Genomic DNA, 56802 nt, shown 5'->3' with positions numbered 1-56802 from the left:
AAAGTGTTTGGTCGACGTATTGGCCAGGGCTGTAAACAGCGTGACCCCGCCAAAGAACCACATCGCCCGCCATTGCTTTGTGAACAGCAGAATGACGCACACCAGTGCCGCCGCTAAAAACTGCGTGCGGAAGTTGCCGATTTGCGTAACCAGCACCGCAGCGGTGTCCATGGCGCTGCTGCGATGCTCCTGTACCAGCGCATTGATGCCCTGGTCGAAGGCCGTCATGTGCGGGTAGCCAATGAAAACGGCCAGCAGCAGGGTCAGGCTCAATGCGCCGATCAGTAGTGTGGTTCTGGGTTGGCGACGGATGCTGGCATTGATGCTCAGCCCCAGCAGGGCAATCAGGCCTACAGCAACGATGGCGGCCTGAGGCCAGAAGCCTTCGGGCAGTGGCAGGCGAATAGCTGCGCCGGTTGCCCAGCCTGGAAGCAGGTACGCAACTGCCCAGCCTGCGCCCGCCAGCAGGCTCACGCCGATAAATCGAGGGATCGGCATGTCGCACATCCCGGCCACCATCGGCAGCATAGGGCGCAACGGGCCGATAAAGCGGCCGATCAACAGACTGACAATGCCATAGCGATGGAAGTAGCTCTCGGCGCCATTCATCCATTCGGGATGTGTGCGCAAGAGTGGCAAACGTCGAATGTTCTGGTGGAAGCGTCTGCCCAGGGCGTAAGACACCACGTCACCCAACAGCCCGCCGAGAAAGCCCAGCAGTAACGTTTGGCCCAGTGACAAGGCGCCGCTGCCAGCCATGACGGCAATGGCGAACAACAGCACGGTGCCGGGAACGATGATCCCGGCAATCGCCAGGCACTCCACGCACGCCACAATAAACACCGCAAGGCCCAGCCATTGCGGGTTGGCTGTCAGCCAGCCGGTTACGCTATCGAGCCACGGGCCCATGTTTCAATTTCCTTGTTCAAGTCAAAAGCCCCGTGAGGGTGCTTTCATTTCACTATCAAATAATCCTGCCCCTCGACCTGACCGCGGCGTAGGGGGTTTCGTGTGCAATACGCAGCGTAATCAGCGTCAACAAAGCGGTACATCAAATGTTCGTCCCGTCCATGGGGTATGCCCAGGCGAGAGGTCTGGATGATTCGCGAAGGTTTTTCTCTGACGTCATCGACCCATAAACGTTCGGGGTCGAAACATTTTGCATCCCAAACGGGGACTTTGAGGCCCAGTGCCTTACAGAGCAGGGTTTGCCCGGCGCAGAGTTTCTGCTCGGGGCGAGGGTTACCTTGGGTGTCAGGGTTGTTGAGTTGCATCTGCGCCAAGCTGTCCGGGCCCGACAAGTTGTCCAGCCACGGGTAGGCGGATTTGATCAGTACCGCGTTGCCGGGGCCATGGGCGCTGAAGTTCAAAGAATCGCCGCCACGGGCGTAGTACATATAAATGTGCCCGCCATCCAGAAACAGCGCCTTGCGTTTTTCGGTGTAGCCCAGCGACGCGTGGCTGCCCTTGTCTACGATGTAATAGGCTTCGGTTTCGATAATCCGGGCACTGAGCCACAGGCCGTTGACCCGATGGCGGATGACTTTGCCCAGCAGTTCGCGAGCAAGAAGCTGGGCGTCGCGGTCGAAAAAGGCATCTGGCAGCATCATTGGCATTTTCAGGACGGTCAGTGGATAGCTGAAAAGGGTCAGATAATAGCAAGTCATGCTTAATCGGGGCTGAACGCCGTGTATTTGTAGTCCATTTCGACCATCCGCCTGCCACCGCTGTGCGTAAGGCGGTTGGACCGCTATAATCGGCCGCTTTCCTCCCTGCCAAGACCCTTGAGACCATGACTGAGTCCGTTCTTGACTATATGACCCGCTTGGGTCGCGCTGCTCGCGAAGCTTCCCGCGTGATTGGCCGTGCCAGTACTGCGCAGAAGAACCGTGCCCTGCACGGCGCTGCTGCTGCACTGGATGCCGCTCGCCTGGAGCTTGTTGCCGCCAACGAACTGGACCTGGCCGCCGGCCGGGCCAACGGCCTTGAGCCCGCCATGCTGGAGCGCCTGGCGCTGACCCCTGCACGCATCGACAGCATGATTGTCGGTTTGCGTCAGGTGGCAAGCCTGCCAGACCCCATCGGCGCGATCCGCGACATGAGCTACCGCCCCTCGGGTATTCAGGTTGGCAAGATGCGCGTACCACTGGGTGTAGTCGGAATCATCTATGAATCTCGTCCGAACGTGACCATTGATGCAGCCAGTCTGTGCCTGAAGTCAGGCAACGCGACCATTCTGCGCGGTGGTTCCGAGGCGATTCACTCCAATCGTGCCATTGCGGTCTGCATTCAGCGAGGACTGGCCGAGGCCGGTTTGCCGCCAGCCGTGGTGCAAGTGGTTGAAGTGACCGATCGTGCTGCAGTGGGCGCATTGATCACCATGCCAGAGTACGTTGACGTGATCGTGCCACGGGGTGGCAAAGGCCTGATCGAACGTGTCAGCCGTGATGCCAAGGTGCCAGTCATCAAACACCTTGACGGCATTTGCCATGTGTACGTCAGTGCCCAGGCCGATCTGGCCAAGGCCCAGCGTATTGCGTTCAACGCCAAAACCTACCGTTATGGCATTTGCGGGGCGATGGAAACCCTGCTGGTGGACCAGGCGGTGGCTGCAGCGTTTCTGCCGGCAATGGCTGAACAATTTCGCGCCAAGGGCGTCGAACTGCGCGGTTGCGAACGCACCCGGGCGTTGATCGATGTGGTGGCGGCGACCGAAGAAGACTGGAACACCGAGTACCTGGACGCGATTTTGTCGATTCGCATCGTCGACGGGCTTGATCAGGCGATTGAACATATCAATCACTACGGCTCTCACCACACCGACTCGATCGTGACTGAACATCAGGGTGAAGCCCGGCGTTTTATGGCCGAAGTGGACTCCAGTTCCGTGATGCTCAACACACCAACCTGCTTTGCTGATGGATTTGAATACGGATTGGGTGCGGAGATTGGCATTTCTACTGATAAGCTGCACGCCCGCGGCCCGGTAGGTCTCGAAGGTCTGACCTGCGAGAAGTACATTGTGGTCGGTGATGGCCAGTTGCGCGGTCAGGAGCCGGTCTGACTTGGTCGCTCTTAAAGCGTCAGGGCCGACACCGAAAATCGAAGCGTTACCCCTGCGCATAGGCGTGCTGGGTGGAACCTTCGATCCGGTGCATATCGGGCATCTGCGTGGCGGACTTGAAGTGGCTGAAATGATGGGGCTCGACGAGCTTCGTCTGACTCCCAATGCCAGGCCGCCCCACCGCGATACGCCCCAAGTGTCAGCTCATGACCGTTTGGCGATGGTCGAGTGTGCTGTCGCAGGAGTGGCTACGCTGGTAGTGGACGCGCGGGAGCTGCAACGGGACAAACCGTCCTACACGATCGATACGCTGGAACTGATGCGGGCCGAAATGGCCGCGGACGACCAGTTGTTTTTACTGTTGGGTTGGGACGCTTTTTGCGGCCTGCCCACGTGGCATCGCTGGGAAGAGTTGCTCCAGCATTGCCATATCCTGGTGCTACAGCGCCCGGATGCCGACAGCGAACCGCCGGATGCCTTGCGCAACCTGCTGGCAGCGCGCTCGGTAAGCGACCCGCTGGCCCTGAAGGGGGCAAGCGGACAGATTGCATTCGTTTGGCAGACGCCGCTCGCGGTATCCGCCACCCAGATCCGTCAACTGCTGGCCAGCGGTAAGTCGGTACGTTACCTGGTGCCCGACGCGGTCCTGGCCTACATCGATGCGCACGGGCTTTACCGTGCGTCGAACTAAAAAGGGAGTGTTTCAAGGCGCGAATTGACGTGTATTGAAACACCCGAACATACGAGCAAAACGAGTTTTATATGACTGACAAAGATGTAAGCAAAGTAAAGCGCAAAGGCACGTTCAAAAGCGCCCCTCTGCCAGAAAAAACCTTCAGCAACGAGCCTCTCAAGGGCGAAGAGCTGGTCAAGGTAGCTGTAGCAGCTCTGGAAGACGTCAAGGCCCAGGACATTCAGGTCATCGACGTTCGTGACAAGCACAGCATCACTGACTTCATGATCATCGCCACCGGTACGTCCAACCGTCAGATCGGCGCGATGCTCGACAAGATCCGTGAAGCGGTCAAGGCTCTGGGCGTCAAGCCGTTGGGCGAAGAAGGCAAGGGTGACAGCGACTGGGTTCTGTTGGACATGGACGACGTGATCGTTCACATGATGACCGCCAGCGCCCGTCAGTTCTACGACCTGGAGCGTCTGTGGGCCGGTGCTGAGCAAAGCCGTGCAGGCAGTGCTGCTCACCACAGCCCGGAAAACACCCACGAGCACTTCCTGAAGCTCAACAAAGACCAAGAGTAAGGGTTCGCTGTGCGCCTGCGTTTGATCGCTGTCGGTTCGCGTATGCCTAAATGGGTGGAAGAAGGCTGGCATGAATATGCCAAGCGTCTGCCATCCGAACTGGCCCTTGAACTGGTGGAAATACCGCTCAATACCCGTGGCAAGAATGCCGACGTGGCTCGATTCATCCGTCAGGAAGGCGAGGCCATGCTGGCCAAAGTCGGCCCCGGAGAGCGGATCGTCACCCTTGAAGTGCACGGCAAACCGTGGAGTACCGAGCAGTTGGCGGTTGAACTCGACCGCTGGCGCCTGGATTCGCGCACGGTGAACTTTATGGTCGGTGGCCCGGAAGGGCTGGCGCCGGAAGTCTGCGCCCGCGCGGATCAGCGCTGGTCGCTGTCGCCATTGACGTTGCCGCACCCGTTGGTAAGGATTCTGATCGGTGAGCAGTTGTATCGCGCCTGGACAGTGTTGTCCGGGCACCCGTATCACAAATAGCTCAGCGCCCTGAATGTCTCAGCCGATTCGCCTTAAAGACCACGAGAAAGACTCACGCCTTGTGCGCGGACGCGTCGTGGTCGGCGCATTTGTGGTGGTGGGGCTGATCTGTGTATTGCTCGCGCGGCTTTATTATCTGCAGGTGGTGCAGTACGAGTACCACTCCACCTTGTCAGAAAACAACCGGGTGCATGTGCAGCCGATCCCGCCTACACGGGGTTTGATCTTTGACCGCAATGGCGTGGTGATTGCGGACAACCGTCCCAGCTTCAGCCTGAGCATGACCCGTGAGCGTTCTGGCGACTGGCAGCAAGTGCTCGACGTTATTGTCGAAGTGCTGCAGCTTGCGCCCGAAGATCGCGCGCTGTTCGAGAAGCGCATGAAGCAGGGGCGGCGGCCATTTGAGCCGGTGCCTATTCTGTTTGAGCTAAACGAAGAGCAGATCGCCCGGATTGCCGTCAACCAGTTCCGCCTGCCCGGGGTCGAGGTGGTTGCGCAGTTGGTGCGCCATTACCCCCAAGGCGCGCATTTTGCGCACTCAGTGGGTTACATGGGGCGGATCAACGAGAAAGAGCTTAAAACCCTCGATCCAGTCAATTACAGCGGTACTCACCATATCGGCAAAACCGGCATCGAGCGCTTCTACGAAGCCGAGCTGCACGGTCAGGTGGGTTACGAAGAAGTCGAAACCAATGCCCGGGGCCGGGTATTGCGGGTACTCAAGCGTACCGACCCGATCCCTGGCAAAGACATCGTGCTCAGTCTCGATATCAAACTTCAGGAAGCGGCCGAAGAAGCGCTGGCAGGGCGCCGTGGCGCCGTGGTTGCACTTAACCCGATGACGGGCGAAGTGCTGGCCATGGTGAGCCAGCCGAGCTTTGACCCAAACCTGTTCGTGACCGGCATCAGCTTCAAGGCTTATGCCGAACTGCGCGATTCGATTGATCGACCGTTGTTCAACCGTATCTTGCGCGGCCTGTATCCACCGGGCTCGACGATCAAGCCTGCGGTAGCGATTGCTGGCCTGGACAGCGGCGTGATCACCGGCTCGTCGCGGGTTTACGACCCCGGCTATTACCAGTTGCCCAATTACGATCACAAATACCGTAACTGGAACCGCACCGGTGATGGCTACGTCGATCTGGACACCGCGATCATGCGCTCCAACGACACCTATTTTTATGACCTGGCCCACAAGCTGGGGATTGATCGCCTGTCGACCTACATGAATCAGTTCGGTATCGGGCGAAAGGTCTCCCTGGACATGTTCGAAGAGTCCGCCGGTCTGATGCCGTCCCGCGAGTGGAAGCGCGCCACCCGGCGTCAGGCCTGGTTCCCGGGGGAGACGCTGATTCTGGGGATCGGTCAGGGTTACATGCAGTCCACGCCTTTGCAGCTGGCCCAGGCCACGGCGCTGATTGCCAGCAAAGGCAAGTGGATTCGTCCGCACCTGGCCAAGACCATCGAAGGCGTGCCGCCGGTGGATCCGGATCCGGTGCCGGACATCGTTCTGCGTGACCCGTCCAATTGGGCCAAGGTCAACCACGGCATGCAGCAAGTGGTGCATGGCGCACGCGGTACGGCGCGGGTTGCGGGCGTTGGCGCGCAATACCTGATTGCCGGCAAGAGCGGTACGGCGCAGGTAGTAGCCATCAAGCAGGGTGAAAAATATGACCGCTCTAAGGTTCAGGAGCGTCACCGCGACCACGCCTTGTTCGTCGGCTTTGCTCCGGCCAATAACCCGCAAATTACCGTGTCGGTCATGATTGAAAACGGCGAAGCCGGTAGCCGCGTAGCCTCGCCCGTAGTGCGCAAGGTCATGGACGCCTGGTTGCTGGGTGAAGACGGCAAACTCAAACCCGAGTACGGCGGTCCCGTAAAGGCAGAGGTTCCGGCTGATGATCAGTAATTTCGACCGTATCCTCTCCAGTGAGGACGTGATGCGTCGCCGTGCCACGCTGCTTCAGCGTTTGCATATCGATGGCCCGCTGCTGATTTTGTTGCTGACTCTGGCGGCTGGCAGCCTGTTCGTGCTGTATTCGGCAAGCGGCAAAAGCTGGGATCTGCTGAGCAAACAGGCAACTTCATTCGGGATCGGGCTGGTGTCGATGTTCATCATCGCTCAGCTTGAACCGCGTTTTATGGCTCGCTGGGTACCGATCGGTTATCTGGCAGGCGTGCTGTTGCTGGTGGTGGTTGACGTCATGGGCCACAACGCCATGGGCGCCACACGCTGGATCAACATCCCCGGGGTGATTCGCTTCCAGCCCTCGGAGTTCATGAAAATCCTCATGCCGGCGACCATCGCCTGGTACCTGTCCAAGCGCACGTTACCGCCGCAGCTCAAACACGTGGCGGTCAGTCTGATGCTGATCGGGGTGCCCTTTGCCCTGATTGTGCGCCAGCCCGACCTGGGCACGGCCTTGCTGGTACTGGCGGGCGGTGCGTTTGTACTGTTCATGGGCGGGCTGCGCTGGCGCTGGATCCTCAGTGTGCTGGCTGCGACGGTACCTGTGGCGATTGCCATGTGGCTTTTCGTGATGCACGACTACCAGAAGCAGCGGGTTCTGACGTTCCTCGATCCTGAAAGCGATCCGCTGGGCACCGGCTGGAACATCATCCAGTCCAAGGCCGCCATCGGTTCGGGCGGGGTGTTCGGCAAGGGCTGGCTGCTGGGCACCCAGTCGCACCTGGACTTTCTCCCGGAAAGCCACACCGACTTCATTATTGCGGTGATGGGTGAAGAATTCGGGCTTGTCGGTATTTGCGCGCTGCTGCTGATTTACTTGCTGTTGATCGGTCGTGGCCTGGTGATTACCGCCCAGGCACAGACGCTGTTCGGCAAATTGCTGGCAGGCAGCCTGACCATGACGTTTTTTGTTTATGTTTTCGTCAACATCGGTATGGTCAGTGGCTTGTTACCGGTAGTGGGCGTGCCATTGCCATTTATCAGTTACGGCGGCACTTCGCTCGTGACGCTGTTGTCAGCGTTTGGGGTTTTGATGTCGATTCACACACATCGCAAGTGGATCGCACAAGTTTGATTAAGGTGAATTATTCAATGCAAGCAATGCGTGGCTGGGCCGCTCGATACGCGTCATGGGTAGGCCTGCTGGGTCTATTCGGGGCAGCGCAGAGCGCCGTAGCCGGTGACTACGAGGGCTCACCCCAAGTGGCGGAGTTCGTCGGTGAAATGACCCGCGACTACGGATTCGCCGGCGAGCAACTGATGGGCGTATTCCGTGAGGCCGAGCGCAAACAGAGCATTCTCGATGCCATTTCCCGCCCGGCTGAACGCGTCAAACAGTGGAAAGAATACGGCCCGATGTTTTTGACCGACGCCCGGGTTGCACGAGGTGTCGATTTTTGGCGTGAGCACGAAGCCGTACTGGCCCGCGCCGAGCAGGAGTACGGGGTTCCGGCCCAGGTGATTGTGTCGATCATCGGCGTTGAGACCTTTTATGGGCGTAATACGGGCAACTACCGGGTGATCGATGCACTGTCGACCCTGGGTTTCGATTACCCGCCCCGTGCCGAATTTTTCCGTAAGGAACTGCGTGAGTTCCTGCTGCTGACCCGCGAAGAACAAGTCGACCCGCTTACCCTTAAAGGCTCTTATGCCGGGGCGATGGGTTTGCCGCAGTTCATGCCGAGCAGCTTTCGCGCCTATGCCGTGGACTTCGACGGTGATGGTCATATCAATATCTGGAGCAATCCGGACGATGCTATTGGCAGCGTTGCCAGCTACTTCAAGCGTCATGGCTGGGTAGCGGGTGAGCCGGTGGTGATTCGCGCCGATGTGCGAGGCGATCGGGTCGATGAAGGCCTGACTCAGGGCATCGAGCCGGTCAAGACCGTCGGGGAGTTGCGAGCGCTGGGCTGGTCGAGTCATGATGCGCTGCGCGACGACATGCCGGTGACGGCGTTCCGTCTTGAAGGCGCCGACGGCCCTGAATACTGGATGGGCCTGAAGAATTTTTATGCGATCACGCGCTACAACCGAAGCGTGATGTACGCCATGGCAGTGCATCAACTGTCCGACCTGCTGGTTCAAGCACGGGGCAACAAGTAATGCCGTTTCTAGCGATCCGTACACCTTTGAAGCTCGCCGCCTGCGCCGCTATCGCGCTACTGGTGGTGAGTTGCTCCAGCAGCCGCACGACGACTCCGCAAACGTCTGCCGGTGTCAGTTCCAAGCCAGGTCTGGACATCAACCGCGCGCATAAAGATGGCGCACCATGGTGGGATGTCGACGTGTCTCGTATCCCGGATGCCACGCCGACCCTGCACAGCGGTCCTTACAAGGCTGCACCGTACTCGGTTCTGGGCAAGACCTACTTTCCGATGCAAGAGTCCAAGACCTACGTGGCCTCTGGCACTGCGTCCTGGTACGGCACCAAGTTTCACGGTCAAAACACGGCCAATGGCGAAGTGTATGACCTGTACGGCATGAGCGCGGCACATAAAACCCTGCCGTTGCCCAGCTACGTCAAAGTAACCAATCTCGATAACGGCAAGGCCGTAGTCCTGCGGGTTAACGACCGTGGACCGTTTTATTCGGACCGCATCATCGACCTGTCCTACGCTGCCGCCAAGAAACTGGGCTATGCCGAAACCGGTACGGCACGGGTCAAGGTTGAAGGCATTGACCCTCAAGCCTGGTGGGCCCAGCGCGGTCGTCCGGCACCCTTGATGCTCAATGAGCCGAAAATGGCCCAGAACACCGCTCCGACCGTCTCTACCGGCAAGATTGAGCAATGGACGCCACCGGCGCAGCAGCATGCCGCCGATGTCGTACCGGTCAGCACCCTGCCCAAGGGGCAGGGTACGTATTTGCAGGTAGGCGCCTTTGCCAATCCGGACGCCGCCGAGTTGCTTCGTTCCAAGCTCAGTGGCATGGTCAGTACCCCTGTGTTCATCAGCTCGATTGTGCGCAATCAGCAAACCTTGCATCGAGTGCGCCTGGGGCCTATTGCTTCGGCGGGCGAAGTACAGCAAACGCAAAACAGCGTGCGCCTGGCCAATTTGGGCCAGCCAAGTGTTGTGACGTCGGATCAGTAGCACCGATCAAAGCGTTGGGCCCGGAGCATCAGGGGCCCAAACGCAGTTGCAGAGGTCAAGAATAAAAGCCCTTTCAGGGGCAGGGACTGCAACTGAATACGCGGCAGTCAGTCATACGACTGCCTGTACAGTTTTGCCCGTGAGGGTAAGTTTCAATTAACAACTTCGAGAGACGGATGAACATCACCACTTTTGCCAAACGCCTGTGCCTGCTTGTACCGCTGATCGTCACTCCTGCCGCCTGGGCAGTCGAGATGATGCCGTCGCCGCCACAACTTGCAGCCAAGTCCTACGTTCTGATGGATGCCAGCAGCGGTAACGTGCTGGTCGAGAACAACGGTGACCAGCGTCTGCCACCAGCCAGCCTCACCAAGCTGATGACTGCTTACATCGCGACCCTGGAAATCCGTCGTGGTCAGATCGGCGAAAACGATCCGGTAACTGTCAGTGAAAACGCCTGGCGTACCGGTGGTTCGCGGATGTTCATCAAGGTCGGCACTCAAGTGTCGGTCAGCGACCTGCTGCACGGCATCATCATTCAGTCGGGTAACGACGCCAGCGTGGCTTTGTCTGAGCACATTGCCGGCAGCGAAGACGCATTTGCCGACATGATGAACAAAACCGCTGGCGAGTTGGGCATGTCCAACAGCCACTTCATGAACCCGACCGGCCTGCCAAACCCGGAGCATTACTCGTCGGCTCATGACATGGCATTGCTGGCCCGTGCCATCATTCACGAAGACCCGACTCACTATGCGATCTACTCGCAGAAAGAGTTCTTCTGGAACGGCATCAAGCAGCCTAACCGCAACCTGTTGCTGTGGCGTGACAAGACCGTTGACGGTCTGAAAACCGGTCACACCGACGAAGCAGGCTACTGCATGGTGTCGTCGGCTGTTCGTGATGGCCAGCGTCTGATTGCCGTGGTGTTTGGTACCAACAGCGAAGTCGCCCGTGCTGCCGAAACGCAAAAGCTGCTGACCTACGGTTTCCGCTTCTTCGAAACCCAGACCTTCTACCAGAAGGGTGTAGAGCTGGCTCAGGCCCCGGTCTGGAAAGGCACTACCAACCAGGTCAAAGCCGGTTTGGCTGAAGACTTGACCATGACGCTGCCTAAAGGCCAATTGAAAAAGCTGGCTGCAAGCATGACCATGAACCCGCAACTGATGGCCCCTATCGCCCAAGGCGATGTGATCGGCAAGGTTGAGGTCAAGCTCGACGACAAGGTTGTGCACAGCGCCGACCTGATTGCACTGGAGCCCGTTGAGGAAGGCGGTATTTTCCGACGCGTCTGGGACAGCATCCGTCTATTCTTCTACGGACTGTTCAACTAATAGCTCCCACCTGTATGGCTCCGCGCTTACACGGCGCGGAGTTATCTCTGTAGCTCAAGGCTTACGAGGCCAATACGCCATGACCGATACCGAAGTAAAGGCGCCAAAGATCGAATTCCCTAACGTGGATTACCCGGTTAAGGTGATCAGCGACACGGGTGTGGGCAACAAGGACAGGATCATCGACATCGTCAAGAAACACGCGACGGTCAACGATGATCGTGTCGACGAACGCCAGAGCACCAATGGCAAGTACACGACGATCCAGTTGCACATCGTGGCAACCGATCAGGATCAGCTCTACAACATCAACAGCGAACTGCGAGCCACCGGCTTCGTACACATGGTGTTGTGATGTCGCAGGTCTTGGGTATTCGCGAACTGGGTCAGCTTGATTACGAGCGTACCTGGCTGGCGATGCAACGTTTCACCGATGAGCGCAAGCTTGAGCCGGACACGCAAGATGAAGTCTGGCTGGTGCAGCATCCGCCGGTATTTACCCAAGGCCAGGCAGGCAAGGCCGAGCACCTGCTATTACCGGGTGATATCCCGGTGGTGAAGTCGGATCGCGGTGGCCAGGTGACCTATCATGGCCCTGGTCAATTGGTCGCTTACCTGTTGCTTGACGTGCGCCGGCTGGGTTATGGCGTGCGTGAGCTGGTCACGCGGATGGAACAGTGCCTGATCGACCTTCTCGCCAGCTATGGCGTGAACGCTGCGGCCAAGCCTGATGCCCCCGGTGTGTATGTTGACGGCGCGAAAATCGCCTCACTGGGGCTGCGAATCCGTAATGGCTGCTCCTTCCATGGTCTGGCCCTGAATGTGGACATGGACCTGGAACCGTTTCGACGGATTAACCCCTGTGGTTATGCGGGGCTGGCGATGACCCAGCTGCGTGACCATGCAGGGCCGATTGAATTTGCCGAGGTAGGTGCCCGGCTGCGTGTGCAGCTCGTCAAACACCTCGACTATGCTGAGCAGACGACCCTGACGGGCGGAATCGACTGATATGACTACTGCGCAAGACGCTGTTCAAACCCTGATCCCAACGCTGGATATCTCAGAACGTGCAGCCCGCGCCAGCGAGGCCCGTTCCAAGGTTGAGACCGGCGTTAAATTGCGCGGTGCCGAAAAGGTTGCGCGTATCCCGGTAAAGATCATTCCGACCACCGAGCTGCCGAAGAAGCCTGACTGGATTCGTGTACGCATTCCGGTTTCGCCTGAAGTCGACCGTATCAAGTCATTGCTGCGCAAGCACAAGCTGCACAGCGTGTGCGAAGAAGCTTCCTGCCCGAACCTGGGCGAGTGCTTCTCGGGCGGCACCGCGACCTTCATGATCATGGGCGATATCTGCACCCGCCGCTGCCCGTTCTGCGATGTGGGCCACGGTCGACCGAAGCCACTGGACGTCAACGAGCCTGAAAGCCTGGCCATCGCCATTGCTGACTTGCGCCTGAAGTACGTGGTGATCACCTCGGTAGACCGCGACGACCTGCGTGACGGCGGTGCCCAGCACTTTGCCGATTGCATCCGCGAGATCCGCAAGCTGTCACCGGGTGTTCTGCTTGAAACCCTCGTGCCGGATTACCGTGGTCGCATGGACGTTGCGCTGGACATCACCGCAGCCGAGCCGCCTGACGTGTTCAACCACAACCTCGAAACCGTGCCGCGCCTGTACAAGGCCGCCCGCCCTGGTTCCGACTACCAGTGGTCGCTGACCTTGCTCCAGCGCTTCAAGCAGATGATGCCGCACATCCCGACCAAGTCCGGCCTGATGCTGGGTCTGGGCGAGACGGATGAAGAAGTCATTGAAGTGATGAAGCGCATGCGCGAACACGACATCGACATGCTGACCCTGGGTCAGTACTTGCAGCCATCGCGCAACCACTTGCCGGTACAGCGTTTCGTGCACCCGGACGTTTTCGCCTGGTTCGCCGAAGAAGGCTACAAAATGGGCTTCAAAAACGTGGCATCCGGCCCGTTGGTACGTTCTTCGTATCACGCGGATGAACAAGCCAAGCTGGTCAAATCCATGCTGGTGAGTGCCTGATTCCATGACAAACCGGAGCACCGCGCCCGTGTCTTTCAAGACCCACAGCGCGGTGCCCGCGTTGCCCGCTGGTGGGGTGATCGCCCTGATCGCCCCGGCCGGTCCCGCCGAACTTGATCTGAAACTCGCCACCCAATGGATGCATGACCGCGGCTATCAGCTGCGGGTATTTCCGGGTGTGTGGGAAAAGGACGGTTATCTTGCAGGCTCCGATGCAGTGCGCTTGCGCGACCTGCATGATGCGTTTGCTGATGACAGTATTGATGCGATTTTCTGCCTGCGGGGCGGTTACGGTAGCCCGCGCTTGCTGGAAGGCATCGATTTTGAGCTGCTGCGTCGCCATCCCAAGCCTTTTGTGGGCTACAGCGATATCACCGCGCTGCACCTGGCGATCACTCGTTACGCGGGCTTTGTGACCTTTCACGGGCCGATGTTGAACGCCGACTTGCTGGGCAACAAGCAGCCACCCACTGAATCCTCACTGCTACGCATGCTCAGCGGGCGACAACTGCCCGTGCTTGAGCACCCAGCTGCCTACCCCCTGATGACGATTGCGCCCGGATGCGCCAGTGGCCGTCTGCTGGGCGGCAATCTATCCATGATCTGCGCCACTCTCGGGACTGCGTTTGAGCTGGATGACGAAGACATCATTCTGTTTATCGAAGACGTGAACGAGCCGCTATACCGGGTTGATCGCCTGCTTACACATTTGCGCCTGGCGGGTAAGCTCGACAGGTTGCGAGGTGTCCTGGTGGGGGATGTAGCGGGGGTTGATGTGCTGGCGTTGGGGCGGTTGCTTACCCAGGAGCTGGGTGGGCTAGGGATTCCGGTGTTGGCGGGATGGCGCAGCGGGCATTGTGACCCCAATCTGACCCTGCCGATGGGGGCTCAGGTGCGACTGGATGCGGACCTGCAGCAGTTGGTGCTTGAGCAGGATGTGGTCACAGTAAAAACTTGAACCGTGGGAGCGGGCTTGCTAGCGATTGCATCGACTCGTTTTGTCAGAGATACCGAGTTGATAGCATCGCGAGCAAGCCCGCTCCTACAGGTTGAGTCGCGACTCAACGGCTTCGCAAACTCTCCAGCAACTTGTGACTCGGATAGCCGTCAGCTGGCCAGCCCATGGCTTGCTGCGCGCTCCGAATCGCTTTGCGGGTGTTGGCGCCAATAATGCCATCAGCATTGCCAGCATCGTAGTTACGCTCGCTCAGCAGTGTTTGCAACTCGACGCGTTCGGAACGGCTCAGCGGTCGATCATCTTTTGGCCACGCGGCCATGATGTTTCCGCCACCGTTGAAGCGCTGAGACAACAAGCCCACCGCCAGCGCATAGGACGATGAATTGTTGTAACGCAGGATGGCGCGGAAGTTATCCAGCACCAGGAACGCCGGGCCACGGTAGCCTGCAGGCAGGAGCAGGGTAGCGCTCAACTGCTCGGAGCCGGAAGAGGTGTCAGGCACTAATACACCCAACTGTTGCCACTCGGCTACGGTCTTTTTGACGGCACCATCAGCCAGCGCGTAATCAAACCCGGCAGGCAGCATGACCTCAAAGCCCCATGGCTGGCCTTGTTTCCAGCCTGAGCTTTGCAAGTAATGCGCAGTCGAGGCCAAGGCGTCAGCTGAGCTGTTCCAGATGTCACGACGCCCATCACCGTCGAAATCCACGGCATGGGTTTCGTAGGTGGTAGGAATGAACTGGGTCTGGCCCATTGCTCCGGCCCAGGAGCCGAGCATTTTTTCTGCGCTGATATCGCCTTGCTGAATGATTTTCAGCGCCGAGATCAGTTGGCTTTGGGCGAATTCCGGGCGACGCCCTTCGTAGGCGAGGGTGGCCAGGGAGCGAATGACAGACTTGTTGCCCTGGAACGAGCCAAAGTTGCTCTCCATCCCCCAGACCGAAACCAGCACTTGGCGGTCGACGCCATAACGCTGTTCGATGCGGCTCAGCAGTTCGGCGTTTTGCTCCAGCAAACGCTGGCCATTGCGCACACGCAAAGGTGACAGGGCGCCGTCGAGGTATTCCCAGACCGGGCGGCTGAATTCAGGTTGGCTGCGGTCTGCCTTGATCACGCTCATGTCGGGCGTGATGTCCGCAAAGGCGTTATCGAACACCTGCGGGCTGATTCCGGCGTTAAGGGCCTGAACACGGAAATTGGCCTGCCACTCACTGAAGCTCTGTGCGGGCTGGACAAAGGGGATGTCGGTGCTTGGCGCACTGGTGGTCACCGCTGGTGCGGGAGGCGTCACAGGCAGGGGTTGAGCATCGGCTGCGGTAGGTTTCTCGGCGCAGGCGACTAAAAGGATGACGCTGGAAGCAGCGATCAGTTGGCGCATCGGCCAACCACGTTTATGACTTAAGGGCATGCGCAGGTCCAGGTAATGCAAATCAGATGCAGACCTTATCATCCCCGCTGTCAGGCAGCCAGAAAGTAAAAAGCCTCCCGGTCTCTCGACTGGAAGGCTTCGCGGCGGTAGCTGCCTTTGCCTTTGGCGGGGCGTTCCTGGCGGCTGCGGAACAGGGGTTGGGCGACGATGGATTTGGCCTTGTTGGGGCGTTTGCTCATGGCAGGTGCTCTCGCTTGGTTTGAACAAGCGCAAATCATCGGCCAGTTTTTTTCGGTTGTCCAGTGACCGGGGCCGGGCGGTAAACCCGTAGCAGCCTTCGGCAGCTGCTACGGGGGGCGTTAGCGCTTCAGGGTTATTCCGCTGGCAGATTCAGACGTTGCCCACACATCAACAGCGCCAACCGGCTCAGGCTGCTCCACGGTGAGCCCGCGGCCTGGCCCTTGATTTGCGCATCGATACGCTGTGCGTCCATCAACAGTTGTGCCCAGCGCTGTGCCGAGTAACGTTGCAAGGCTTTGCTCATCAACGGCTTACGTTTGTCCCAGACCGGAGGGCGGGCCTGGCTGAAAGCCTTGTCCAGCGGGATACCCTGACTGTATTGCAGCGCAATATTGGCCAGTACCCGCAGTTCACGTGCCAGCGCCCACAGGATCACAGGAGGTTCTACGCCTTCACCGCGTAATCCTTCAAGCATGCGCAAAGCGTGGGAAGCCTCGCCGTTCAGTACGGCATCGACCAGGCCAAATACATCAAAGCGCGCACTGTCAGCCACCGCGGCCTGCACGGTTTCGACGGTTATCTGACCGTCATCGGTCATTAGTTTGAGCTTTTCGATTTCCTGGGCGGCTGCCAGCAGATTGCCCTCGACCCTTGCGGCAATCAGTTCGACGGCGTCCTGGCTGGCAGCCAAGCCCGCCTGGGACAAGCGCTGGCGAATCCATTGAGGCAGTTGATTGGCGTCTACTGGCCAGATCTGTATGAACTGGGTATGAGGCCCCTCAACAAGTGCCTTGCCCCATTTGGTCTTCTGCGCGCTGCCATCAAGCTTGGGCAGGCTGATCAGCAGCAAGGTGTCTTCGGCCGGGCGTGAGCAGTACTCGATCAATGCCGCAGCGCCTTTATCGCCGGGCTTGCCCGAAGGCAGGCGCAGTTCCAGCAGGCGTTTTTCAGCAAACAGAGACATGCTGGCGCCCGCTTGCAGCAGGGTACCCCAGTCAAAGCTGGCGTCGGCGCTGAACACCTGGCGCTCATCAAAACCTTGTTGGCGAGCGGTGCTGCGAATGGCGTCTGCGGCTTCCTGACACAGCAACGGGTCATCGCCGCTGATGATGTAGACCGGCGAGAGGCTGCCTTGCAGGTGTTTGGCGAGTTGGGCGGGGGCGAGTTTCATAGGGGCTATAACGATAGCGGGGCGCTTGAGCGCCCCGTATGCCTTACTGGTCTTGCAGTTCGAGAGGCGACTGTTGAGGGGTTTCCTCTTGAGCCTTGCGTGCAGCTTCAATGGCGTCGGCTTCAGCCTTGGCCTTCTCGTCGGCCTGCTGTTGCAGTTTTTCCAGTTGCTCTGGAGTCAACTGCTCAAGACGCAGGACCAGTTGCTGCACGAGGTCGCGACGCATCTCTTTGCGGATCAATTGGGCTTCCTGGTTGGCGCCAGCGATGTTGCTGGCGTCCTGCAGGTAAACCTTGTTGGCTTCAACCCGGTTGCTCAGCAGTGTCAGGTTGTTGCGACCCTGGATCTCGTAGTTGACCACGTTGGTCAGTTCATACTCGGCGGTACCGCCGTTGCCCGCGTAGCTGGCGGCGCGCTGAGATTCTTTTTCGCTGGTCAGAATCATTTTGTACGGAGCACTGGCGGTAAGTTTCACGCCGCTGTTTTCCAGTACTTGACGCAGTTGGCGCACGGTATCGCCATAGGCGTTGCGAGCCGTTACGTCGAGTTCGGTGATCGTCAGCTGATTGGTGCCGGTGCCGCGCAGTTGAAAGCCGCAGGCGCTCAACAAAATAGCGAGACCCATCACCAGCAGGTTGCGTTTGATCATGTGTTGCTCCCCTTGAAACCAGATAGGCCGACTAGGCGGCCCTGAAGGTCTTATTGGGCGCCCGCGTATGGCACGGGCGCCTGTTCCAGTTAGCTCGCGACGATGTTGACCAGTTTGCCCGGCACCACGATCACTTTGCGAATCGTCAGGCCTTCGGTAAACCGCAGTACGTTTTCATTGATGCGGGCTGCGGCTTCAACGTCTTCACGGCTGGCGCTGGCTGGCATTTCGATATGTCCGCGCAGTTTGCCGTTGACCTGGATAACCAGTTGCAGGGTGTCCTGGATCAGTGCGTTTTCATCCAGGGTTGGCCATGGCGCATCAATGACGGCACCGGCATGGCCCAATTGGTTCCACAGCTCATGGCTGATGTGCGGAGTGATTGGCGCCAGCACCAGTGCAACAGTTTCAAGACCTTCCTGAAGCAGGGCGCGGTCTTGTTCAGTCACTTGCGGTGCTTTTTCAAGCACGTTCATCACGGTCATCACCTGGGCGACGGCGGTGTTGAATTTGTGATGCAGGCCGACGTCCTGGCTCGCTTGCTTGATAGCCTGGTGAATAGCGCGGCGAATGACTTTTTGTTCGTCGCTCAGGCTGGCGATATCCAGCTTGCCCGGCAGGCCTTGGGCAACGTGGGCATAGGCCAGACGCCATACGCGCTTGAGGAAGCGGTGCGAACCTTCAACACCCGAATCGGACCATTCCAGGCTCGCGTCAGGTGGCGAGGCAAACATCATGAACAGACGGCAGGTATCTGCGCCGTATTGCTCGATCATGTATTGCGGGTCGACGCCGTTGTTCTTGGACTTGGCCATTTTTTCAGTGCCGCCGATTTCAACGGGCAGGCCGTCGCTGATCAGTTTGGCGCCGATGATCTTGGCCTTGCTGTCACGCTCCAGTTCGACATCTGCCGGGTTGAACCAGGTCAGCGCACCGTTGGCTTCGCGACGGTAGTAAGTCTCGGCAATCACCATGCCCTGAGTCAGCAGGTTCTTGAACGGCTCGTTGGAGCTGACAAGGCCTTCATCACGCATCAGTTTGTGGAAGAAGCGTGCGTACAGCAGGTGCAGGATGGCGTGTTCGATACCGCCTATGTACTGGTCAACCGGCAGCCAGTGGTCAGCCGCCGATTTCTCGACCAGGCCACCTTCATAGTGCGGCGAAGCATAACGGGCGTAGTACCACGAGGACTCGACGAAGGTGTCCATCGTGTCGGTTTCGCGCTTGGCCGGTGCGCCACATTTAGGGCAGCTGCACTCGTAGAATTCAGGCATACGCGCCAATGGCGAGCCGGCGCCATCGGGCACGACGTCTTCTGGCAAGATCACGGGCAACTGGTCTTCTGGGACCGGAACGTCACCGCAGGTCTCGCAATGCACGATCGGGATCGGGCAGCCCCAGTAGCGCTGACGGCTGATGCCCCAGTCGCGAAGACGGAACTGGGTACGCGACTGGCCCAGGCCTTTGGCGGCCAGAGCGGCTTCAATGGCCGCGAATGCCGCATCGAAGTCCAGGCCGTCAAACTCGCCGGAGTTGATCAGCGTACCGTGCTCGTTGTAGGCGTCCTGCCACGGAGCAGGTGATTCGTCGCCCGCGCTGGTGCGAACTACCGCTTTGATCGGCAGGTTGTACTTGGTGGCGAATTCGAAATCACGCTCGTCGTGTGCTGGAACGGCCATCACTGCGCCGTCGCCGTAATGCATCAACACATAGTTGGCGACCCAGACCGGGAGTTTTTCACCGGTCAGCGGGTGCTCAACGAACAACGAGGTTGGCAGGCCCTTTTTCTCCTGGGTCGCCATATCGGCTTCGGCTACGCTGCCGCCTTTGCATTCAGCGATAAACGCCTGCAGCTCAGGGTTGCCTTGTGCAGCCAGAGTGGCGAGCGGGTGCTCGGCAGCCACGGCCACATAGGTGGCGCCCATCAGGGTGTCAGGACGGGTGGTGAAGACCTTGAGTGCACCCGCTTCGCCGATGGACTCGACGTTGTAGGGGAACTGCACTTCCATGCCGCGGGATTTGCCAATCCAGTTACGTTGCATGGTTTTGACCTGCTCGGGCCAGCCCGGCATGTCGTCGAGGCTTTCGAGCAGCTCATCCGCGTAAGCGGTGATCTTGAAGTAGTACATCGGGATTTCGCGCTTTTCAATCAGCGCGCCCGAACGCCAGCCGCGGCCGTCGATGACCTGCTCGTTGGCCAGAACGGTCTGGTCCAGCGGGTCCCAGTTCACGGTACCGTTTTTACGGTAGATCACACCTTTTTCGAACAGGCGGGTGAACAGCCATTGCTCCCAGCGGTAGTAATCCGGCTGGCAGGTAGTGATTTCGCGAGACCAGTCAACGGCCAGACCCAGGCTACGCAGCTGGGTTTTCATGTAGGCGATGTTTTCGTAGGTCCACTTGGCCGGCGCGACGTTGTTTTTCATCGCGGCGTTTTCGGCCGGCATGCCGAAGGCATCCCAACCCATGGGTTGCAGGACGTTTTTGCCAAGCATGCGCTGGTAACGGGAGATTACGTCACCGATGGTGTAGTTACGCACATGCCCCATGTGTAGCTTGCCGCTTGGGTACGGGAACATCGATAGGCAGTAGTAAGTCTCTTTGCCTAGATCTTCGCTGACTTCGAAGGACTTTTGGTTGTCCCAGAATGATTGGGCGGCGGCTTCTATTTCACGGGGCTGATATTGTTCGTGCATGGCTACTTGTACTGATAAAGGGTGGCCTAATCCTCTTCAACATAGACCGGCTATTGTGTTGCCCGGTCAGGTTGGAGCAGGGGTTACAGGAAGTCCCGTAGCATACATGACCCCGCTCTATCGAGGGAAACCCTGATTGCCTCATCACTCCGTTGGTCGCAGCAGCACGCCGGTTTTACATGCGCAGCTAAGCTGTCTTTGGGGGAGAAACATTTCCTTAAATGAGGTGGACGGATGGCAGAGTTGCAACGCAGTGCACCAACATCGCAAGTGTATGAGCGGCTGATTGATCGTTTGAACGTGGCTCTTGATTCAGCAAATACGGCTGTCCAATTACGTGATGAGCGTCCAGTTGAACTGGAGTTACGAGGCTTGAGTCGTGCCGAGCTGGAGTTGATCAACCTCTATTTGAATCGGACGGGGCGTGAGGCAATTGAACGCTCGCAAGGCAGCAGGAACATGCAAGATGCCCCTAAAGCCAAGGTCATCTGGCTCAAAGACAGGGTGCAGGGAGCTTAGGGCCTTACGGCGATTCAACGATTCAGGCCGGGCCTTCATAAAAAGTCGCATCAAAAACGGTTGTACTCCGGGTTGATGTATCAAGCGTTTGTGTTTGGGTTTCTCACCTGCGCTGTTGATGCGTTCACTCAACCCCCTTAGGCTTCGGGCATCTTTGGAGATGCTCGATGCCTATTCGATATTTTTTAAAACAACTTCTACTACCTCCCGGAATTCTTCTACTCCTCTTGGTGCTTGCCTGGTGGCTGCGTCGTTCCCGCCCGCGTTTGGCGGGTGTGCTGTTCGCCTTGGGTGTGGGCGGATTTTGGCTGATGAGCTTGCCAGTGATGGTGGAGTGGGGCGCACGGGTGCTCGAAAGCGAGCCGCCGCTGGCTCAAGGCGAGTGGTCAACACTCGCGCAGCGGGCGGATGCAATCGTGGTGCTGGGTTCGGGCCGTGAGCGGGGAGACCCGGCATGGGGCAGCGATCAACCGACGGGAATAGGCCTGGAGCGCCAGCGATATGCGGCTCGTCTGGCCAAGGCTTCAGGTTTACCGGTACTGACCACAGGAGGTTTGCACTACGGCACGCCACCCAGCGAGGCGCAATTGATGGCGGACTCGTTGCGCGATGACTTTGGTGTAAACGTGCGCTGGAAAGAAGAGCAAAGCCGTACCACGTGGGAGAACGCCAAAATGACGGCAGATATTCTGCTGCCGTTGGGTATCAAGCGCGTGATCGTAGTGACACACGGCTGGCACATGCCACGTTCAGTGTGGAGCTTTGAAAAGGCTGGCTTTGAAGTCGTGCCCGCCCCCGTTGGATTCTTGAGTGCTGACAATGCTCGGCCGCTGGGGGGCTGGATGCCCGAGTACAAGTCGTTCTGGCAGTCTGGGTTGTTGATCAATGAAGCGGTTGGGCAGATTGCCTATCCGCTTTTTTACCGGTAACTGAGAGGCAGGGCGTTTGGCTGTTTGTGGGAGCGGGCTTGCTCGCGATGCAAGCGCTGCGGTCTGGAAGGCAGCAGTGATGCATTCGCGAGCAAGCCTGATAGCCACTACACCGTCTTGGCAATCCGGCTGGTGACCAGAGCCCAGCCAATCAGCAGGCTGCACAGGATGATCAGCGGCCACGAACGCCATTGCAGGTAAGGCGTGAGGTTGTGCATGGGCACTACTTCGCCATACATGATGCCGCGTTCAAACTGCGGGATCTGCGTGGTGATTTGCCCAAATGGGTCGATCAGCGCAGTCACGCCATTGTTGGTCGCCCGGATCATCCAGCGTCCCGCTTCCAGGGCGCGCATTTGCGCCATCTGCAAGTGTTGCAGCGGGCCGATCGAGGTGCCGAACCAGGTGTCGTTGCTGATGGTCAGCAAAATGTCGCTCTGGGCCGCAAGGCCGGCCACGAAGTCCGGGTACACCACTTCATAGCAAATCAGCGGCGCGATCTGGTAACCCTTGGCTTGCAGCATGGCCTGGTCGGCCGGGCCGCGGGCAAAGTCCGACATTGGCAGGTCGAAGAAGGCGATCAAGCCACGCAACACATCCTGCATCGGCACGTACTCACCAAACGGCACCAGTTTCTGTTTCAGGTAGATGCCATCGGCTTCCCCGACAGCGGTAATGCCGTTGAAGAAGCGCTGCTCGTGACGCACTTCCTGGCGAATCGGTACGCCGGTAATCAGCGCCGAGTTTCGATCCGCAGCAAACCGCCCCATCATGCTTAGAAAACCTTCCGCGTTTTCTTTGAGCACCGGCACAGCGGTTTCTGGCCAGACGATCAAGTCGACCCGCTTGGAGCTGAAGGTCATGTCGCGGTACAGGGCCAGCTGCGCATTAAGCTGCGCGGGGTCCCATTTCATGCTTTGTTCGATATTGCCCTGGATCGCTGCCACGCTCAGCGGATCACCCGAGGGGCTGGTCCAGGCGTGATGCTTGAGCGCCTGGCCGATGCACCATGGGCCGAGCAGCAACACCAGGCCCGCCACGACAAAGGCTTTGCGTTTGGCCTTGATCAGTCGCGGCACGTTGCACAGCAGGGCTGCTGTCAACGCCAGGGTGAAGGAAATCAGCCACATGCCACCCAGCGGGGCAAGCCCGGCCAGCGGGCCGTCGAGCTGGCTGTAACCGGAGTACAGCCAAGGGAAGCCGGTAAGGAACCAGCCACGGAACGCTTCTTGCGCGACCCATAAAGCGGCAAACGCCAATGTGTCGGCCAGGGGGGCTTCATTGCGACGAATCCAGCGTGCCCAGAGCCAAGCGGGCAGTGCAAAGAACCATGCAATAGCGGCCGTGAACGCCAGCATCAGCAGTCCGGCCAGCAGTACAGACGCGCCGCCGAAGTGATGAATGCTGTAGTAGATCCAGCTGGTACCGGCGCCAAACAGGCCGAACCCGTAGCACCAGCCACGCCCCAGCGCCTGCTTTGGAGACAGGTCGCGCAAGCCGAGATAGAAAATGGCCAGGGCAACCAGTGCCAGTGGCCAGATATCGAAGGGTGCCAACGCCAGGGTTGTCAGTGCGCCGGCCACCACGGCCAGCAAGTTACCGGGCCAGCCGGGGGAGGTTATCCAGCGCATTTCAATCCTTGGTATTGAGGTTTAGCGGGCAATAGGCGTGAGACGAATCAGATGAATCCGGCGACTGTCCGCATTGAGGATGCGGAAGCGGTAGGGGCCGATTTCAGTGGTTTCGTTGCGTTTTGGCAAGTGTCCGAACGCGCTCATGACCAGGCCGCCAACGGTGTCGAACTCATCGTCGGAGAATTCGGTATCAAAGAACTCGTTGAAGTTCTCGATGGGGGTGAGGGCCTTGATCAGGAAGTCACCGCTTGGCAGTGGCTTGATGTAGCTGTCTTCCTCGACATCGTGTTCGTCTTCGATGTCGCCGACGATCTGCTCCAGAACGTCTTCAATCGTTACCAGACCTGCCACGCCGCCGTATTCGTCGATCACGATGGCCATGTGGTTATGGTTGGCACGGAATTCACGCAACAACACGTTCAGACGCTTGGACTCAGGGACAAAAGTCGCCGGACGCAGCAAATCCTTGATGTTGAACTTGTCGCCGTTCTCCTGAAGGATCAGCGGCAGCAGGTCTTTGGCCAGGAGGACGCCCAGGACGTCGTCGTGGCTTTCGCCGATCACCGGGTAGCGCGAGTGCGCCGCTTCAATGATCGCCGGGAGAAATTCACGGGGGGTCTGGGTCGCCTTGATGCTGATCATCTGCGAGCGCGGAACCATGATGTCCCGTACTTGCAGGTCCGCTACCTGAATGGCGCCTTCGACGATGGCCAGCGCTTCACTGTCCAACAGTTTGTTCTGGTGTGCTTCGCGCAGTAGCTCAAGCAGCTCCTGGCGGTTTTTCGGCTCATGGGCAAAGGCCTGGGTCAGTTTACCTAACCATGACTTTTGCCCGTTGCTCGATCGGTCTTCGCTCATAGCGATTTACTCGTATCCCTTGGTAGTTTCAGTGGGTGTTAATCAGTTTCGTCGTCTGCGTACGGGTCAGGATGACCCAGTTCAGCAAGCAACGTTCGTTCCAGTGCTTCCATTTCTTCGGCTTCTTCATCTTCTATATGGTCGTAGCCCAGAAGATGCAAGCAGCCGTGAATCACCAAATGGGCCCAGTGGGCCTCAAGGCTTTTACCTTGTTCGGTGGCTTCGCGTTCAACCACGGCCACGCAGATCACCAGATCGCCCAGTAATGGGATATCGAGAAATTCGTCAGGCACGTCAGCCGGGAAGGACAGCACGTTTGTGGCGTAGTCTTTCTGGCGCCAGGTGTGATTGAGCTCGCGGCCTTCGGGTTCGTCTACTAGACGAATGGTCATTTCCGAATCGGCGGTACGCTGACGAAGGGCCAGTTCACACCATTGGCGGAACTGGACTTCGGTGGGCGCGGCTGCCTCGGTGGCCAGTTGCAGGTCAAGCTCAAGCATCGTGACGGTAATCCTTTGCAGCGGGCAGTGCGGCCAGCTTGTCGGCGGCTTCCTGTTCGTAGCGCCCGTAGGCTTCCACAATGCGCTGCACCAGCGGGTGGCGCACGACGTCTTTGGACTGGAAGTGGGTAAAGCTGATGCCCGGTACATCCTTGAGCACTTCAATGACGTGGTTCAGCCCTGATTTAGTGCCTTTTGGCAGGTCGATCTGGGTGATGTCACCGGTGATCACGGCGGTCGAGCCGAAGCCGATACGGGTCAGAAACATCTTCATCTGCTCGACGGTGGTGTTCTGGCTTTCGTCGAGAATGATAAAGCTGTTGTTCAGCGTACGGCCCCGCATGTAGGCCAGTGGTGCGACTTCGATCACCTGGCGCTCGATCAGCTTGGCCACGTATTCAAAGCCCAGCATTTCGTACAGTGCGTCGTAAAGCGGGCGCAGGTACGGGTCGATTTTTTGCGACAGGTCACCTGGCAGGAAACCGAGCTTTTCGCCCGCTTCAACCGCCGGGCGCACCAGCAGGATGCGGCGGATCTGCTCGCGCTCCAGAGCATCAACTGCGCAGGCCACGGCCAGATAGGTTTTACCCGTACCCGCTGGGCCGATTCCGAAGTTGATGTCGTTACCCAGAATCTCTTTGACGTAGCGCTGCTGGTTAATGCCTCGAGGGCGAATCATGCCCTTTTTGGTACGCAGCGACACGCTGGCTTCTGCCACCGGATTGCTGGCCAGATCTTCGACGGCAGATTCCTGCAGGAACAGGTGCACCATGTCCGGTGAAAGCTCAGAAGCCTTGGTTTCACGGTACAGGCGGCGCAGCAGGTGTTCTGCGGAGGAGGTCAGTTTGGGGTCGCCGATCAGCTCGAATTGATTACCGCGATTGCGGATTTCGATCGTCAGGCGTTGTTCGATCAAGCGCAAATGCTCGTCGAATTGCCCGCACAGATTGGCGAAACGGCGAGCCTCAAATGGCTCGAGAAGAAAGCGATGTGGTTCGATGGGTGCGTTCAAGGTCGTATTTAGCCGCCCTTAGGCAATTGAGATGAAATGAAGGATAACGCTAGCAGGTCATGGGCGAAAGGACTTACTGATGCGACATAAAACCTGTAGCCGCTGCCGTAGGCTGCGAAAGCCCACGAAGTGGGCCAAGGGTTAAGTCCATCGCAGTCTTCGGCAGCGGCTACAGGGTGTATTCAGTTCAGCAACGAGCCTCGCAACGAGTGCGGTTGGGCTGCATCGATGTGTACATCGGCAAACTGTCCGATCAACTGCGGGTTGTCGCAGCGGAAGTTGACGATACGGTTGTTCTCGGTACGACCCTGAAGCTCACCAGGGTCTTTTTTCGAATAGTCGGTAACCAGAATCCGCTGAGTGGAACCGACCATTTGGCGGCTGATCTCGAAACCCTGCTGGTTGAGGCGATGTTGCAGCGCGTTGAGGCGTTCCTTTTTACGCTCTTCCGGGGTGTCGTCCGCCAAGTCAGCTGCCGGGGTGCCCGGACGCTGGCTGTACACGAAGGAGTAGGAGAAGTCGAAACCGACGTCTTCGATCAGCTTCATGGTTTGCTCGAAGTCCTTTTCGGTCTCGCCCGGGAAACCAACAATAAAGTCGGAACTGATGCAGATACCCGGTACGGCAGCACGCAGCTTGCGCAGCTTGGACTTGTATTCCAGTGCCGTGTGGTTGCGCTTCATGGCCGACAGAATACGGTCCGAGCCTGATTGCACTGGCAAGTGCAGGTGTTTGACCAGCTCCGGGACTTCGGCGTGTGCCTGGATCAGGCTGTCGGAGAATTCCAGCGGGTGGGAAGTGGTGTAGCGAATGCGCTCGATACCGTCGATCGCAGCAACCACGCGAATCAGCTCGGCGAGGTCCGCCAGGCGACCGCCTTCGGTAAGGCCGCGATAACCGTTTACGTTTTGACCGAGCAGGGTCACTTCACGCACGCCGTTTTCAGCCAGGTGAATCACCTCGGCCAGCACGTCATCGAACGGGCGGCTGACTTCTTCACCGCGGGTATATGGCACCACGCAGAATGTGCAGTACTTGCTGCAGCCTTCCATGACCGAGACGTAGGCGCTTGGGCCGTCGATGCGCGGCTCTGGCAGGTGGTCGAACTTCTCGATTTCGGGGAACGACACGTCGACTTGCGGCAGTTTGGTAATACGCGCAGCGTCGATCATTTCTGGCAGGCGGTGCAGGGTTTGCGGGCCGAACACCACGTCTACGTAAGGGGCGCGATCACGAATCGCCGCGCCTTCCTGGCTGGCAACACACCCGCCCACGGCAATAACCATGTCGGGGTTGGCCAGTTTCAGCTCACGCCAGCGACCCAGTTGCGAGTACACGCGGTCTTGGGCACGTTCACGGATCGAACAGGTATTAAGCAGGATGACATCAGCGTCTTCGGCGCGCGCTGTGACTTCCAGGGCCTGATGTTCACCCAGCAGGTCGACCATGCGCGAGCTGTCGTACTCATTCATCTGGCAACCGTGGGTTTCGATGTAAAGCTTCTTGGCCATGGGTGTTCATCAAGTGATTCAAAGAACCGCGCATTATAGGGGGCATAGCCGTTGCTTCCTAGCGTTGTGCGTCTGACGGCTATGCTATAGTTCGCGCCCTCTTTTATACCTCCAGATGTTTACCCGCCCACCATGACCAAACGTGAAGCTCCAATCTACAAGGTGATTTTCCTTAACCAGGGCCAGGTGTTCGAAATGTACGCCAAGCAGATCTATCAAAGTGATCTGTGGGGCTTCCTGGAAGTTGAGGAATTCGTCTTCGGTGAGCGCACGCAAATGGTCGTCGACCCGAGTGAAGAAAAACTCAAGGCCCAGTTCGAAGGTGTGGTGCGCAGTTTTGTGCCGATGCACTCGATTGTGCGTATTGACGAGGTTGAGCGCTTGGGCACTCCCAAAATCAGCGAAGCCCGTGGCGTCAGCAACGTGATGCCGTTTCCGTTTCCGATGCCGGAAAAGTAAGGCCGTCCATTCTGTCGGACATGGTCTGCGGGGATTTGCTCAGGCTTTGGGCCCGTCTTTATGAAAGGCTGGCGCCCGAAGCAGCAACCCTTTAAGGCAGGGGCGAAAACGGTGAGCGGGCGTCGGTTGATTGCAGTTCCTGCAAGTACTTGCGGAAAATTTGCCCCAGAATCTGGGTGGCGGTTTCGAGTTGGTCCCGGGGCATCTGCTCGGCTACCAGGTCGGCGGTGTCCAGAGCGTCTTCAGCGCCGTTAACCGCGGCCATCTTCAGCACGATGTACGCCTGAATGTTATTGGCCGGTACACCTTCGCCCTTGAAGAACATGGTGCCGAGCTGGAACTGAGCCATGGCGTGGCCTTGTAGCGACGCTTGCTCGAAATAGCTCAGTGCCTGATTAAGGTCGCGAGGGGTATTTTTACCGTCGTAATAGAACTCGCCTAACTCGTATTCGGCTTCTGCATCCCCGGCTTTCGCCGCCTCAACGCACGCTGCAAGTGCCTCGGCGAGGTCTTCAGGCTGAGTATTGAGGGTGCAGCGACCCATCGCTGGGATCAACAACGAGTTACCGCCTGCCTGGACAAGCAGCGGTTGTAGGAGCAACAGGCAGCCCAGTGCAAGGGCGCGGCCGGTGCGGTTCATGGGAATCGACGTACCTCTGAAAGACGGGTTAACCCGACCATGGGATGTATAGGCGCGCATTATGAAATAAGCAGAGGCAACCTTACAAAGTCTTTACTCGTTTTTCTGCTGCCTGACCGCGATATCCATTGATTTAAGACGATTTTGGACGGGCGGGGTAAAAGATCAGGTCATAACGGGCATAAAAAAACGGCAAGGGCGTTAGCGCTTGCCGTTTTGTCGATCATTTCAGGGCGGCAAATGCGCGCTCGGCAGCGTCCAGAGTTAGTTGCAGCTCGGTCTCGCCATGGGCGATCGAAGTGAAACCGGCTTCGAAAGCACTCGGCGCCAGGTACACACCACCGTCGAGCATCAGGTGGAAGAAGCGCTTGAACAGATCAGCATCGCTGGCCATCACATCGTCGAAGGTGACGATGTCGTCGGCGCCGCTGAAATACAGGCCAAACATGCCACCGGCCTGGGTGGTGACGAAGGGAATACCCGCCGCGTCGGCGCGCTGTTGCAAGCCATCGAGCAAGCGCGTGGTGTAATCGCTCAGCTCGGCGTGGAAACCCGGGCGGCTGATCAGGCGCAAGGTGGTCAGGCCTGCCGCCATTGCCAGCGGGTTACCGGACAGGGTGCCGGCTTGGTAAACCGGGCCCAGTGGTGCGATGTGCTGCATGATTTCGCGCTTGCCGCCGAAGCAGCCAACCGGCATCCCGCCGCCGATGATCTTGCCGAAGGTGCTCAGGTCCGGGGTGACGCCGTAATGGGCTTGAGCACCACCCAGGGCAACCCGGAAACCGGTCATCACTTCGTCAAAAATCAGCACTACGCCGTGCTTGTCACACAGGCTGCGCAGGCCTTGCAGGAAGCCAGGCGCAGGCGGCACACAGTTCATGTTGCCGGCCACCGGCTCGACGATGATGCAGGCCACGGTGTCGCCAACTTCGCCCAGCAGTTTTTCAACCGCGTCGATGTCATTGAAGGCGGTGGTCAGGGTGTGTTTGGCGAAGTCTGCCGGAACCCCGGCCGAGCTCGGTACGCCCTGGGTCAGCAGGCCGGAACCGGCCTTGACCAGCAGGCTGTCGGAGTGGCCGTGGTAGCAACCTTCAAACTTGAGAATATTGTCGCGCCCGGTGAAACCACGGGCCAGGCGAATGGCGCTCATGGTGGCTTCGGTGCCGGAGCTGACCATGCGCACCATTTCCATTGACGGCACGATGGAGCACACCAGATCTGCCATTTCGGTTTCCATGGCGGTCGGAGCACCGTACGACAAGCCGTGCTCCAGTTGCGCACGCACCGCATCCAGCACTTCTGGATGGCTGTGACCCAGAATCATCGGGCCCCACGAACCGACGTAATCCACGTAGCGCTTGTCGTCTTCGTCAGTCACGTAGGCGCCTTCGGCGTGCTTGAAGAACAGCGGGGTGCCGCCCACGCTCTTGAACGCACGAACGGGCGAGTTCACGCCACCGGGGATGTGTTTTTGGGCATTGGCAAACAGGGTTTCGGAACGAGACATGGTGGGCTCTCTCTGAATCAGGATTCGGTATTTAAATAGACAACAAGGTGTTGAACGCCTTGGCGCGGCGGGTGACTTCCTGGGCGTTCTGGGCACCAAACAGGCCATGCACCACGGCCAGCAGATCGGCACCGTGGGCAACCAGGGGGGGCGCGTTGTCCAGGGTAATGCCGCCAATCACACAAATCGGCAGGTTGAGCCGGGCGCGAGCCTGGTCCAGCACGTCCAGGGTCGCGGTAGGGGCGCCGGGCTTGGTGCTGGAATTGAAGAAGCGGCCAAAGGCAACGTAACTCGCGCCTTCCTTGGCTGCTTGCTCGGCAAGCTCAATCTGGCTGTGGCAGGTCGAACCAATGATGGCATTGCGCCCGAGCAGTGCCCGGGCCGGCGTCAGCGGACCATCGGTTTGCCCCAGGTGTACGCCTACGCCCAGGCGCGCGGCCAGCTCGGCATCATCGTTGATGATCAAGTGCGCCTTGTAACGCTCGCACAAACCCCGCAAGGCCTCGGCTTCGCGTAGGCGACGGGCGTCGTCGTTGCTTTTGTCGCGGTATTGCAACAGCGTCAGGCCGCCATCGAGGGCCGCCTCAACGTAGGGCAGCAGCTTGCCGGCCAGCAGTTGGCTGTCAGTGATTGCATACAAGCCGCGCAGTGTCATGGGTCGTGCCTCATTCGTTACGAGCAGAAGTCCAGCGGCAAGCGGCGCGGTACAAACTGCCCCTGCCCCAGTTGCTCGGCATCGCGCAGGGTGCGCCACGTGTAGTTGAGCGCGGTTTGCACGGCGCTGACCAGTTCTTCACCGATGGCCAGTCGCCCGGCCAGGGTGCTGGCCAGGGTGCAACCCGAACCGTGGTAGCTGCCGGGCAAGCGATAGCAGGTAAAGGTATGGCGGCTGCCGTCGCGGCTGTACAGGCGGTTATGGACTTCGTGTTCATCACCGTGACCGCCGGTGATCAGCAGGTGCTTGCAAAAAGGCAGCAGTTTTTCAGCGCACTCATCGGCGCTGCCATCGGGCAGTTCGGCCAGGATGCGGGCTTCAGGAAGGTTGGGGGTGGCAATGGTGGCCAGTGGCAACAGGCGTTCGCGCATGGCGTAGCCCACTTCATCCTTGCCCAGTCGCCCACCGCCGCCTGCGCGCAACACCGGGTCACAGACCATTGGCAGGTGCGGATGGGCCTGAAGCAGTTCGACCACGGTGTCGACCATTTCCAGTGAACCGAGCATGCCCAGCTTGACCGCCGCAACGGTGGAGTCGCTGAGTACTGCATCGGCTTGCGCCAACACCCACTCGCGATCCAGCACGCGGAAATCACGGACATTGACAGTGTTCTGCACAGTCAGGGCTGTCACCACCGGGGCGGCGTGACAGCCTTGAGCCAGCAGGGCTTCGATATCTGCCTGCAAGCCGGCACCACCACTGGGGTCATGGCCAGAGAGACAGAGGACAACGGGGCGAGAACTGTAGATATTCATGGTGCGCGAGCTTACCACCAAACGGTTTTTTGGGGCGCTTGGTCCGTGCGCAGTTAAATGTTGGTTATAAGCTTTTGATTGCCCTGATAATTTTGCCGTCAAAATACGAGTTGTTCGCTGTAATGCCCGTTCTAGAGCCTTTTGGATGATTTTTAGCGTGGTGTGTATGTGCCATTAATGGCTATGTTAGAGTGCCTTCAAATTAATAACCGGTCATTCGGGCGACGTAATCCCAGAGGGAGTATGGGGTTGCGCAGTTTATCGAGTGAGCTACGTTGGGGCTGTATGCGCTATTTGTTGATGATGTTGTTGAGCTGGCTACCGATGCTGGCTAGCGCAGTCACTTTTGACGAAACCACACAAAGCCTGCCCTTGGGCCGCGTGATGCAAGTCTTCGAAGACGTGGGCGGCAAGGCGACCCTGGCCGATGTCACGGCACACGATGAACTGTTCAAGGCACACACCAAAGACACCTTGAACGAGGGTTACTCGCACTCGGCCTTCTGGGTCAAAGTGAACCTGCACTATCAGCCCCAAGACCCTAAAGTGCACAGCACCTGGCTGCTGGAGCTGGCTTACCCGCCCCTTGATTTCATCGAGCTCTACTTGCCAGATGCCGCAGGCAACTACCGGCTGGCTGAGCGTACGGGGGATGCGCTGCCTTTTGACAATCGTCAGATCAAAGAAAACAACTACCTGTTTGAACTCAACTTCACTCCCGGGCAAAACCAGACCCTCTACCTGCGCCTGGCCAGTCAGGGCTCGGTTCAGGCCCCGCTGACGCTGTGGTCAGCTCAGGCCTACCTCGAAGAACAGCCCGTACGGATTTACATCCTGGGTCTGATTTATGGCGTGTTGCTGGGGATGCTGATTTACAACCTGTTCATCTACCTCAGCGTGCGTGATACCAGCTACCTCTACTACATCTTCTATATCGGCTCCTTCGGCCTGTACCAGTTGTCAGTCAATGGCGCCGCGGTGCAGTACTTTTGGCCGAATAACCCGTGGTGGGCCAATGCGTCGACGCCGTTCCTGATTGGCGCATCGGCGTTTTTCGGGTGCCAGTTCGCCCGCTCCTTTTTGCACACCGCTTCCCACAGTCGCTGGCTTGATCGGGCCTTGATGTTCCTGATGGCAGTGGGTGTTCTGGTGATGGTGCTCGCGTTGACGACCAGCTATGCCGTGTCGTTGCGTCTGGCCACGGGTCTGGCGCTGGCGTTTATCGTCACCATTTTCACCGCCGGAGTGGTGGCCTGGATCCGTGGTCTGCGGGTCGCGCGCTACTTTGTGATCGCCTGGTCGGCCTTTTTGCTCGGTGGGCTGGTCAACACGCTGATGGTGCTGGGCTATCTGCCAAACGTGTTCCTGACCATGTACGCCAGCCAGATCGGCTCGGCGATTGAGGTGGGGCTGCTGTCACTGGCGCTTGCCGACCGGATCAATGCCATGCGTGACCTGCAGGCGCGCACGCTGCAAGAGTCCGGGCAAAAGCTGGCGGCCATGAACCAGCAACTGGCCCGTACCAACCAGCTAAAAGATGAATTTCTGGCCACCGTGACCCATGAGTTGCGCACCCCCATGAATGGCGTGATTGGCTCTCTGGAGCTGATCAAAACCCTGGACATGGGCCCTGAACTTGCGCAGTACACCCAGACGGCAGAAGGCTCTGCGCGCGAGATGATGCACATGGTCAATGGCATTCTGGTCCTGACCGAGCTACAAGCGGGTCGACTGGTCGCGCGTCCTCGACCATTCAGCCTGAATGAACTGATGCAAGGGCTGAGCGATCAGTTCGGACCAGCAGCGCGAAATAAAGGGCTGGAGTTTTCGTATGAAGTGGCGCGAAATCTGCCTGATAAGTTGGTAGGGGATGCCGAGAAAATTCGCCAGTGCCTGGAATGCCTGCTGGATAACGCCATCAAGTTCACCCGCGCAGGGGGCGTGATCCTGCGTGTCACCGGCAAATCTGCGGCGCCTGGGCGCTGGGCGCTGGCGTTCAATGTGATCGACAGCGGCATCGGTTTTGTTCACCAGGAAGAAGCCGAACTGTACCAGCACTTCTTCCAGGTCGATGGTTCTATGACCCGCGAATACGGTGGCCTGGGCATCGGTCTGGCGATTTGTCGACGTCTGGTGGAACTGCTTGGCGGACGTCTGACCCATCATTCGCAGCCGGGGCAGGGCTCACAGTTCCAACTGTTGCTGGAGCTTGAGGCGCCGGTTCAAACCCCGCAGCCGGCCCCTGTGTCGGCCCGTACCCCGACCATGGTTCGCACACCGGGCGAGTGTGTGGTTCTGCTGGTGGAAGACGCTGCTAACCCTGTGGTGGTGCGCGGCATGTTGCTCAAGTTGGGTTACCGCGTACTCAGTGTCGACACCGGGCAGGCTGCGATCGACGCACTTCGCCGCGAGCGGGTCGATGCGGTATTACTGGCGTGCCCGCTCGCTTTGGTGTCGGGCACATCGATGGGCAGCCAGTTGCTGACACTGGCTGCGTGCGCGCAGTTACCCGTACTGGCTCTGTTCGAGTCCGAGTCCGAGGCCCATCAAGCCCGTGAACAAGCCGGCGGGATCACAGACTATTTGATCAAACCACTGCGGTTTGAGGCCCTGCAACACACCTTGGCACAACGCCTTTTGACTGAGGAAGGCAGCAAGAACGCAGAGTTTTAGGCGGTTATGCCACTTGTTTAGGTGCAGATGCGTGCTTCACTGGCTCTATTGGCAAGCGCCAGAGGAGCCCGCGCAATGAACCTGCATCAATACGCTGAAACCCATCAGGTAACCAATCAGCCACCGTCTTTGGACGGGGTGAACCTGTACCGGATCGATCGGGTGCTGCAACAGTGGAGCCAGCACTTTGGCGCGGGCTGGGCGCAAGCGCGAATCGATGAGTACGGAGCACTGGCGGGCGGCCCGTTGATGGTGGCGGGCTTTCTGGCCAATGAAAACAAGCCGCAGTTTGTCAGCCATGACCGTTATGGGCATCGGATCGATCTGGTGGAGTTTCACCCTGCCTACCACGAGCTGATGCGCACAGCGATTGAGCACGGTTTGCCGTCATTGCCCTGGACGGACCCGCAACCCGGCGCCCATGTGGCCCGTGCCGCCATGACCTACCTGCACAGCCAGGCCGAAGCGGGCAGCGGCTGCCCCTTGACCATGACCTTTGCCAGCGTACCGGCCTTGCGGCTGCAGCCGGATATTGCCGATATCTGGCTGCCCAAAGTACTTGCCACCGAATACGACCCGCGCAATGTCGACATCAGCCAAAAGGCCGGCGTGACCTTGGGCATGGCCATGACCGAAAAGCAGGGTGGCACCGACGTTCGGGCCAACACTACGCGGGCGTACGCTGTGGGGGCCAAGGGAGCGGGGCAGGCCTACGAATTGTTGGGGCACAAATGGTTTTGTTCGGCGCCGATGGGTGATGGCTTCCTGACCCTGGCGCAAACCGACAAGGGCCTGAGCTGCTTTTTGCTGCCGCGTCATCGTCCGGACGGCAGTCGCAATGAGTTCTACATCCAGCGCCTGAAAAACAAACTGGGCAACAGTTCCAACGCCTCCAGCGAAGTCGAATTTCGGGGCGCACTGGCCTGGATGATCGGCGAAGAAGGGCGCGGCGTGCCGACGATTATTGAAATGGTTGCCATGACCCGCTTCGATTGCATGGTCGGCTCCAGTGCCTTGATGCGTCAGGCACTCACCCAGGCCAGCCATCACTGTGCGCACCGTTTGGTGGGTGGTCGAGTGGTGGCCGATCAACCGTTGATGCAGAACGTACTGGCAGACCTGGCGCTGGAAAGTGAAGCCGCGCTGGCCTTGAGCCTGCGCATGGGGCGTGCTCTGGATCATCTGGATGACCCGCAAGAGGCACGGTTTTCTCGGCTGGTGACGGCGGTGGGCAAGTATTGGATCTGCAAGCGGGCCCCGGCCATGATCAATGAGGCGGCCGAATGCATGGGCGGAGCGGGGTATGTAGAGGACAGTATCTTGCCGCGTCTGTATCGCGAAGCGCCGGTGAATTCGACGTGGGAAGGTTCGGGTAATGTGCAATGCCTGGACGTGTTGCGAGCCTTGTCCAAAGAGCCCGGCGTGCTGGACGCCCTGTTTGCCGAACTGGGCGACGGGCATGGCGATGGGCGTCTGGCGCAGCATATTGCGCAGCTTAAAACGGCCTTTAAAGACACTGAAGACATTCAATACCGCGCGCGGCAACTGACAGAAGACATCGCCTTGGGCCTGCAGGCAAAGCTGCTGCTGGAGGCGGGCAACAGCGATATCAGCGACGCCTTTATCGCCAGCCGCCTGCACCGCAGCGGCCGGGTATACGGCACCTTGCCAAGGGGTTTGAATGTAGCCGCGATCGTTGCCCGCTCAACCCCTGGGATCCCCTGAACATGTGCGCTCCCACAGGAAATCACCCACATAAAATCAGTGGCATGCCTACATTTGTAGCTGTCTTTACCCCTCGATACAGGCAAGATAAAGGCCTGCCCGTTCAGAAGACAGGATGCTTATCGTGACCGAAGCTTTTATTGTCGTTTCCACCGCTGAAGAGGCCGTTGATCGCCTCGCTGCCCTCCACGAGCGCGCAACCACTGCGTTAAGCCAGGCACTCAAGCGTTATCTTAAAGACCGAATCGAACCCAGCGCCGACGAGCGCGCCTTGTTCCGTTACCCGGAACTGCGATTGACTAACACCATTCACGGTGAAATCCCCACCCTGACCCGTGCTTACGCCAAAGTGCAATTGCCGGGCACCTACAGCATCACCGTCACCCATCCCGCATCTTTCCGTAACTATCTGCTGGAGCAGTTGGTGCCGTTGATGCGCGATTTCACCGTTGAGGTGGAAGTCGGTGTCAGCCAGCAAAATATTCCGTATCCCTATGTGGTCGAACAAGGGGATGAACTTGCCGGTTCCGGTGTTACCGCTGCGGCATTGGCGCGAGTGTTCCCGAGTACCGACCTGTCCGCCGCCACTGATGGCATCGCAGATGGCCTGTACGATTGGGAAAACACCGATCCGTTGCCCTTGGCGCTGTTCGACGCTGCCCGGGTCGACTTCTCGCTGCGCCGCCTGGTGCACTACACCGGCAGTGACTGGCGCCATGTGCAGCCGTGGATTCTGCTGACCAACTACCATCGCTATGTCGACCAGTTCATCCTCCATGGCCTTGAGCAGTTGCGTGATAACCCGCGTTTTGTGCGCATGGTGATGCCGGGCAACGTGATTATCGAAAAATCCATGGACTACGGCGAAGCTCAGGCCATTGCGGCGGGTGTGGTGTGGCATCGCTACCAGATGCCGGCGTATCACCTGCAGGCCAACGACGGCCACGGCGTGACCCTGGTGAACATCGGCGTCGGCCCGTCCAACGCGAAAAACATCACCGACCACCTTGCCGTGCTGCGTCCCCATTGCTGGTTGATGATTGGTCACTGCGGCGGCCTGCGTCAGTCGCAAACCATCGGTGACTACGTGTTGGCCCACGCCTACATGCGTCGCGACGGGATTCTTGATCGGGTCGTACCGCCGAATATTCCGATTCCGGCGCTGGCAGAGGTGCAACTGGCGTTGCAGGAAGCGGCGGCACAGGTCACTGGCGAACGCGGCGAAGAACTGAAAAAACGCCTGCGCACCGGCACCGTACTGACCTATGACGACCGTAACTGGGAACTGCGCTGGGCTCAGGAGCGCCCGCTGATCAACCTGTCCCGCGCCGTGGCCGTTGACATGGAAAGCGGCACCATTGCGGCCCAGGGTTATCGCTTGCGCGTTCCGTACGGCACGCTGCTGTGCGTGTCGGACAAACCCTTGCACAGCGAAATCAAACTGCCGGGTTCGGCCAACGCTTTCTATGAGCGGGCCGTGAGCCAGCACTTGAAAATCGGTATTGCCGCCGTGGACTTGATGCGCAGCCAGCTCAACTCCCTGCACTCGCGCAAACTGCGCAGCTTCGACGAACCGCCGTTCCGTTGATCGGTGATGGTCATTTAGCGATCAGGGGACTAGCATTGCCAACCCTGATCGCTAGATGTCCTTTTTTGTCATGTCTCGTCCCGCCCCACGCCGTCCGGCCTCGAAAAGTCCAAACCCTCAAGCTGCCAACCGCCGTGTGGCCAAGGCGCCGCCGTCTGATCCCAAGCTGTATCTGTTTAACAAGCCTTTCGATGTGCTGACCCAGTTCAGCGACGAAGGCGGGCGGGCTACGCTCAAGGACTTTATCCCGATACCGGGAATTTATCCGGCCGGTCGACTGGACAGAGACAGTGAGGGGTTGTTGCTGCTGACCAATGATGGCCAGTTGCAGGCGCGGATTGCCGATCCCAAGCACAAATTGCCCAAGACCTACTGGGTACAAGTGGAAGGCGAGCCCACGCCAGAGCAACTGCAGCAGTTGCGTGAGGGTGTGGAGCTCAACGATGGCAAGACTCTGCCAGCCGAAGCACGGGCACTGGAAGAACCGCAGCTATGGCCGCGCAACCCGCCGGTGCGCTTTCGCAAAAGCATTCCCACGTCGTGGCTGGAGCTGGTGATTCGCGAAGGGCGCAATCGTCAGGTACGGCGCATGACGGCCGCGGTGGGCCTGCCGACCTTGCGTCTGGTGCGGGTGCGGATTGGCGACTGGACGATTGAAGGGCTGGAGCAGGGGCAATACAAGGAAGTGCCAGCGCGGCTATAGCGCGCCGGACTCGATCAGCCCGATCACCACGCTCTTGATGATGAACGCCGCAACACCCAGGCCCAGTACGAAAAACAGAATCATTGAGCCGAAGCGCCCGGCTTTGGACTTCTTCGCCAGATCCCAGACGATAAAGGCCATGAAAATGATCAGCACACTGACCAGAATCGTCATCATCCATTCTTCAAGTACTGCAGGATCCATCGGTGTTCTCCGGCGTCATCGTGGGAAAAAGCCGTAGGAGTATACGTCATGGTGCTGGCGCGGCTATTGATCTGGAGGGTGATAGGGATTCGCGTAGCCCGTAGCAGCTGCCGAAGGAACGAGGCTGCGTTCGATTGCGAAGCAATCGTAAGATCAGAGTGCGTGGTATCACTGAAAAATCGCGTGTGCTGATTTTACGACTGCTTCGCAGCCGAACGCAGCCTTCGTTCCTCGGCAGCTGCTACGGGAGTTGCTTTCACGTGCGCAAGTGAGTCAGCGGCAACTCGGTGCTATTAAGCACCTGATTGAGCACAAAGCTTGAGCGCACGCTGGTCACGCCCTCGATGCGGGTCAGCTCGCCCAGCAGCAGTTTTTGGTAGTGATCCATATCGGCTACCACCACTTTGAGCTGGTAGTCCGCGTCCATGCCGGTCACCAGGCTGCACTCCAGCACTTGCGGCAGGTTGCGGATACAGGCTTCGAAGTTTTCAAAACGCTCTGGCGTGTGTCGGTCCATACCGATCAGCACGTAGGCCGTAAGGCTTAAACCCAACAGCTTACGGTCGAGCAGCGCCACTTGCCGGCTGATATAACCGTCATCCTCAAGCTGTTTGACGCGCCGTGAGCAAGGTGATGGCGACAGGCCGATACGCTCGGCCAGTTCCTGGTTAGAGATGCGTGCGTCACGCTGCAATTCCGCCAAAATGCTCAGGTCATACCGGTCGAGTTTGCTCACGAAGTTACCCTTTGTCATAACTATTGCGTGAAAGTATCCACCTTAAGTCAAAAATTGCGCAAGTGATGTTTTATCGAGCAATCTTCGCAATCGCCTGTCGTGGCCTCAAGCCTATTCTTATTAACAGAATCACTGCCCGGACATAGAGTCCACTGCGGCCCGCCGAATCAGGCCAGCCGCGGCCGCCAACCCCATAGGGTTGCCCCGGCCCCCGGGCTACGCACTGCCCAGAAGGCAGAGCGAGGTGAGCCAACATCACAAGTGTTGAGCCAGGACGAAACAGATTTTCGCAAGAAGCAAAGGGCGACCGACGGGTCGCCCTTTTTTTGTCTGTCGAAATTAGTTGCGGTGCTGGGTGCTTGGCGTAGAACCGGTTCTCGAATTTCCAGTCTTATGTTCAGGCCCTATCTCGCAGTGAGGAACAGCATGAAACCGCGCATCTGGCATCTGGCTACAGTTGGCGTGCTCTGTGTGAGTGTCAGCGGACAGTTGTTGGCCGATGAGCGAGGTGAAGGCGGTTCTCAAGATGCGCGCCCTGCTCACTCCAGTGGTGGTCAGCAGCATTGGCAGCAAGGGCAGGGCGGTAATAATCAGCCGCGCCAGGAGCACAGTCAGGGGCGCCCCCAAGGTCGTCAAGACAACTCGCAGCGCTCCGACAACAGACCTTCAAAAGAGAATGCGCAACCCCCTGGTGGGCAATGGCAAGGGCGGCCACAGGGCCAGCCCCCTGGTCAGCCTCGCCCGTACCAGCCAGGTAATAACCTGCCGATCCAGTCGCGTCCAGACAGGGTGCAGCAGACCCAGGCCCCGAACCGGGGTGGTCAGCAGAATTGGCACAGCGGCGGTTACAACCCGGGTGCGGATAACCGTCATCCCAACGATCAGCGTTGGGTCGGGCGGCCTTCCGGGCATGGCAATGGCTGGGGCCCCGGGCCGCAGTATCGTCCGGGCTATGTGGTAGACCGTTTCCCTGGCCGGCACTGGCAAGTGCCCTATCGCGGTCAGGATTACTTCTTTTCAGGCGGCTACTGGTATCGCCCGCAAGGCCCGCGCTACATCGTGGTTCAACCGCCTTATGGGATTCGCGTAGGGTATTTGCCTGAGTTTGCGCGGGAAGTGTGGTTTGGCAGTACGTTAATGTTCCTGGCGGCGGGTGCGTATTACGCGTATCAACCCGCAACCCAGGATTACATCGTGGTCCAACCCCCGACCGCCCAGCAGCCTGTGAGCAACGGCTATGACGTGGTGGCTTACCCGGTCAATGGCCAGAGCCCGGCGCAAGTCGATCAGGACCGCTACGACTGCTACCGCTGGGCCATCGATCAAAGCGGGTTTGACCCAGCCAGACTCACTTACGCCCCCGCCCCGGCAGTGGTGCAAGCCTATAGGCAAGCGCAAGGCAGTTGCTTGAGCAGTCGCGGGTATCAGGTGACGTATTGATGAATGACGAAACGCTGTAGCAGCTGCCGAAGGAACGAGGCTGCGTCCGGCGACGTAGTCGTCGTAAAATCAGGCGCTCCGGTGTGTCAGATAAATTGAGTGCTCGGGTATCACGACGGCTTCGCCGCCGGACGCAGCCTCGTTCCTACGGCAGCTGCTACGGGGTTATGTGTACCCTGGGTTTAACCACTTCCTGCGGGTCGGCGTGCACCAGCACTTCGGCCTGCGGGTAGGTTTGCGTGATGGCTTCGGCGGCGTGGTCGCAGATGGCATGGGCCTCGGACAGGGTCAGCTCGCCCGGTAGCTCCAGGTGAAACTGCACAAACCAGATATTGCCCGAGATACGTGTACGCAGGTCGTGAGCACCCAGCACACCGGGTACACCACAGGCCAGCGCCAGCATGTTTTCGCTGACGTCGCTGGGTAACTCCTGATCCATCAGTACGGCAAAACTCTCACGCCCGATCTGGATGGCGCTCCAGAGGATATACACCGCAATCCCCAGACCAAACCAGGCGTCCAGTTGAGGAAAACCCACACTGGCCAGCACCAGCGCCAGCAAAATACTGCCATTGAGCATCAAGTCAGAGCGGTAGTGCAGCGAGTCCGCGCGCACCGCATTGGAGCCCGTGGCCTTGACCACCCGGTGTTGCAACGCCAGCAGTGCCACGGTCATCACTAGCGAAAACACGATCACGCCAATCCCGATCCACGGGGCGCCCACAGGCTCGGGATTTTTCAGCCGTTCGACAGCCTGAAAGGCGATCAACACCGCACTCACGCCAATGAACAACGCTTGTGCCATGCCGGCCAGCGACTCGGCCTTGCCGTGCCCGTAGCGGTGATCTTCATCGGCGGGGCGCAATGCGTAATGTACGGCCAGCAAGTTGAGAAACGAGGTCACGCCATCGAGCAGCGAGTCGGTCAACCCGGCGAGCATGCTGATCGAACCACTGAGCCACCAGGCGATGGCCTTGGTCACGATCAACAGGCTCGCCACCGCCACCGACGCACGGGTGGCCAGGCGTAACAGGCGGGCGTGTTCCGTGCTGCTGGTCATGGCGCTTCCTTGTTCATGGGCAACGGGCTTCAGGCGGCAGGTTGCAAACCGTACATGGCCAACTGCTGTGCGCTGCCCTTGTGCTGGATCAGGCGCGGGTCGTTCAGCGGGAAGCTGCGGCCCAACTCGCTTTCGAGAATGGCCTGAAGCTTGGTGTTATCCACCTTGCCGTCTTCGCCGATGGCTTCGTGCAGTTTTTCCGGGGCGATGTGTGCGGTTTTTCCTGGCGGGAAGTAAATCGCACCGGTGGCGAAATCGACCCCGAATGCGATCAGGCCCGGAATCACATAAAACAGCAGGCCCACGGCATCGAGCACTGCAATCATGGGATCGATCTTGCCGTCGATCTGACCACGACGATCGGGAAAGAAAATACTGCCGCAGGCAGTCAATTGGCTGAGCAGGGCCGCAACTACAACACCGCCGATCACACGGGAAGACATACGCATACAAAAACCTCGAAGACGCTTAAAGGACTGAATCATTAAGACCGCGCTTAATGCCCAACTGTTCGCCGTTATACTCGTCGCTCTGTTCTGGAGCCACCATGATTTCTTTGCCGATTGATGAAGTTTTACCTGCGCTGCGCCTGGCCTTGGCCGAGCGGCATGAAGCCGTGCTTGAAGCGCCGCCCGGCGCCGGTAAAACCACCCGTGTTCCGCTGGCCCTGCTCAATGAACCGTGGCTCGCGGGGCAGAAGATCCTGATGCTCGAACCCCGGCGTCTTGCTGCCCGTGCAGCCGCCGAGCGTTTGGCCAGTGAGCTGGGTGAAAAAGTCGGCGAAACCGTGGGCTATCGAATTCGTCTCGACAGCAAAGTCGGCCCCGCTACCCGTATCGAAGTGGTCACCGAAGGCATTCTTACCCGCCGCCTGCAGCACGACCCGGCGCTGGAAGGGGTGGGCCTGGTGATTTTCGACGAGTTCCATGAGCGTAGTCTGGATGCCGACCTGGCGTTGGCCTTGAGCCTCAATGGCCGTGAGCTGTTTCGCGATGAGCAGCCGCTGAAAATCCTGCTGATGTCCGCCACCCTTGAGGGCGAGCGCCTGGCCAGCATCCTGGGCGATGCACCGATTCTGCGCAGTGAAGGACGCATGTACCCCGTAACGATGCGCTGGGGGCGACCCTTTGTGCCCGGTGAGTTTATCGAGCCGCGAGTGGTGCAGACCGTCCTCGATGCCATCAACGATGAAAGCGGTAGCCTGCTGGTGTTCTTGCCCGGGCAGGCAGAGATTCGCCGGGTCAATCAGCAATTGGCTGACGCGCTGGGCTCGCGCAGCGATATTGTGCTGTGCCCGTTGCACGGTGAGCTGGATCTGGCGGCTCAGCGTGCTGCCATCGAGCCGGCGCCCAAGGGCCTGCGCAAAGTGGTGCTGGCGACCAATATTGCCGAGACCAGCCTGACCATTGACGGCGTGCGCGTGGTGATTGATGCCGGGCTGGCGCGGGTGCCGCGTTTTGACCCGGGCAGCGGCATGACCCGTCTCGATACCCAGCGCATCTCTCGTGCCAGTGCCACTCAGCGCGCTGGCCGTGCCGGGCGTCTGGAGCCCGGTGTTTGTTACCGCCTATGGTCAGAAGACCAGCACGGGCAAATGGCCGCCTATGGCAGTGCTGAAATCCTCCAGGCAGATCTGGCCGGGCTGGCGCTGCAACTGGCGCGCTGGGGCGTAACCCCGGAACAACTGATCTGGCTCGATGTGCCTCCCGCCGCAAGTTATGCACAGGCCCAGCAATTGCTGGAGCGTTTGGGGGCCTTGCGCGACCGAAAACTTACCCCTCACGGCGAAACGATGGCCGAACTGCCCGCGCACCCGCGTATCGCCCATCTGTTACTGCGTGGCCAGGATCTGGGCCTGGCTGACATGGCCTGTGACGTGGCGGCGTTATTGGGTGAGCGCGATATCTTGCGCGGCGCAGGAGCAGATGTGCACAGCCGTCTGGCCCTGCTTTCGGGCGAAAGCCGCGCCGCACGGGGTGGGCAAGGAGGCGTACAGCGAGCCAAACAACTGGCCCGCCAATACCGGGGCTATTTGCGAACCAAGGCCACTCAACCGGTCATCGACCCCGATCACCCGCGCTGGCTGGGTGCCTTGCTGGCGCTGGCCTACCCCGACCGCATTGCTCAACAACGCAAGCCCGGAGGTGCGGAGTATCGGCTGGCCAATGGCCGGGCAGCATTGTTCAGCGAAGTCGATGGCCTGATGAAACAGCCCTGGCTGGTCATCGCAGACCTGGGCAGTCGTCAGGGCCAGCGTGAAGAGCGCATCTACCTGGCCGCCGAGTTTGATCCCGCATTGCTTGATGGCGTGTTGAGTGAGCAGGTCAGCGTTGTCGATCAGCTTGACTGGGATGAACGTGAAGGCGTGTTACGTGCTGAACGTCAGCGCAAGGTAGGTGAACTGGTGCTCAGTCGCGAGCCATTGACCGGGCTGGACGAGGCGGCGCGCACCCAAGCGCTGATCAATCTGGTGCGGCGCAAAGGCCTGGAGCTGTTGCCATGGACGCCCGAACTGCGTCAATGGCAGGCGCGTGTGGCACTTCTGCGTCAGCTTGATACGCAAAGCCAGGGTCAGAGCGAATGGCCGGATGTCAGCGATGCTGCATTAGTGGGCGGGCTTGAGGAGTGGCTGGCGCCTTACCTGGGGCGGGTTTCGCGGCTGAGTCACTTTGCCAGTCTGGACCTCTCGAGCATTGTGCATAACGTGCTGAAGTGGCCGCTGCCACAACGTCTCGACGAGCTGGCACCCCATCACATCAAGGTCCCGTCGGGTTCATCGGTGAGGTTGGATTACAGCGAGCACCCGCCAATTTTGGCGGTGCGGCTGCAAGAGCTGTTCGGTCTGGCCGATACCCCGCGCATTGCAGGCGGGCGGCAAGTGGTCAAATTGCACCTGTTGTCGCCTGCACGGCGGCCGGTACAAGTAACCCAGGATTTGGCCAACTTCTGGCGCAGCACCTATGCCGAGGTGAAGAAAGACCTGAAGGGGCGTTACCCCAAGCACTACTGGCCCGATGACCCATTGGTGGCCGAAGCCACCGCACGGATCAAGCCGCGCAAAGCCTAGCAACCCCCGTAGCAGCCTCGTTCCTGCGGCAGCTGCTACGGAGGTTACGTATCAAGACCCGATGTAGCTGGTTTTGACCACGGTGTAGAACTCCTGCGCATACCGGCCCTGCTCACGGGAGCCATAGGACGAACCTTTACGCCCGCCAAATGGCACGTGATAGTCCACACCAGCCGTGGGCAGGTTGACCATCACCATCCCGGCCTGAGAGTGGCGCTTGAAGTGATTGGCATATTTGAGCGAGGTGGTCGCGATACCGGCCGACAGGCCGAACTCGGTGTCATTGGCCATTTCCAGGGCCGCTTCGTAGTCTGCAACCTTGATGATGTTGGCCACCGGGCCGAACACTTCTTCGCGGCTGATGCGCATGCTGGCGGTGCTATCGGCAAACAGGGCGGGGGCGAGGAAATAACCTTCGGTATCGCATGTCACCAAGCGGCCACCGGCGACCAGTCGAGCGCCTTCGTTCTGGGCAATGTCGATGTAGCCAAGGTCCTGGTCGAGCTGAGCACGGGACACGACCGGCCCGATATCGACCCCCGCCTGCAAAGCATGGCCGACCTTGATCGAACGCATGCGTTCGGCCATGGCTTCGACGAACTTGTCGTGAATGCCGGCGGTCACAATCAGGCGGCTTGAGGCGGTGCAACGCTGGCCGGTGGAGTAGAACGCGCTTTGTACGGCCAGCTCGACCGCTTGCTTGAGATCGGCATCGTCGAGGATGACCTGCGGGTTCTTGCCGCCCATTTCCAGCTGGACTTTGGCCTGACGAGTAACACAGTTGATTGCGATCTGGCGTCCGACGCCCACGGAACCGGTGAAGCTGACGCCGTCCACTTTCGGGTTCTTGACGATCGCTTCACCGACCACGCGGCCGCTGCCCATCACCAGGTTGAAAACACCCGCCGGGAAGCCAGCCCGAGAGATGATCTCGGCCAGCGCCCAAGCGCAACCCGGGACCAGGTCGGCGGGTTTGAAAACCACGCAGTTGCCATAGGCCAGGGCCGGGGCAATTTTCCAGGCCGGGATGGCAATAGGGAAGTTCCACGGAGTGATCAAACCGACCACGCCCAACGCTTCACGGGTGACCTCTACATGGACGCCCGGGCGCACCGAAGGCAGGTAATCGCCCGACAGGCGCAGGCACTCACCGGCGAAGAACTTGAAGATATTACCGGCGCGGCTGACTTCACCGATCGCTTCAGGCAAGGTCTTGCCCTCTTCGCGTGCCAACAGGTTGCCCAGCTCTTCCTTGCGAGCGAGGATTTCGCTGCCGACTTTGTCCAGTGCGTCGCAGCGCGCCTGAATGCCTGACGTCGACCAGGCCGGGAACGCCGCCCTGGCCGCATCAATGGCGGTCTGAACCTGGTTGGCATCCGCCTGTGCATATTCGCCAATCACATCGGACAGATCGGATGGGTTGATGTTTGAACTGTAGGTGGGTGCTGCTACCCATTCGCCAGCAATGTAATTGTCGAAACGCTTTGAGTCAGTCATGAAGTTTCTCCACAGGCGGGACAACCGTTGATTGCCTGTAGTTATACGTCATCGTACAACTACAGGCAAAGCAATCATCACTTCATTGTTTTTGGCAGGCAGCGGCGAGGGCGATCTGACTCAGTCCGGGGGCAACAAAAAACGCCCCAGTACCGGCAGATGATCCGAGATGGTGAGGGTGTCTTCCTGGCGCACATAGCCTTCAATGCGCTGCAGTTTTGGGCTGTGGAAGAGGTAATCGAGAGTGCGGTCGGGTTCTTCGGCACGGGGATCGTTGGGGAAGTGGGTCAGCCACAGCTCCCGGTCGATGCCGGTGGCTTCAGGGTTGCTGGGGATCATGGGGTACTTTTCCCACAGCACGTGCAACTCGCTGTCCGCTGAGTAGCCCAGCCGCAAAGGGGCGGGCAAACGCAAGAACTGGCCAATGGGCAGCAGGTTGAAATCCCCGCCGATCAGCCAGGGCGTGCCCTGGCTTTCGAGCTTGTCGACCAGCGTGGCGACGGTTTGCATCTGCTCGCGCAGGTTGCTGTTGTTTTGCGAGGGGGCGTCCAGTTGAGTGTTGATCGCGGCCAGTTGCCCACCGTCGTTGAGCGGCAGGTAATTGACCAGTAATGCAGGTTTGGGCTGGAACTGGCGACTGATGAAGTTGGCCTCGGCCACTGGTAATTGCAAGCGTTCGGCGTGCTCGATCTGGTAGCGACTGAGGGTGACCAGCGTGCGCCCGACGCTGCCGAAAATGTGCCAGTCGGGTACAAAATCGGCCTTCCAGGTAAACGCCTGGGTGCTGCAGGGGTAAATGTCGATCAGACGCTCCTGCAGCAGGGCCAGTTGATCCTGATAACCACTGGCCTTGGCGTTGTCGTCGACCTCTTGCAGCAACACCAGGTCCGGGCGTTCGTCACGGATGACCCGCGACACTTCATCAAGGCTGAAGGCCATGTCGTCACGGGTAGGGCGGGTATCGGGGCCGTTGCCATCGGCCAGGTTGTACCAGAACACGTAGCGCTTGCCCGCCAGGTACTGGATGTTCCACGTCATGACCTTGAGTGCCTGGCCGGGCACCAATACGGGAGCCGTGATCGGGCAACTGAAGGTCAGCACCTCTCTGGGGGCGGGGCGCCATGTAACGCTATAAATCAGGCATGCCAGAAGCGTTGAGATCAGCAGCAAACCAAATACGGTGCGGCGCAAGAAACGTGGCATGGGCTCGGCTTATGACGTTACAAGGAATGACCGAACATACCTGACGGTTGTGCGGCATTCCAAGGTTCTTCACGTAGGGATTAGCTGTTTCTATCTGTCGGACGGTTCGCTAATTAGCATAAATAAACGGAACAGAACGACGGAGACAAACAACTGCAGGAAGCTGTTGAGGCTATCGAGTACCAGCGAAAGCAGCGTGTTGTCGTCCTTGGGAAACATCGAATAGCTGAGCTCCTTGAGCAGCATCAGCGGCCCCAACACGGCCAGTATGCAAACGAAAATCCGCCAGAAATGGCCACGGCTCAGATTGAAGCTCGCTTTCATTGCAGCCAGTGGGGCATCACCGCGCAATACCAGCCGGTACTCGGCAAATGCCAGCACGACGGTCAGGAAAATGCCTGGAATAAAAAACATCGACAGCCCCAGCACGATCAGCAACGTACTGATTGCCGAGAGCAAGGCGAACTTGGGCCACAGATTAATGGCCAACGCCAGCAGGTCGCGATTGCGAGGGTTTTCGCCCCGACTGCGGGCATCGAGAAACAGGATCAGGGCGCCGGTGTACAGCGGATACAGCAGCAGCCCGACAATCAGGCTGTAGCCGGGCGACGGATCCGGGCCCACGGCGTTGTCAACGATGTGCTGCAACACGGCTTCAAGGATGACCAGCGGCAAGCACAGCATCACGATCTGGCTCAGATTGCGCTGGAAGAAGTACAGGGAGTCGCGAATAACGGTCAGCGGATTCATTGGCAGTTGTCAGCAGTCAAAAGCGGTGCGCCACTTTAACCGATGAGGGGTCGATATGAGCAAATGTTAACGCGGCTGAAAGTCAGCGGTTCACGCCGGGCGGTTTATCCGCGCAAACCCTTGGCAGGCTGGCATACTGCACCCCTTGTTTTCAGTCGCGTGCCCGCTTGCCCGGGCGTCATGAGGTTTGCCGGTGAAAAAAATTGCGGTCTTCGCGGATGTGCAGAACCTCTATTACACGGTCCGCCAGGCCTATGGCTGCCATTTCAATTATGCGGCCCTGTGGGCAGATATCAGCAAGCGCGGTGAAATCGTCGAGGCCTATGCCTATGCGATCGACCGGGGTGACAGCAAGCAGCAGCAGTTTCAGCAGATCCTGCGCAACCTCGGTTTCACGGTAAAACTCAAACCCTACATTCAGCGCAGTGACGGCTCGGCCAAGGGCGACTGGGACGTCGGTATCACCATCGACATCATGGACGTTGCCGCCCATGTGGATGAAGTGGTGCTGGCTTCGGGTGATGGCGATTTCGATCTGCTGCTCGAGCGCATTGCCAGCAAGCACGGCGTTGAAACCGTGGCCTATGGCGTGCCCGGCCTGACTGCCAACTCATTGATTCGCGCTGCCAGCCGCTACGTGCCGATTGAAGGCAATTTGCTGCTTAAGTAACCCTCACTCTTACAGGATTTATCAGGTTTGGAACGCATCGCGGTTATTGACTTTGAAACCACCGGCCTCTCCCCGAGCAGCAGTTGCCGGGCCACCGAAATTGCAGTGGTGATTCTTGAGGGCGGTCGCATCGTGGAGCGTTACCAAAGCCTGATGAACGCGGGCGTTCGCGTACCTGGGTTTATCGAACAGTTGACCGGCATCAGTAACGCCATGCTGCGCACTGCGCCGTCGGCCGAACAGGTGATGAACGAGGTTAACGAGTTCGTTGGCATCACACCGTTGCTGGCGCATAACGCGGCCTTTGACCAAAAATTCTGGGACTTTGAAATGGGCCGCATCAAGCGCACCCGTTTGCAGAATTTCGCCTGTTCCTTGTTGCTGGCGCGACGCCTGATGCCGGCGGCCCCCAACCACAAGCTGGGCACGCTGACCACCTTTGCCGACTTGCCCCATACCGGCCAGGCTCACCGGGCCATGGCCGATGCTGAAATGGCGGCCAACCTGACGGCCTATCTGGCCGAACAACTGCGCCACAAGCATGGGTTGAAAGAGCTCAATCACGACCTGCTGTGTGGTTTGCAAAAAGTCCCGGCCGCGAAGGTCAATGAGCATCTGAAGCGTTATCGCGGGTTTTAAACGGTGGGAGCGGGCTTGCTCGCGATGGCATCGCCACGGGGTGTCAGTTTGATCGCGTTGCCAGCCTCGCAGGCAAGCCAATCGCCCACGGGTTTTGTGTTGCTCCCTCAGGCAGGTATAAAAGTGTACGGCCCCTTTTGGTGCGTTCTGTTACTTATGGTTTCGTCCCTCCTTCACTAAACTCTCCAGTCCCCTGCCTCTGCCCTTGAGCTAGCCATGCCTGCCGCACGTCGTTTTCCGCTACAACTGATCGGTGCCTTTTTTGCCTTGTACGTGATTTGGGGCTCGACCTACCTGGCCATTCGCATTGGCATTGAGTCCTGGCCACCTTTGATGATGGCCGGGGTGCGGTTTCTGATAGCGGGCAGTTTGATGTACGGCTTCATGCGCTGGCGGGGTGCGCCTGCGCCCACTGCCATTCAGTGGCGTTCGGCAGCCATGATCGGCTTTCTGTTGCTGGCCTGCGGCAATGGTGGGGTGACCCTGGCCGAGCACTCGGGTGTGGCGTCTGGCGTTGCCGCGCTGGCCGTGGCCACCGTGCCGTTGTTTACCTTGCTGTTCGGCTACTTCTGGGGCGCACGCAACACTCGCCTGGAATGGGCGGGCATTGCCCTGGGGTTGGTCGGTATCGGCATGCTCAACCTGGGGTCCAACCTGCAAGCCAGCCCGATGGGCGCGGCCATGGTCATTTTTGCCGCCGCTGCCTGGGCGTTTGGTTCGGTCTGGAGCCGGCACCTGCCGCTGCCCCCAGGGCCAATGGCCAGTGCTGCTGAAATGCTCACTGCGGGGGCCGTGTTGCTGGCGGGCAGCCTGCTCAGTGGCGAACGCATGACAGAAATGCCGACTGCTGCAGGCTGGGGCGCCTTGCTGTATCTGGTGTTCTTTGGCTCGATCATCGCCTTCAGCGCCTACATGTATCTGCTCAAAAACGTGCGCCCCGCGGCTGCCACCAGCTATGCCTATGTCAACCCGGCCGTGGCGGTGATGCTGGGGATCGCCTTTGCGGGTGAGACCATTGGTTTTGAAGAGTGCCTGGCCATGGCCGTCATCATCAGCGCCGTGGTGTTGATCGGTTTGCCGCAGTGGCGCAAGCAGAAACCCGTGTGAATTAGGGTAAACTGCGCGCCATTGCAACTTATGCACCCCTGCGCAGACCTTTTTCGACGGTATCCCCATGACATTCGCCACCCTTGGCCTGATCGAACCCTTGCTGCGCGCCCTTGAGACGCTCGGCTACAAGACCCCAACCCCGGTTCAGGCCCAAGCGATCCCCGCAGTACTGGCTGGCCGCGACCTGATGGCTGCAGCCCAGACAGGCACCGGCAAAACCGGCGGTTTCGCCCTGCCGTTGTTGCAGTCGCTGACCATGGAAGGCCCGAAAGTCGCCAGCAACTCGGTGCGCGCACTGGTGCTGGTGCCGACCCGTGAACTGGCCGAACAGGTTCACGAGAGCATTCGTCAGTACGCCGAGCACCTGCCGTTGAGCACCTATGCGGTGTACGGTGGCGTCAGCATCAACCCGCAAATGATGAAAATGCGCAAAGGCGTCGATGTCCTGGTCGCAACGCCTGGGCGTTTGCTCGATCTGTATCGTCAGAAGGCGATCAAGTTCAATCAACTGCAAACCCTGATCCTCGACGAAGCGGATCGCATGCTCGATCTCGGCTTCTCCGAAGAGCTGCGCGACATTTACCGTGCATTGCCGAAAAAGCGCCAGACCCTGCTGTTCTCGGCCACCTTTTCTGACGCGATTCGCCTGTTGGCCGAGCAGATGCTCGACAACCCGCTGACCATTGAAGTCAGCCCGCGCAACGTGGCCGCCAGCAGCGTCAAGCAGTGGGTCATCCCGGTCGACAAAAAGCGCAAGGCAGAGCTGTTCTTGCACTTGCTGCGCACCCAGCACTGGAAGCAGGTGCTGGTGTTCGCCAAAACCCGCAATGGCGTGGATGAATTGGTCGGCAAGCTGCAAGGTCTGGGGATCAACGCTGACGGCATTCATGGCGACAAGCCACAAGCCACGCGTCAACGGGCGCTGGATCGCTTCAAGGCCAGCGAAGTACAAATCCTGGTGGCAACTGACGTCGCCGCGCGCGGTCTGGACATTGAAGACCTGCCGCTGGTGGTCAACTTCGACTTGCCGATCGTGGCCGAAGACTACATTCACCGCATTGGCCGTACCGGTCGTGCCGGTCAGAAGGGCGAAGCCATTTCGCTGGTCTGTGCTGACGAAGTGAACATGCTGTCGGCAATCGAGATGCTGACCCGTCAGACCTTGAAGCGCCACGAAGAGCAAGACTTCGAGCCGGAGCACCGCGTGCCCGAGACGGATGCTTCTGGCCAGGTGGTCAAAAAGCCGAAGAAGCCGAAAAAGCCGAAAACCTCAGGCGGTGGCGGCAAGCGCAACCTGGGCAAATGGGTTGATAGCGGCGAAGCGGCACCGGCCGAGCCATCGGTCAAGCCTGTGCGTAAAGTACCTGTGTTCAACACCGGTCCTCGCAAGCGCAAGCCTTAAGGTCGACCCCGTCCCTGGGGAACTTCAACTGTGGGAGCGAGCCTGCTCGCGAATAGCCTTCGCCAGCAGGCTCGCTCCCACAGGGGGCCTGACCAGGATTAGTGCTGCGCTTTAAACCAGCTCAAAACCCCCAACCCTGCGGCACGGCCACTGGCAAAACAGCCTGTGAGCAAGTAGCCGCCGGTTGGGGCTTCCCAATCGAGCATTTCGCCAGCGCAGAACACCCCCGGCAATGCTTTGAGCATCAGGTTTTCATCCACAGCCTCAAAGCACACCCCCCCTGCGCTGCTGATGGCTTCGTCCAGCGGGCGGGCTTTAATCAGTTCCAGAGGCAGCGCCTTGATCGCTTTGGCCAATTGCGTCGGGTCGTTGAAATACTCGGCGGGGGTCAACTCGCGCAATAGCGCCGCTTTTACACCGTCGAGCCCCAACTGACTGTGCAAGTGCTTGCTCATCGAGCGCGAGCCGCGGGGTTTGGCCAGTGCGGCCTGGATTTTATCCACAGGCTTGCCCGGCAGCAGGTCGATCAGAATCGTCGCTTTGCCCTGTTGATTGATCGCCTCGCGAATCGGCGCCGACCAGGCGTAAATCAAACTCCCTTCAATCCCGCTGGCAGTGATCACGCATTCGCCCAAACGCGGCGTGCTGTGCTGCAGTGCAATGGCGATGTTTTTCAGCGGGGCACCAGCGAACTTGCTGCGCAGCAACTCACTCCAGCCCGCTACATCAAACCCGCAATTGCTCGGCTGCAGCGGCGCCAGTTCGACGCCGCGCTCGGCCAGCAAGGGCATCCATGCACCGTCCGACCCCAGTCGGGCCCAACTGCCGCCGCCCAATGCCAGTAACACTGCATCAGGCTTCAAGCGCTTTTCGCCTTCGGGGCTGTCGATGCGTAATTGGCCATCGGCTTGCCAGCCCAGCCAGCGATGGCGGGTGTGGATAACTACGCCAGACTCGCGCAGACGCTTGAGCCAGGCGCGCAGCAGTGGCGCGGCTTTCATATCAGTGGGGAACACCCGGCCTGAGCTGCCGACAAAGGTTTCGATGCCCAGTTCATGAATCCACTGGCACAAGGCATCGGCATCGAAGGCCCGCAGCAGCGGGGCGATGTGCGGCGCACGCTCGGCGTAGCGGGACAGGAACGCCGGGTAGGCTTCGGAATGGGTGATGTTCATGCCGCCGACCCCGGCCAGCAAAAACTTGCGGCCCACCGACGGCATGCCGTCGTACAGATCGACTCGCACGCCTGCCTGGCTCAACACTTCGGCAGCCATCAAACCGGCCGGACCCCCGCCAATAATGGCGACGTGATGGAGAGGGGAGGCAATGGAATCAGTCATGGCAGGGCTGCAAATCGGCGAAATAGGCCGGGCATTCTACCTTAGGGGTGGGTAGATCACCCGTAGCAGCTGCCGAAGGCTGCGTCCGGCTGCGCAGCAGTCGTAAAATCATGGCTCGCGTAATGTCAGATACAAAGCATGCTCAGGTTTTACGACCGCTTCGCGCTCGAACGCAGCCTTCGTTCCTCGGCAACTGCTACAGGGGTGCTGATAACTGTACGAAAAACATACAGCGCCCTGAGAGCTATGAACCCCGTGGCCTGTAGGGGGTTCCACTCAGGTTATCCACAGGCAGTTCCACAGGCATTGTGGGTAAAAAATCACAGCTTAGTGACACCCCGATGACAGCCAGACCTTTTGCGCAGTGTGATGCAAGATCCCGTGCCGACGCGCCAGTGCCTTGCGGTCTTTGCTGTAACCGCCGCCGATCACGCCGACCACCGGAATATCGCGGCCCAGGCAGTGGCGCATAACGCTCTCGTCGCGGGCGGCAACCCCTTCATCGGTGAGTTTCAAATAGCCCAGGGCATCGTCTTTATGCACGTCCACGCCAGCGTCGTAGAGCACCAGGTCCGGTTGATACAAGGGCAGCAGGTAATTGAGCGCCTCGTCGACCACTTGCAAGTACTCGGTATCACCCATCCCCATCGGCAGGCCGATGTCCCAGTCACTTTGAGCCTTGCGCGCCGGAAAATTCTTTTCGCAGTGCAAGGAGACGGTAATGGCGTCCGGGGTATGTTCAAGGATCCGCGCAGTGCCATCGCCCTGATGCACGTCACAGTCAAAAATCAGCACCCGGTTGACCCGGCCGCTTTCCAGCATATAGCGGCTGATAATGGCCAGATCATTGAAGATGCAAAAGCCTGCCGGGTGATCGTAGTGCGCGTGATGGGTCCCTCCCGCCAGATGGCAGGCCAGCCCGTGTTCCAGCGCCTGCTCGGCGGCCAGCAGCGAGCCGCCCACCGCACGAATGGTGCGTCGCGCCAACGCCTCGCTCCAGGGCAAACCCAGGCGGCGCTGATCTTCGCGGGCCAGTTCGCCCGCCATGTAGCGCTCGATATAGGCACGGTCATGGGCCAGCGCAAGGATATCCACAGGGCACAGCTCGGGCCGCAGCAGGGCCGCATCCTGGGTCAACCCGGACTCGACCAGGTGATCGCGCAACAGGCGGAACTTGTCCATGGGGAATCGATGATCCGCCGGGAACTGCGGGCTGTAGTCATCGTGGTAAATCAGCGGCACAGGCATAGGGATTTTCGCGTCGTAACGAGCGCTGGATATTAACAGCGCTGTACACTGCGGACATATGTAAAGCCCGGTAACAAATCGGAGAGAACGGATGGAGCAGATCAAAGAGCTCGAAAGTGCCCGTTTGCACTTGCGCCCCTGGCGTGACACAGACTTGCCCGAGTTCGCTGCCATGTGCGCTGATCACCAGGTGATGCGTTATTTTCCGAACCCCTTGAGCCGCCTCGAAAGCGCAGCGCTGATTGGTCGCATTCGCGGCCACTTTGCCGAATACGGCTACGGGCTGTGGGCGCTGGAGCGCAAGGACACAGGTGCCTTCATCGGTTTTACCGGGCTGATGAATGTCACGTTTGACGCCTCGTTTACCCCGGCTGTCGAAATTGGCTGGCGACTGGCGCCCGAGCATTGGGGCCTGGGATACGCCAGTGAAGCGGCATGGGCGGCATTGCGCTGTGCCTTCGATCGGTTGGCGCTGGATCAAGTGGTGTCGTTTACCAGCCAGGTCAACCTGCCATCTCAAAAAGTGATGCAGGCCATCGGCATGCAACACGACCCTGGCAGTGACTTTGAGCACCCCCGGCTGCTTGAAGGCCATTCGCTAAGGCCCCACGTGCTGTACCGCATTACGCGGGCACAGTGGTTGGAAACCCTGCACGGTTAAGCAGGATTAGTAGAGCGGCGAAAGCCGGAATTTTTGACCTGCGTAACGAAGATTACGACGGTATTGCTTTGTGTGAGGAGAATCTGAATGAGCCAAGTGTTGGATGATCTGGTCAATTTGCTGACCCTGGAACCGATCGAGGAGAACCTCTTTCGCGGCAGCAGTCAGGACTTGGGCTTTCGCCAGTTGTTCGGTGGTCAGGTACTCGGTCAATCCCTGTCTGCCATGAGTCAGACGGTCGAAGACGCCCGCCACGTGCACTCGATGCATGGCTACTTTTTGCGCCCTGGCGACGCAAGCTTGCCCGTGGTGTATCAGGTTGACCGGGTGCGTGACGGCGGCAGCTTCAGTACGCGCCGGGTGACCGCCATTCAAAAGGGCCAACCGATCTTTACCAGCAGCGCTTCGTTTCAATACGACGAGGGTGGTTTTGAACATCAGATCCCTATGCCTGATGTTGTAGGACCTGAGAACCTGCCCTCGGAGCTCGACATGATTCGCCAGCGCGCGGACCTGATTCCAGAGTCGATGCGTGAAAAGCTGCTGTGTGCCAAGCCCATCGAGTTTCGTCCGGTGGTGGGTGAAGACCCGTTTAACCCCAAGATCAGCGACCCGATCAAGTACGTGTGGTTTCGTGCCGACGGCACATTGCCCGACACGCCTGCGCTGCACAAATACCTGTTGGCTTACGCCTCTGACTTTGGCTTGCTGACCACCTCCTTGCTGCCCCACGGCAAAGGGGTGTGGCAAAAGGATATGCAGGTCGCCAGCCTCGATCACGCGTTATGGTTTCACGCTGACCTGCGTGCCGATGACTGGTTGCTTTATGCCATGGACAGCCCATGGGCAGGCAATTCCCGCGGCTTCTCTCGTGGCAGCGTCTACAACCGCGCAGGCCAGTTGGTCGCGTCGGTCACGCAGGAAGGTTTGATCCGCCATCGCAAGGACTGGGCATGACACTCAAGGACGTTAAACACTGGGTTTTCGATATGGATGGCACCCTGACTGTCGCGGTGCATGACTTTGCCGTGATACGCCGCGAGTTGGAGATCCCGGAGGGTGAAGACATCCTGACCCATCTCAACGGTTTGCCCGCCGAGATTGCTGCGGCCAAGCACGCCTGGCTGCTGGAGCACGAGCGCGAATTGGCGCTGGCCTCAACCCCTGCGCCGGGCGCGGTCGAGCTGGTGCGCGATCTGGCCGCTCAGGGTTGTCGTCTGGGCGTATTGACCCGCAACGCTCAGGAGCTGGCGCATATCACACTCAAGGCCATCGGCCTGGACCAGTGCTTTGCGCCACAGGATGTACTGGGCCGTGACAACGCCGCGCACAAGCCGGACCCCGATGGCCTGCTGCAACTTGCGCGGGCGTGGGGCGTGCCTGCGGCGAAGATGGTGATGGTGGGGGATTATCACTTTGACCTGGCCTGTGGCCGCGCTGCCGGCAGCAAAACCGTACTGGTCAACGTGCCCGAAAACCCGTGGCCAGAACTCACCGATTGGCACGCCAAAGACTGTTTCGAGCTGCGCCAGTTGCTCGACTGACAGGACTCTGTGGAGCGGGGTTGCCCGCGATGCAGGCGGCGGGGTTTGTCTGATGCATGCCGCTGATGCCATCGCGGGCAAGCCCGGCTCCCATAGGGTTGCTCGCTAAAGCCGTGCTGCCGAGAAGGTATCGCACTGATTGATATTGCCTTGCGCAAAACCGGTCTTGAACCACTT

The 56802-nt window shown here is 59.2% G+C and carries 55 protein-coding genes (2 of these 55 cut by a window edge); 29 read left to right on the top strand and 26 right to left on the bottom strand.

From position 1 onward, the window contains the following. A protein-coding gene (locus tag TU76_RS05570) for a bifunctional DedA family/phosphatase PAP2 family protein (RefSeq protein WP_048351220.1) crosses the window boundary here: on the bottom strand, positions 1-909 show its 5' portion. It extends 408 nt beyond the left edge of the window; the window shows 909 of its 1317 coding nt (coding positions 1-909); it begins with the start codon at positions 907-909; the stop codon falls past the left edge of the window. 44 nt (positions 910-953) lie between these two features. Next, complete coding sequence (locus TU76_RS05565) at positions 954-1616, bottom strand: DNA-3-methyladenine glycosylase (protein ID WP_088500094.1); 663 nt, start codon at positions 1614-1616, stop codon at positions 954-956. A gap of 176 nt (positions 1617-1792) precedes the next feature. On the opposite strand from TU76_RS05565, the gene TU76_RS05560 reads away from it, so the two are divergent. The 13 genes from TU76_RS05560 (at position 1793) to TU76_RS05500 (ending at position 14201) form a co-directional block, all read left to right on the top strand. Continuing rightward, positions 1793-3064 carry a glutamate-5-semialdehyde dehydrogenase gene (locus TU76_RS05560; RefSeq protein ID WP_019824228.1) on the top strand — a complete coding sequence of 424 codons (1272 nt, stop codon included), beginning with the start codon at positions 1793-1795 and terminating at the stop codon, positions 3062-3064. Continuing rightward, complete coding sequence (nadD, locus tag TU76_RS05555; protein WP_037031991.1) at positions 3033-3755, top strand: nicotinate-nucleotide adenylyltransferase; 723 nt, start codon at positions 3033-3035, stop codon at positions 3753-3755. The genes TU76_RS05560 and nadD overlap by 32 nt, the downstream gene beginning before the upstream one ends. A gap of 71 nt (positions 3756-3826) precedes the next feature. Continuing rightward, on the top strand, positions 3827-4321 hold the full coding sequence (rsfS, locus tag TU76_RS05550; RefSeq protein ID WP_019824223.1) for a ribosome silencing factor: 495 nt from the start codon (positions 3827-3829) through the stop codon (positions 4319-4321). Positions 4322-4330: 9 nt separating this feature from the next. Beyond that, positions 4331-4798: a 23S rRNA (pseudouridine(1915)-N(3))-methyltransferase RlmH gene (rlmH, locus tag TU76_RS05545; protein ID WP_003444191.1), complete on the top strand. Its 468-nt coding sequence runs from the start codon at positions 4331-4333 to the stop codon at positions 4796-4798. A 13-nt stretch (positions 4799-4811) separates the two neighbouring features. After that, complete coding sequence (gene mrdA / locus TU76_RS05540) at positions 4812-6707, top strand: penicillin-binding protein 2 (protein ID WP_037031989.1); 1896 nt, start codon at positions 4812-4814, stop codon at positions 6705-6707. 31 nt (positions 6708-6738) lie between these two features. Then, a complete protein-coding gene (rodA, locus tag TU76_RS05535) occupies positions 6739-7842 on the top strand; it encodes a rod shape-determining protein RodA (protein ID WP_162207954.1) in 1104 nt (367 codons plus the stop codon). Between the two features lie 17 nt (positions 7843-7859). Further along, positions 7860-8870: a lytic murein transglycosylase B gene (gene mltB / locus TU76_RS05530; protein WP_019824216.1), complete on the top strand. Its 1011-nt coding sequence runs from the start codon at positions 7860-7862 to the stop codon at positions 8868-8870. After that, positions 8870-9859 (top strand): septal ring lytic transglycosylase RlpA family protein, encoded by a 990-nt coding sequence (locus tag TU76_RS05525; RefSeq protein ID WP_019824215.1) that lies wholly within the window; start codon positions 8870-8872, stop codon positions 9857-9859. Before mltB ends, TU76_RS05525 begins: the two co-directional genes overlap by 1 nt. 176 nt (positions 9860-10035) lie before the next feature. Then, positions 10036-11193, top strand: a complete 1158-nt coding sequence (locus tag TU76_RS05520) for a D-alanyl-D-alanine carboxypeptidase family protein (protein WP_019824213.1) — start codon at positions 10036-10038, stop codon at positions 11191-11193. A 79-nt stretch (positions 11194-11272) separates the two neighbouring features. Next, positions 11273-11548, top strand: coding sequence for a DUF493 domain-containing protein (locus tag TU76_RS05515; protein ID WP_019824211.1), 276 nt, complete (start codon positions 11273-11275; stop codon positions 11546-11548). Then, positions 11548-12201: a lipoyl(octanoyl) transferase LipB gene (gene lipB, locus TU76_RS05510; protein WP_019824209.1), complete on the top strand. Its 654-nt coding sequence runs from the start codon at positions 11548-11550 to the stop codon at positions 12199-12201. The genes TU76_RS05515 and lipB overlap by 1 nt, the downstream gene beginning before the upstream one ends. A 1-nt stretch (position 12202) precedes the next feature. Beyond that, positions 12203-13243: a lipoyl synthase gene (lipA, locus tag TU76_RS05505; protein WP_019824207.1), complete on the top strand. Its 1041-nt coding sequence runs from the start codon at positions 12203-12205 to the stop codon at positions 13241-13243. A 4-nt stretch (positions 13244-13247) separates the two neighbouring features. Further along, positions 13248-14201 (top strand): S66 peptidase family protein, encoded by a 954-nt coding sequence (locus tag TU76_RS05500; RefSeq protein ID WP_048351218.1) that lies wholly within the window; start codon positions 13248-13250, stop codon positions 14199-14201. Between the two features lie 103 nt (positions 14202-14304). On the opposite strand, the gene TU76_RS05495 is transcribed toward TU76_RS05500, so the two are convergent. From TU76_RS05495 to leuS, 5 genes are all read right to left on the bottom strand, one after another. Further along, complete coding sequence (locus tag TU76_RS05495) at positions 14305-15609, bottom strand: lytic murein transglycosylase (protein WP_048351217.1); 1305 nt, start codon at positions 15607-15609, stop codon at positions 14305-14307. A 50-nt stretch (positions 15610-15659) separates the two neighbouring features. Beyond that, entirely contained in the window at positions 15660-15809 is a 150-nt protein-coding gene (gene arfA / locus TU76_RS05490) for an alternative ribosome rescue factor ArfA (RefSeq protein WP_003444166.1), read from the bottom strand. Between the two features lie 134 nt (positions 15810-15943). After that, positions 15944-16981, bottom strand: coding sequence for a DNA polymerase III subunit delta (gene holA / locus TU76_RS05485; RefSeq protein WP_048351216.1), 1038 nt, complete (start codon positions 16979-16981; stop codon positions 15944-15946). Positions 16982-17024: 43 nt separating this feature from the next. Then, positions 17025-17630, bottom strand: coding sequence for an LPS-assembly lipoprotein LptE (locus tag TU76_RS05480; RefSeq protein WP_019824199.1), 606 nt, complete (start codon positions 17628-17630; stop codon positions 17025-17027). An 89-nt stretch (positions 17631-17719) separates the two neighbouring features. Then, positions 17720-20326 carry a leucine--tRNA ligase gene (gene leuS, locus TU76_RS05475; RefSeq protein WP_048351215.1) on the bottom strand — a complete coding sequence of 869 codons (2607 nt, stop codon included), beginning with the start codon at positions 20324-20326 and terminating at the stop codon, positions 17720-17722. 234 nt (positions 20327-20560) lie between these two features. On the opposite strand from leuS, the gene TU76_RS05470 reads away from it, so the two are divergent. Both TU76_RS05470 and TU76_RS05465 read left to right on the top strand, forming a co-directional pair. Next, positions 20561-20845, top strand: a complete 285-nt coding sequence (locus tag TU76_RS05470) for a hypothetical protein (protein ID WP_048351214.1) — start codon at positions 20561-20563, stop codon at positions 20843-20845. A gap of 167 nt (positions 20846-21012) precedes the next feature. Continuing rightward, positions 21013-21774, top strand: coding sequence for a YdcF family protein (locus tag TU76_RS05465; RefSeq protein ID WP_048351213.1), 762 nt, complete (start codon positions 21013-21015; stop codon positions 21772-21774). Between the two features lie 107 nt (positions 21775-21881). On the opposite strand, the gene lnt is transcribed toward TU76_RS05465, so the two are convergent. The 5 genes from lnt to miaB form a co-directional block, all read right to left on the bottom strand. Further along, on the bottom strand, positions 21882-23405 hold the full coding sequence (lnt, locus tag TU76_RS05460; protein ID WP_048351212.1) for an apolipoprotein N-acyltransferase: 1524 nt from the start codon (positions 23403-23405) through the stop codon (positions 21882-21884). 21 nt (positions 23406-23426) lie between these two features. Continuing rightward, entirely contained in the window at positions 23427-24266 is an 840-nt protein-coding gene (locus TU76_RS05455; RefSeq protein ID WP_019824191.1) for an HlyC/CorC family transporter, read from the bottom strand. A gap of 38 nt (positions 24267-24304) precedes the next feature. Further along, on the bottom strand, positions 24305-24766 hold the full coding sequence (gene ybeY / locus TU76_RS05450) for an rRNA maturation RNase YbeY (RefSeq protein ID WP_019824189.1): 462 nt from the start codon (positions 24764-24766) through the stop codon (positions 24305-24307). After that, entirely contained in the window at positions 24759-25778 is a 1020-nt protein-coding gene (locus TU76_RS05445) for a PhoH family protein (protein ID WP_019824188.1), read from the bottom strand. The genes ybeY and TU76_RS05445 overlap by 8 nt, the downstream gene beginning before the upstream one ends. A gap of 182 nt (positions 25779-25960) precedes the next feature. Then, a complete protein-coding gene (miaB, locus tag TU76_RS05440) occupies positions 25961-27289 on the bottom strand; it encodes a tRNA (N6-isopentenyl adenosine(37)-C2)-methylthiotransferase MiaB (RefSeq protein WP_019824187.1) in 1329 nt (442 codons plus the stop codon). A gap of 132 nt (positions 27290-27421) precedes the next feature. Between miaB and TU76_RS05435 the strand changes: the two genes are divergently transcribed. Beyond that, positions 27422-27748, top strand: coding sequence for a DUF1820 family protein (locus TU76_RS05435; protein WP_019411970.1), 327 nt, complete (start codon positions 27422-27424; stop codon positions 27746-27748). A 91-nt stretch (positions 27749-27839) separates the two neighbouring features. On the opposite strand, the gene TU76_RS05430 is transcribed toward TU76_RS05435, so the two are convergent. The 4 genes from TU76_RS05430 to TU76_RS05415 form a co-directional block, all read right to left on the bottom strand. Next, the gene (locus TU76_RS05430; RefSeq protein WP_019824185.1) at positions 27840-28388 is read right to left on the bottom strand and encodes a tetratricopeptide repeat protein; all 549 of its coding nucleotides are present in this window, start codon (positions 28386-28388) and stop codon (positions 27840-27842) included. Between the two features lie 223 nt (positions 28389-28611). Next, positions 28612-29895: a glutamate-1-semialdehyde 2,1-aminomutase gene (gene hemL, locus TU76_RS05425; protein WP_019824184.1), complete on the bottom strand. Its 1284-nt coding sequence runs from the start codon at positions 29893-29895 to the stop codon at positions 28612-28614. Positions 29896-29926: 31 nt separating this feature from the next. Next, positions 29927-30550, bottom strand: coding sequence for a thiamine phosphate synthase (gene thiE / locus TU76_RS05420; protein WP_046810556.1), 624 nt, complete (start codon positions 30548-30550; stop codon positions 29927-29929). Positions 30551-30567: 17 nt separating this feature from the next. Then, positions 30568-31365: a hydroxymethylpyrimidine/phosphomethylpyrimidine kinase gene (locus tag TU76_RS05415; RefSeq protein WP_019824179.1), complete on the bottom strand. Its 798-nt coding sequence runs from the start codon at positions 31363-31365 to the stop codon at positions 30568-30570. 285 nt (positions 31366-31650) lie between these two features. Between TU76_RS05415 and TU76_RS05410 the strand changes: the two genes are divergently transcribed. The 4 genes from TU76_RS05410 to TU76_RS05395 all read left to right on the top strand — a co-directional run bounded on the left by TU76_RS05410 (position 31651) and on the right by TU76_RS05395 (position 38054). Continuing rightward, positions 31651-34038 (top strand): hybrid sensor histidine kinase/response regulator, encoded by a 2388-nt coding sequence (locus TU76_RS05410; protein ID WP_048351211.1) that lies wholly within the window; start codon positions 31651-31653, stop codon positions 34036-34038. Positions 34039-34113: 75 nt separating this feature from the next. Beyond that, the gene (locus TU76_RS05405; protein ID WP_048351210.1) at positions 34114-35763 is read left to right on the top strand and encodes an acyl-CoA dehydrogenase family protein; all 1650 of its coding nucleotides are present in this window, start codon (positions 34114-34116) and stop codon (positions 35761-35763) included. Positions 35764-35878: 115 nt separating this feature from the next. Beyond that, on the top strand, positions 35879-37351 hold the full coding sequence (amn, locus tag TU76_RS05400; protein WP_162207950.1) for an AMP nucleosidase: 1473 nt from the start codon (positions 35879-35881) through the stop codon (positions 37349-37351). A gap of 136 nt (positions 37352-37487) precedes the next feature. After that, on the top strand, positions 37488-38054 hold the full coding sequence (locus TU76_RS05395; protein WP_162207952.1) for a pseudouridine synthase: 567 nt from the start codon (positions 37488-37490) through the stop codon (positions 38052-38054). On the opposite strand, the gene TU76_RS05390 is transcribed toward TU76_RS05395, so the two are convergent. Further along, positions 38049-38258: a DUF2788 domain-containing protein gene (locus TU76_RS05390; RefSeq protein WP_016779292.1), complete on the bottom strand. Its 210-nt coding sequence runs from the start codon at positions 38256-38258 to the stop codon at positions 38049-38051. The genes TU76_RS05395 and TU76_RS05390 overlap by 6 nt on opposite strands. 256 nt (positions 38259-38514) lie before the next feature. Beyond that, positions 38515-38994: an Lrp/AsnC family transcriptional regulator gene (locus TU76_RS05385; RefSeq protein WP_019824171.1), complete on the bottom strand. Its 480-nt coding sequence runs from the start codon at positions 38992-38994 to the stop codon at positions 38515-38517. 426 nt (positions 38995-39420) lie between these two features. Between TU76_RS05385 and TU76_RS05380 the strand changes: the two genes are divergently transcribed. Further along, positions 39421-40434, top strand: a complete 1014-nt coding sequence (locus TU76_RS05380) for a DUF6515 family protein (RefSeq protein WP_048351209.1) — start codon at positions 39421-39423, stop codon at positions 40432-40434. Positions 40435-40591: 157 nt separating this feature from the next. Here the strand turns inward: TU76_RS05380 and TU76_RS05375 are convergent, their stop codons facing one another. Beyond that, positions 40592-41494, bottom strand: coding sequence for a cation diffusion facilitator family transporter (locus TU76_RS05375; protein ID WP_019824168.1), 903 nt, complete (start codon positions 41492-41494; stop codon positions 40592-40594). A 29-nt stretch (positions 41495-41523) separates the two neighbouring features. Continuing rightward, positions 41524-41943, bottom strand: a complete 420-nt coding sequence (locus TU76_RS05370; protein WP_019824167.1) for a hypothetical protein — start codon at positions 41941-41943, stop codon at positions 41524-41526. A 98-nt stretch (positions 41944-42041) separates the two neighbouring features. Between TU76_RS05370 and hrpB the strand changes: the two genes are divergently transcribed. Then, the gene (gene hrpB / locus TU76_RS05365; RefSeq protein ID WP_048351208.1) at positions 42042-44561 is read left to right on the top strand and encodes an ATP-dependent helicase HrpB; all 2520 of its coding nucleotides are present in this window, start codon (positions 42042-42044) and stop codon (positions 44559-44561) included. Positions 44562-44612: 51 nt separating this feature from the next. Here hrpB and TU76_RS05360 read toward each other — a convergent pair whose 3' ends face one another. The 3 genes from TU76_RS05360 to TU76_RS05350 all read right to left on the bottom strand — a co-directional run bounded on the left by TU76_RS05360 (position 44613) and on the right by TU76_RS05350 (position 48011). After that, positions 44613-46058 carry an aldehyde dehydrogenase family protein gene (locus TU76_RS05360; protein WP_048351207.1) on the bottom strand — a complete coding sequence of 482 codons (1446 nt, stop codon included), beginning with the start codon at positions 46056-46058 and terminating at the stop codon, positions 44613-44615. 120 nt (positions 46059-46178) lie between these two features. Beyond that, on the bottom strand, positions 46179-47261 hold the full coding sequence (locus tag TU76_RS05355) for an endonuclease/exonuclease/phosphatase family protein (RefSeq protein ID WP_019824132.1): 1083 nt from the start codon (positions 47259-47261) through the stop codon (positions 46179-46181). A gap of 90 nt (positions 47262-47351) precedes the next feature. Continuing rightward, complete coding sequence (locus TU76_RS05350) at positions 47352-48011, bottom strand: YciC family protein (protein WP_019824131.1); 660 nt, start codon at positions 48009-48011, stop codon at positions 47352-47354. Positions 48012-48204: 193 nt separating this feature from the next. Between TU76_RS05350 and TU76_RS05345 the strand changes: the two genes are divergently transcribed. From TU76_RS05345 to TU76_RS05330, 4 genes are all read left to right on the top strand, one after another. After that, on the top strand, positions 48205-48681 hold the full coding sequence (locus TU76_RS05345) for an NYN domain-containing protein (protein ID WP_019824129.1): 477 nt from the start codon (positions 48205-48207) through the stop codon (positions 48679-48681). Positions 48682-48708: 27 nt separating this feature from the next. Further along, on the top strand, positions 48709-49320 hold the full coding sequence (locus TU76_RS05340; protein ID WP_019824127.1) for a 3'-5' exonuclease: 612 nt from the start codon (positions 48709-48711) through the stop codon (positions 49318-49320). A gap of 216 nt (positions 49321-49536) precedes the next feature. Beyond that, on the top strand, positions 49537-50427 hold the full coding sequence (gene yedA, locus TU76_RS05335) for a drug/metabolite exporter YedA (RefSeq protein ID WP_046810562.1): 891 nt from the start codon (positions 49537-49539) through the stop codon (positions 50425-50427). Between the two features lie 67 nt (positions 50428-50494). After that, positions 50495-51832 carry an RNA helicase RhlE1 gene (locus TU76_RS05330; protein WP_019824121.1) on the top strand — a complete coding sequence of 446 codons (1338 nt, stop codon included), beginning with the start codon at positions 50495-50497 and terminating at the stop codon, positions 51830-51832. A 98-nt stretch (positions 51833-51930) separates the two neighbouring features. On the opposite strand, the gene TU76_RS05325 is transcribed toward TU76_RS05330, so the two are convergent. Beyond that, on the bottom strand, positions 51931-53172 hold the full coding sequence (locus tag TU76_RS05325) for a TIGR03862 family flavoprotein (RefSeq protein WP_048351206.1): 1242 nt from the start codon (positions 53170-53172) through the stop codon (positions 51931-51933). Between the two features lie 327 nt (positions 53173-53499). Then, the gene (locus tag TU76_RS05320; protein WP_019824116.1) at positions 53500-54420 is read right to left on the bottom strand and encodes a histone deacetylase family protein; all 921 of its coding nucleotides are present in this window, start codon (positions 54418-54420) and stop codon (positions 53500-53502) included. A 91-nt stretch (positions 54421-54511) separates the two neighbouring features. Here TU76_RS05320 and TU76_RS05315 point away from each other — a divergent pair, with 91 nt between their 5' ends. The 3 genes from TU76_RS05315 to TU76_RS05305 all read left to right on the top strand — a co-directional run bounded on the left by TU76_RS05315 (position 54512) and on the right by TU76_RS05305 (position 56625). Next, a complete protein-coding gene (locus tag TU76_RS05315; protein ID WP_019824114.1) occupies positions 54512-55081 on the top strand; it encodes a GNAT family N-acetyltransferase in 570 nt (189 codons plus the stop codon). An 87-nt stretch (positions 55082-55168) separates the two neighbouring features. Continuing rightward, positions 55169-56038 carry an acyl-CoA thioesterase II gene (gene tesB, locus TU76_RS05310; protein ID WP_019824113.1) on the top strand — a complete coding sequence of 290 codons (870 nt, stop codon included), beginning with the start codon at positions 55169-55171 and terminating at the stop codon, positions 56036-56038. Then, the gene (locus TU76_RS05305) at positions 56035-56625 is read left to right on the top strand and encodes an HAD family hydrolase (RefSeq protein WP_019824111.1); all 591 of its coding nucleotides are present in this window, start codon (positions 56035-56037) and stop codon (positions 56623-56625) included. Before tesB ends, TU76_RS05305 begins: the two co-directional genes overlap by 4 nt. 105 nt (positions 56626-56730) lie before the next feature. On the opposite strand, the gene ypfJ is transcribed toward TU76_RS05305, so the two are convergent. Continuing rightward, positions 56731-56802: the 3' portion of a KPN_02809 family neutral zinc metallopeptidase gene (gene ypfJ, locus TU76_RS05300; protein ID WP_046810564.1), read on the bottom strand. The gene runs 822 nt beyond the window's last position; only the last 72 of its 894 coding nucleotides appear in the window; its start codon lies off the right edge, out of view; its stop codon occupies positions 56731-56733.

Source organism: Pseudomonas psychrophila, assembly GCF_001043005.1.
Lineage (GTDB): Bacteria > Pseudomonadota > Gammaproteobacteria > Pseudomonadales > Pseudomonadaceae > Aquipseudomonas > Aquipseudomonas psychrophila.
The sequence above is the reverse complement of the archived record's forward strand: the minus strand, read 5'-3'. Positions and strand labels throughout refer to the sequence as shown.

Bases quoted from the DNA above. Each gene is read 5' to 3' on its own strand.
- TU76_RS05360 (WP_048351207.1), bottom strand. From the start codon at position 46,058: ATGACTGACTCAAAGCGTTTCGACAATTACATTGCTGGCGAATGGGTA.
- TU76_RS05375 (WP_019824168.1), bottom strand. From the start codon at position 41,494: ATGACCAGCAGCACGGAACACGCCCGCCTGTTACGCCTGGCCACCCGT.
- TU76_RS05390 (WP_016779292.1), bottom strand. From the start codon at position 38,258: ATGGATCCTGCAGTACTTGAAGAATGGATGATGACGATTCTGGTCAGT.
- TU76_RS05515 (WP_019824211.1), top strand. From the start codon at position 11,273: ATGACCGATACCGAAGTAAAGGCGCCAAAGATCGAATTCCCTAACGTG.
- lnt (WP_048351212.1), bottom strand. From the start codon at position 23,405: ATGCGCTGGATAACCTCCCCCGGCTGGCCCGGTAACTTGCTGGCCGTG.
- TU76_RS05305 (WP_019824111.1), top strand. From the start codon at position 56,035: ATGACACTCAAGGACGTTAAACACTGGGTTTTCGATATGGATGGCACC.
- TU76_RS05320 (WP_019824116.1), bottom strand. From the start codon at position 54,420: ATGCCTGTGCCGCTGATTTACCACGATGACTACAGCCCGCAGTTCCCG.
- TU76_RS05410 (WP_048351211.1), top strand. From the start codon at position 31,651: ATGCGCTATTTGTTGATGATGTTGTTGAGCTGGCTACCGATGCTGGCT.
- TU76_RS05455 (WP_019824191.1), bottom strand. From the start codon at position 24,266: ATGAGCGAAGACCGATCGAGCAACGGGCAAAAGTCATGGTTAGGTAAA.
- TU76_RS05380 (WP_048351209.1), top strand. From the start codon at position 39,421: ATGAAACCGCGCATCTGGCATCTGGCTACAGTTGGCGTGCTCTGTGTG.
- TU76_RS05480 (WP_019824199.1), bottom strand. From the start codon at position 17,630: ATGATCAAACGCAACCTGCTGGTGATGGGTCTCGCTATTTTGTTGAGC.
- TU76_RS05325 (WP_048351206.1), bottom strand. From the start codon at position 53,172: ATGACTGATTCCATTGCCTCCCCTCTCCATCACGTCGCCATTATTGGC.
- TU76_RS05525 (WP_019824215.1), top strand. From the start codon at position 8,870: ATGCCGTTTCTAGCGATCCGTACACCTTTGAAGCTCGCCGCCTGCGCC.
- hemL (WP_019824184.1), bottom strand. From the start codon at position 29,895: ATGTCTCGTTCCGAAACCCTGTTTGCCAATGCCCAAAAACACATCCCC.
- ybeY (WP_019824189.1), bottom strand. From the start codon at position 24,766: ATGCTTGAGCTTGACCTGCAACTGGCCACCGAGGCAGCCGCGCCCACC.
- TU76_RS05435 (WP_019411970.1), top strand. From the start codon at position 27,422: ATGACCAAACGTGAAGCTCCAATCTACAAGGTGATTTTCCTTAACCAG.
- TU76_RS05370 (WP_019824167.1), bottom strand. From the start codon at position 41,943: ATGCGTATGTCTTCCCGTGTGATCGGCGGTGTTGTAGTTGCGGCCCTG.
- yedA (WP_046810562.1), top strand. From the start codon at position 49,537: ATGCCTGCCGCACGTCGTTTTCCGCTACAACTGATCGGTGCCTTTTTT.
- TU76_RS05495 (WP_048351217.1), bottom strand. From the start codon at position 15,609: ATGCCCTTAAGTCATAAACGTGGTTGGCCGATGCGCCAACTGATCGCT.
- TU76_RS05560 (WP_019824228.1), top strand. From the start codon at position 1,793: ATGACTGAGTCCGTTCTTGACTATATGACCCGCTTGGGTCGCGCTGCT.
- rodA (WP_162207954.1), top strand. From the start codon at position 6,739: ATGCGTCGCCGTGCCACGCTGCTTCAGCGTTTGCATATCGATGGCCCG.
- TU76_RS05565 (WP_088500094.1), bottom strand. From the start codon at position 1,616: ATGCCAATGATGCTGCCAGATGCCTTTTTCGACCGCGACGCCCAGCTT.
- TU76_RS05520 (WP_019824213.1), top strand. From the start codon at position 10,036: ATGAACATCACCACTTTTGCCAAACGCCTGTGCCTGCTTGTACCGCTG.
- amn (WP_162207950.1), top strand. From the start codon at position 35,879: ATGCTTATCGTGACCGAAGCTTTTATTGTCGTTTCCACCGCTGAAGAG.
- TU76_RS05430 (WP_019824185.1), bottom strand. From the start codon at position 28,388: ATGAACCGCACCGGCCGCGCCCTTGCACTGGGCTGCCTGTTGCTCCTA.
- mltB (WP_019824216.1), top strand. From the start codon at position 7,860: ATGCAAGCAATGCGTGGCTGGGCCGCTCGATACGCGTCATGGGTAGGC.
- hrpB (WP_048351208.1), top strand. From the start codon at position 42,042: ATGATTTCTTTGCCGATTGATGAAGTTTTACCTGCGCTGCGCCTGGCC.
- TU76_RS05415 (WP_019824179.1), bottom strand. From the start codon at position 31,365: ATGAATATCTACAGTTCTCGCCCCGTTGTCCTCTGTCTCTCTGGCCAT.
- tesB (WP_019824113.1), top strand. From the start codon at position 55,169: ATGAGCCAAGTGTTGGATGATCTGGTCAATTTGCTGACCCTGGAACCG.
- arfA (WP_003444166.1), bottom strand. From the start codon at position 15,809: ATGAGCAAACGCCCCAACAAGGCCAAATCCATCGTCGCCCAACCCCTG.
- TU76_RS05350 (WP_019824131.1), bottom strand. From the start codon at position 48,011: ATGAATCCGCTGACCGTTATTCGCGACTCCCTGTACTTCTTCCAGCGC.
- TU76_RS05500 (WP_048351218.1), top strand. From the start codon at position 13,248: ATGACAAACCGGAGCACCGCGCCCGTGTCTTTCAAGACCCACAGCGCG.
- lipB (WP_019824209.1), top strand. From the start codon at position 11,548: ATGTCGCAGGTCTTGGGTATTCGCGAACTGGGTCAGCTTGATTACGAG.
- TU76_RS05315 (WP_019824114.1), top strand. From the start codon at position 54,512: ATGGAGCAGATCAAAGAGCTCGAAAGTGCCCGTTTGCACTTGCGCCCC.
- leuS (WP_048351215.1), bottom strand. From the start codon at position 20,326: ATGCACGAACAATATCAGCCCCGTGAAATAGAAGCCGCCGCCCAATCA.
- thiE (WP_046810556.1), bottom strand. From the start codon at position 30,550: ATGACACTGCGCGGCTTGTATGCAATCACTGACAGCCAACTGCTGGCC.
- holA (WP_048351216.1), bottom strand. From the start codon at position 16,981: ATGAAACTCGCCCCCGCCCAACTCGCCAAACACCTGCAAGGCAGCCTC.
- lipA (WP_019824207.1), top strand. From the start codon at position 12,203: ATGACTACTGCGCAAGACGCTGTTCAAACCCTGATCCCAACGCTGGAT.
- TU76_RS05465 (WP_048351213.1), top strand. From the start codon at position 21,013: ATGCCTATTCGATATTTTTTAAAACAACTTCTACTACCTCCCGGAATT.
- TU76_RS05470 (WP_048351214.1), top strand. From the start codon at position 20,561: ATGGCAGAGTTGCAACGCAGTGCACCAACATCGCAAGTGTATGAGCGG.
- TU76_RS05330 (WP_019824121.1), top strand. From the start codon at position 50,495: ATGACATTCGCCACCCTTGGCCTGATCGAACCCTTGCTGCGCGCCCTT.
- miaB (WP_019824187.1), bottom strand. From the start codon at position 27,289: ATGGCCAAGAAGCTTTACATCGAAACCCACGGTTGCCAGATGAATGAG.
- TU76_RS05405 (WP_048351210.1), top strand. From the start codon at position 34,114: ATGAACCTGCATCAATACGCTGAAACCCATCAGGTAACCAATCAGCCA.
- rsfS (WP_019824223.1), top strand. From the start codon at position 3,827: ATGACTGACAAAGATGTAAGCAAAGTAAAGCGCAAAGGCACGTTCAAA.
- TU76_RS05355 (WP_019824132.1), bottom strand. From the start codon at position 47,261: ATGCCACGTTTCTTGCGCCGCACCGTATTTGGTTTGCTGCTGATCTCA.
- nadD (WP_037031991.1), top strand. From the start codon at position 3,033: ATGGCCAGTTGCGCGGTCAGGAGCCGGTCTGACTTGGTCGCTCTTAAA.
- mrdA (WP_037031989.1), top strand. From the start codon at position 4,812: ATGTCTCAGCCGATTCGCCTTAAAGACCACGAGAAAGACTCACGCCTT.